Source organism: Pseudomonas sp. Seg1, from assembly GCF_018326005.1.
Taxonomy (GTDB): domain Bacteria; phylum Pseudomonadota; class Gammaproteobacteria; order Pseudomonadales; family Pseudomonadaceae; genus Aquipseudomonas.
The window spans coordinates 229558-287228 of sequence record NZ_AP021903.1 but is presented as its reverse complement, the minus strand read 5'-3'; the positions used below and the strand labels follow the sequence as shown (position 1 = coordinate 287228).

49 protein-coding genes (2 of these 49 only partly in view) are annotated in these 57671 nt (G+C 60.0%); 16 read left to right on the top strand and 33 right to left on the bottom strand.

Features of this window, described 5'->3' with window-relative positions:
* Both KI231_RS01200 and KI231_RS01195 read left to right on the top strand, forming a co-directional pair.
* Positions 1-1090 carry the 3' portion of a methionine ABC transporter ATP-binding protein gene (locus KI231_RS01200; RefSeq protein ID WP_213027219.1) on the top strand. Its footprint begins 32 nt before the window's first position, so the window shows 1090 of its 1122 coding nt (coding positions 33-1122); its start codon lies beyond the left edge, outside the window; it ends in the stop codon at positions 1088-1090.
* Positions 1080-1724, top strand: a complete 645-nt coding sequence (locus KI231_RS01195) for a methionine ABC transporter permease (protein ID WP_064116958.1) — start codon at positions 1080-1082, stop codon at positions 1722-1724. The genes KI231_RS01200 and KI231_RS01195 overlap by 11 nt, the downstream gene beginning before the upstream one ends.
* Before the next feature lie 83 nt (positions 1725-1807).
* On the opposite strand, the gene KI231_RS01190 is transcribed toward KI231_RS01195, so the two are convergent.
* A complete protein-coding gene (locus tag KI231_RS01190) occupies positions 1808-3334 on the bottom strand; it encodes a hypothetical protein (RefSeq protein WP_249412087.1) in 1527 nt (508 codons plus the stop codon).
* A gap of 123 nt (positions 3335-3457) precedes the next feature.
* On the opposite strand from KI231_RS01190, the gene KI231_RS01185 reads away from it, so the two are divergent.
* A complete protein-coding gene (locus tag KI231_RS01185; RefSeq protein ID WP_213027218.1) occupies positions 3458-4084 on the top strand; it encodes a class I SAM-dependent methyltransferase in 627 nt (208 codons plus the stop codon).
* Between the two features lies 1 nt (position 4085).
* Here KI231_RS01185 and KI231_RS01180 read toward each other — a convergent pair whose 3' ends face one another.
* The 4 genes from KI231_RS01180 to KI231_RS01165 all read right to left on the bottom strand — a co-directional run bounded on the left by KI231_RS01180 (position 4086) and on the right by KI231_RS01165 (position 11655).
* A complete protein-coding gene (locus tag KI231_RS01180) occupies positions 4086-6338 on the bottom strand; it encodes a glycoside hydrolase (protein WP_213027217.1) in 2253 nt (750 codons plus the stop codon).
* Between the two features lie 90 nt (positions 6339-6428).
* Entirely contained in the window at positions 6429-9494 is a 3066-nt protein-coding gene (locus KI231_RS01175) for an efflux RND transporter permease subunit (protein WP_213027216.1), read from the bottom strand.
* Complete coding sequence (locus KI231_RS01170; protein ID WP_103304108.1) at positions 9491-10555, bottom strand: efflux RND transporter periplasmic adaptor subunit; 1065 nt, start codon at positions 10553-10555, stop codon at positions 9491-9493. The genes KI231_RS01175 and KI231_RS01170 overlap by 4 nt, the downstream gene beginning before the upstream one ends.
* The gene (locus tag KI231_RS01165) at positions 10552-11655 is read right to left on the bottom strand and encodes an efflux RND transporter periplasmic adaptor subunit (protein WP_103304107.1); all 1104 of its coding nucleotides are present in this window, start codon (positions 11653-11655) and stop codon (positions 10552-10554) included. The genes KI231_RS01170 and KI231_RS01165 overlap by 4 nt, the downstream gene beginning before the upstream one ends.
* 286 nt (positions 11656-11941) lie before the next feature.
* Here KI231_RS01165 and KI231_RS01160 point away from each other — a divergent pair, with 286 nt between their 5' ends.
* Positions 11942-13102 carry an AAA family ATPase gene (locus tag KI231_RS01160; RefSeq protein ID WP_213027215.1) on the top strand — a complete coding sequence of 387 codons (1161 nt, stop codon included), beginning with the start codon at positions 11942-11944 and terminating at the stop codon, positions 13100-13102.
* Positions 13103-13224: 122 nt separating this feature from the next.
* Here the strand turns inward: KI231_RS01160 and KI231_RS01155 are convergent, their stop codons facing one another.
* The 13 genes from KI231_RS01155 to KI231_RS01095 form a co-directional block, all read right to left on the bottom strand.
* Positions 13225-14106 (bottom strand): transporter substrate-binding domain-containing protein, encoded by an 882-nt coding sequence (locus KI231_RS01155; protein WP_213027214.1) that lies wholly within the window; start codon positions 14104-14106, stop codon positions 13225-13227.
* Positions 14103-14885 (bottom strand): amino acid ABC transporter ATP-binding protein, encoded by a 783-nt coding sequence (locus KI231_RS01150; protein ID WP_213027213.1) that lies wholly within the window; start codon positions 14883-14885, stop codon positions 14103-14105. Before KI231_RS01150 ends, KI231_RS01155 begins: the two co-directional genes overlap by 4 nt.
* Positions 14882-15541, bottom strand: a complete 660-nt coding sequence (locus KI231_RS01145) for an amino acid ABC transporter permease (RefSeq protein ID WP_103304103.1) — start codon at positions 15539-15541, stop codon at positions 14882-14884. Before KI231_RS01145 ends, KI231_RS01150 begins: the two co-directional genes overlap by 4 nt.
* Positions 15522-16187 (bottom strand): amino acid ABC transporter permease, encoded by a 666-nt coding sequence (locus KI231_RS01140; RefSeq protein WP_213027212.1) that lies wholly within the window; start codon positions 16185-16187, stop codon positions 15522-15524. Before KI231_RS01140 ends, KI231_RS01145 begins: the two co-directional genes overlap by 20 nt.
* 686 nt (positions 16188-16873) lie before the next feature.
* The gene (locus KI231_RS01135; RefSeq protein ID WP_027611172.1) at positions 16874-17671 is read right to left on the bottom strand and encodes a MetQ/NlpA family ABC transporter substrate-binding protein; all 798 of its coding nucleotides are present in this window, start codon (positions 17669-17671) and stop codon (positions 16874-16876) included.
* Positions 17672-17839: 168 nt separating this feature from the next.
* Entirely contained in the window at positions 17840-18772 is a 933-nt protein-coding gene (locus KI231_RS01130; protein WP_103304101.1) for a sigma 54-interacting transcriptional regulator, read from the bottom strand.
* A 55-nt stretch (positions 18773-18827) separates the two neighbouring features.
* Positions 18828-19409 carry an alpha/beta hydrolase gene (locus KI231_RS01125; protein ID WP_042557103.1) on the bottom strand — a complete coding sequence of 194 codons (582 nt, stop codon included), beginning with the start codon at positions 19407-19409 and terminating at the stop codon, positions 18828-18830.
* Between the two features lie 379 nt (positions 19410-19788).
* Positions 19789-20190, bottom strand: coding sequence for an ExbD/TolR family protein (locus KI231_RS01120; protein ID WP_003220570.1), 402 nt, complete (start codon positions 20188-20190; stop codon positions 19789-19791).
* A 1-nt stretch (position 20191) separates the two neighbouring features.
* Positions 20192-20917: a MotA/TolQ/ExbB proton channel family protein gene (locus KI231_RS01115; RefSeq protein WP_213027211.1), complete on the bottom strand. Its 726-nt coding sequence runs from the start codon at positions 20915-20917 to the stop codon at positions 20192-20194.
* Between the two features lie 45 nt (positions 20918-20962).
* Positions 20963-21778: an energy transducer TonB gene (locus tag KI231_RS01110; protein WP_103306447.1), complete on the bottom strand. Its 816-nt coding sequence runs from the start codon at positions 21776-21778 to the stop codon at positions 20963-20965.
* Positions 21779-22156: 378 nt separating this feature from the next.
* On the bottom strand, positions 22157-22483 hold the full coding sequence (locus KI231_RS01105; RefSeq protein ID WP_042557100.1) for a hypothetical protein: 327 nt from the start codon (positions 22481-22483) through the stop codon (positions 22157-22159).
* Positions 22484-22673: 190 nt separating this feature from the next.
* Positions 22674-24017 carry an aryl-sulfate sulfotransferase gene (locus KI231_RS01100; RefSeq protein ID WP_213027210.1) on the bottom strand — a complete coding sequence of 448 codons (1344 nt, stop codon included), beginning with the start codon at positions 24015-24017 and terminating at the stop codon, positions 22674-22676.
* 23 nt (positions 24018-24040) lie between these two features.
* Positions 24041-26401 (bottom strand): TonB-dependent receptor, encoded by a 2361-nt coding sequence (locus KI231_RS01095; RefSeq protein WP_213027209.1) that lies wholly within the window; start codon positions 26399-26401, stop codon positions 24041-24043.
* Positions 26402-26566: 165 nt separating this feature from the next.
* Here KI231_RS01095 and KI231_RS01090 point away from each other — a divergent pair, with 165 nt between their 5' ends.
* Complete coding sequence (locus KI231_RS01090) at positions 26567-27511, top strand: LysR family transcriptional regulator (RefSeq protein ID WP_213027208.1); 945 nt, start codon at positions 26567-26569, stop codon at positions 27509-27511.
* Between the two features lie 213 nt (positions 27512-27724).
* Positions 27725-29341 (top strand): alkaline phosphatase family protein, encoded by a 1617-nt coding sequence (locus KI231_RS01085; protein ID WP_213027207.1) that lies wholly within the window; start codon positions 27725-27727, stop codon positions 29339-29341.
* Positions 29342-29448: 107 nt separating this feature from the next.
* Here KI231_RS01085 and KI231_RS01080 read toward each other — a convergent pair whose 3' ends face one another.
* Positions 29449-30369 (bottom strand): TauD/TfdA dioxygenase family protein, encoded by a 921-nt coding sequence (locus KI231_RS01080; RefSeq protein WP_213027206.1) that lies wholly within the window; start codon positions 30367-30369, stop codon positions 29449-29451.
* Positions 30370-30550: 181 nt separating this feature from the next.
* On the opposite strand from KI231_RS01080, the gene KI231_RS01075 reads away from it, so the two are divergent.
* The gene (locus KI231_RS01075; protein WP_042557094.1) at positions 30551-31471 is read left to right on the top strand and encodes a LysR family transcriptional regulator; all 921 of its coding nucleotides are present in this window, start codon (positions 30551-30553) and stop codon (positions 31469-31471) included.
* Positions 31472-31588: 117 nt separating this feature from the next.
* Here KI231_RS01075 and KI231_RS01070 read toward each other — a convergent pair whose 3' ends face one another.
* Positions 31589-32602, bottom strand: coding sequence for an ABC transporter substrate-binding protein (locus KI231_RS01070; protein WP_213027205.1), 1014 nt, complete (start codon positions 32600-32602; stop codon positions 31589-31591).
* 393 nt (positions 32603-32995) lie between these two features.
* Between KI231_RS01070 and KI231_RS01065 the strand changes: the two genes are divergently transcribed.
* Genes KI231_RS01065 through KI231_RS01055 form a run of 3 tightly spaced genes read left to right on the top strand, consistent with a single transcriptional unit; the run spans position 32996 to position 37029 of the window.
* Positions 32996-34594 carry an ABC transporter permease gene (locus KI231_RS01065; RefSeq protein ID WP_213027204.1) on the top strand — a complete coding sequence of 533 codons (1599 nt, stop codon included), beginning with the start codon at positions 32996-32998 and terminating at the stop codon, positions 34592-34594.
* Positions 34591-35406, top strand: a complete 816-nt coding sequence (locus tag KI231_RS01060; protein WP_213027203.1) for an ABC transporter ATP-binding protein — start codon at positions 34591-34593, stop codon at positions 35404-35406. Before KI231_RS01065 ends, KI231_RS01060 begins: the two co-directional genes overlap by 4 nt.
* A gap of 12 nt (positions 35407-35418) precedes the next feature.
* A complete protein-coding gene (locus KI231_RS01055) occupies positions 35419-37029 on the top strand; it encodes an arylsulfatase (RefSeq protein ID WP_213027202.1) in 1611 nt (536 codons plus the stop codon).
* A 129-nt stretch (positions 37030-37158) separates the two neighbouring features.
* On the opposite strand, the gene KI231_RS01050 is transcribed toward KI231_RS01055, so the two are convergent.
* Complete coding sequence (locus tag KI231_RS01050) at positions 37159-38232, bottom strand: fatty acid desaturase (RefSeq protein WP_213027201.1); 1074 nt, start codon at positions 38230-38232, stop codon at positions 37159-37161.
* Positions 38233-38332: 100 nt separating this feature from the next.
* Between KI231_RS01050 and KI231_RS01045 the strand changes: the two genes are divergently transcribed.
* Positions 38333-39337, top strand: a complete 1005-nt coding sequence (locus KI231_RS01045; RefSeq protein WP_213027200.1) for an AraC family transcriptional regulator — start codon at positions 38333-38335, stop codon at positions 39335-39337.
* A gap of 131 nt (positions 39338-39468) precedes the next feature.
* Here the strand turns inward: KI231_RS01045 and KI231_RS01040 are convergent, their stop codons facing one another.
* Both KI231_RS01040 and KI231_RS01035 read right to left on the bottom strand, forming a co-directional pair.
* On the bottom strand, positions 39469-40854 hold the full coding sequence (locus KI231_RS01040; RefSeq protein WP_213027199.1) for a heavy metal sensor histidine kinase: 1386 nt from the start codon (positions 40852-40854) through the stop codon (positions 39469-39471).
* Positions 40844-41524 carry a heavy metal response regulator transcription factor gene (locus KI231_RS01035; protein WP_103306522.1) on the bottom strand — a complete coding sequence of 227 codons (681 nt, stop codon included), beginning with the start codon at positions 41522-41524 and terminating at the stop codon, positions 40844-40846. The genes KI231_RS01040 and KI231_RS01035 overlap by 11 nt, the downstream gene beginning before the upstream one ends.
* A 137-nt stretch (positions 41525-41661) precedes the next feature.
* On the opposite strand from KI231_RS01035, the gene KI231_RS01030 reads away from it, so the two are divergent.
* Both KI231_RS01030 and uraH read left to right on the top strand, forming a co-directional pair.
* Positions 41662-42147: a GlcG/HbpS family heme-binding protein gene (locus KI231_RS01030; protein ID WP_103306521.1), complete on the top strand. Its 486-nt coding sequence runs from the start codon at positions 41662-41664 to the stop codon at positions 42145-42147.
* A gap of 11 nt (positions 42148-42158) precedes the next feature.
* Entirely contained in the window at positions 42159-42569 is a 411-nt protein-coding gene (uraH, locus tag KI231_RS01025; protein WP_213027198.1) for a hydroxyisourate hydrolase, read from the top strand.
* 272 nt (positions 42570-42841) lie between these two features.
* Here the strand turns inward: uraH and KI231_RS01020 are convergent, their stop codons facing one another.
* On the bottom strand, positions 42842-43519 hold the full coding sequence (locus tag KI231_RS01020) for a Crp/Fnr family transcriptional regulator (RefSeq protein WP_213027197.1): 678 nt from the start codon (positions 43517-43519) through the stop codon (positions 42842-42844).
* Between the two features lie 82 nt (positions 43520-43601).
* Between KI231_RS01020 and KI231_RS01015 the strand changes: the two genes are divergently transcribed.
* The gene (locus tag KI231_RS01015) at positions 43602-44129 is read left to right on the top strand and encodes an Mpo1 family 2-hydroxy fatty acid dioxygenase (protein WP_213027196.1); all 528 of its coding nucleotides are present in this window, start codon (positions 43602-43604) and stop codon (positions 44127-44129) included.
* Between the two features lie 146 nt (positions 44130-44275).
* Here KI231_RS01015 and KI231_RS01010 read toward each other — a convergent pair whose 3' ends face one another.
* The 6 genes from KI231_RS01010 to dibA form a co-directional block, all read right to left on the bottom strand.
* Positions 44276-45265 (bottom strand): sulfate/molybdate ABC transporter ATP-binding protein, encoded by a 990-nt coding sequence (locus KI231_RS01010; protein ID WP_016772244.1) that lies wholly within the window; start codon positions 45263-45265, stop codon positions 44276-44278.
* A 3-nt stretch (positions 45266-45268) separates the two neighbouring features.
* Positions 45269-46141, bottom strand: coding sequence for a sulfate ABC transporter permease subunit CysW (gene cysW / locus KI231_RS01005; RefSeq protein WP_041477435.1), 873 nt, complete (start codon positions 46139-46141; stop codon positions 45269-45271).
* A 13-nt stretch (positions 46142-46154) separates the two neighbouring features.
* The gene (gene cysT, locus KI231_RS01000; protein ID WP_213027195.1) at positions 46155-46973 is read right to left on the bottom strand and encodes a sulfate ABC transporter permease subunit CysT; all 819 of its coding nucleotides are present in this window, start codon (positions 46971-46973) and stop codon (positions 46155-46157) included.
* Between the two features lie 242 nt (positions 46974-47215).
* Complete coding sequence (locus KI231_RS00995) at positions 47216-48229, bottom strand: sulfate ABC transporter substrate-binding protein (RefSeq protein ID WP_103306516.1); 1014 nt, start codon at positions 48227-48229, stop codon at positions 47216-47218.
* 138 nt (positions 48230-48367) lie between these two features.
* On the bottom strand, positions 48368-48550 hold the full coding sequence (gene oscA, locus KI231_RS00990) for a sulfur starvation response protein OscA (protein WP_007917682.1): 183 nt from the start codon (positions 48548-48550) through the stop codon (positions 48368-48370).
* A 299-nt stretch (positions 48551-48849) separates the two neighbouring features.
* Positions 48850-50769, bottom strand: coding sequence for a phosphodiesterase DibA (gene dibA, locus KI231_RS00985; protein WP_103306515.1), 1920 nt, complete (start codon positions 50767-50769; stop codon positions 48850-48852).
* A 146-nt stretch (positions 50770-50915) separates the two neighbouring features.
* Here dibA and desA point away from each other — a divergent pair, with 146 nt between their 5' ends.
* Positions 50916-52100, top strand: coding sequence for a delta-9 fatty acid desaturase DesA (gene desA / locus KI231_RS00980; RefSeq protein WP_103306514.1), 1185 nt, complete (start codon positions 50916-50918; stop codon positions 52098-52100).
* Between the two features lie 235 nt (positions 52101-52335).
* A complete protein-coding gene (locus KI231_RS00975; RefSeq protein WP_213027194.1) occupies positions 52336-53325 on the top strand; it encodes a GGDEF domain-containing protein in 990 nt (329 codons plus the stop codon).
* 120 nt (positions 53326-53445) lie between these two features.
* On the opposite strand, the gene KI231_RS00970 is transcribed toward KI231_RS00975, so the two are convergent.
* The 3 genes from KI231_RS00970 to gabD all read right to left on the bottom strand — a co-directional run.
* On the bottom strand, positions 53446-54657 hold the full coding sequence (locus KI231_RS00970) for a response regulator (RefSeq protein ID WP_103306512.1): 1212 nt from the start codon (positions 54655-54657) through the stop codon (positions 53446-53448).
* Between the two features lie 141 nt (positions 54658-54798).
* Positions 54799-56076: a 4-aminobutyrate--2-oxoglutarate transaminase gene (gene gabT / locus KI231_RS00965; protein ID WP_201236039.1), complete on the bottom strand. Its 1278-nt coding sequence runs from the start codon at positions 56074-56076 to the stop codon at positions 54799-54801.
* A 185-nt stretch (positions 56077-56261) separates the two neighbouring features.
* Positions 56262-57671 carry the 3' portion of an NADP-dependent succinate-semialdehyde dehydrogenase gene (gene gabD / locus KI231_RS00960; RefSeq protein WP_093440380.1) on the bottom strand. 33 nt of this gene lie beyond the right edge of the window, so 1410 of the gene's 1443 nt are visible here — the last part of the coding sequence; its start codon lies off the right edge, out of view — the gene reads right to left on this strand; the stop codon is at positions 56262-56264.

The following is a 57671-nucleotide window of genomic DNA, read 5'->3' as shown; positions in this document are numbered from 1 at the left end:
TCCAGAGCCCCACAATGCGAAAAAAACCGAACTTCATCCTGAGTTGAACCGCGCCCATGTGCGCTTCATCGGCCTGGGCAAGACCTATGACGGCCGCCAGGGCCCGGTCGCCGCGCTGCAAGGCATCGATCTGGCGATCCAGCGCGGTGAGGTGTTCGGCATCATCGGCCGCAGCGGCGCCGGCAAGTCGTCGCTGATCCGTACGATCAATCGTCTGGAGCAACCGACTTCCGGGCGCGTGCTGATCGATCAGGTCGACATCGGCGAGTTCGATGAAGACCGCCTGGTCGCCCTGCGCCGCCGGATCGGCATGATCTTTCAGCACTTCAATCTGATGTCGGCCAAGACCGTTTGGCAAAACGTCGAACTGCCGCTGAAAGTCGCTGGCGTGCCGAAAGAGCAACGCGAGAAAAAGGTTCGCGAACTGCTCGAACTGGTCGGCCTGCAAGCCAAGCACAAGGCCTATCCGGCGCAACTCTCCGGTGGGCAGAAACAGCGCGTCGGCATTGCCCGCGCGTTGGTGCATGACCCGGACATTCTGCTTTGCGACGAAGCCACTTCGGCGCTCGATCCGGAAACCACCCAGTCGATTCTCGGCCTGCTGCGCGAGATCAACCAGCGCCTCGGTCTGACCATTGTTTTGATTACCCACGAGATGGCGGTAATCCGCGAAATCTGCGACCGCGTCGTGGTGCTGGAGCACGGCCGCATAGTCGAGCAAGGCCCGGTCTGGGAAGTCTTCGGCAATCCGCAACACGAGGTCAGCCAGACCTTGCTCGCGCCGCTGCAACACGCCTTGCCCGAAGAATTGCAAAGCCGCTTGCATGCGCAACCGCCCTCTTCCGAGGCCGCAGTGGTGCTGCGTTTGCAGTTCACCGGCAGCGCCAGTGACGAGCCGGATCTGGCGGCGCTGTTTGCTGCCCTCGGTGGCCGGGTGAAATTGCTTCAGGGTGGTGTGGAACGGATCCAGGGCCATGCACTGGGGCAACTCTTGCTGGCAGTCAGCGGCTCGCCAGCGAGCGCCGAACAATTGCGCGAGCGTGCCGCACAGTGGGCACAGCGAGTGGAGGTACTGGGTTATGTGGTTTGATCGCTTGCTGCAGGGCTTTATCGACACGTTTTTGATGGTCGGCGTGTCATCACTGATCGCGCTGCTGGTGGGGATTCCGATGGCGGTGATTCTGGTCACCAGCGACAAGGGCGGGATCTACCAAGCGCCCGTGCTGAACCGCGCTTTGGGCGCATTCGTGAACCTGTTTCGCTCGATTCCGTTTCTGATCCTGATGGTCGCACTGATTCCGTTCACCCGATTGATCGTCGGCACCACCTACGGCGTGTGGGCGGCGGTGGTGCCACTGACCATCGCCGCCACACCGTTTTTTGCGCGGATTGCCGAGGTGAGCCTGCGTGAAGTCGACCACGGTCTGATCGAAGCGGCGCAGGCCATGGGTTGCCGGCGCTGGCACATTGTCTGGCATGTGCTGTTGCCAGAGGCGCTGCCGGGGATTGTCGGCGGTTTCACTATCACCCTGGTGACGATGATCAACTCCTCGGCCATGGCCGGGGCGATCGGGGCAGGAGGGCTGGGGGACATTGCCTATCGCTACGGCTATCAACGGTTCGATAGCCAGATCATGCTCACGGTGATTGTGCTGCTGGTGGCGTTGGTAGCGGTGATTCAGTTGGGTGGGGATCGGCTGGCGCGGGGTTTGAACAAGCGCTGAACCCAGATCAGAAGATCGCAGCCTGCGGTAGCGCTCATGGCGAATACCGCAGGCTACGACTCTTTTCGTTCGGGTCGTGCCCCTCAATCATCAATCAGGCTGTCGAGCCACGCGTATTCGGTTTTGCTTTGATGCAGCGTCTGCATGCTTTTTGCTGCGTACACCAGGCTGTCAGCGTTGTTGACTGCCAAGTGCGCTCGCAGTGACGGGTTGGCATTGAACAGATCAACCGCCGTCTGAAGCGGCAGGTCGTCGCCGATTCCGAGGTAATCGCTGACACCGAACAGGAAGTTATCGTGGTCATTGGTAAATGCGTTCAAATACTCGACCGTCAAACCGCCGCGCATGATCGCGTCAGAAACACTGCGCTCCGGTACGTCGTAATCAGCCAGGGTATCCCAATTCAGCAAGCGGCCCAGTCGGCTGTCCAGATAGAAATAATCCGCCGCGTTCGGCCCGATGGTCTGGAACCGGTCAATTCTGTTGGTGTGCAACATTTCATGGCCCAGCGAAATGCTCAAAACCCCGCGCTGCATGTACTTGCGATTGATGAAGAAGCGGCCATGAAAATCTCTTTTGTACATCCACGCCGCGCTGTTGCTGTCTGCATCAACCCCAACGAATTTCTCGTCTCCCCAGGTTCCTTGATACTCACTGGACAACGCCTGGCCTCGAGCGACTGAGTCGGCGAATCGCTGCGCAACAGCGTGGTGATCAACGCCAAAGAAACTTTCGTAAACCGCGTCGGCGTCTTTGTAGTTCTGGCCAATGGCATGTCCCGCATCAGCGAAAATGCTTTCGACCGCTTGCAGCTCCGAGCGAATGATCGCTGCCTGCTCCGGCGGAAACTGCTTCAACCCGCGCGCGACCAGCGCGCCCTCCTGTGCCGCCGAGTACTCAAACGAATCGTCGTTTCCGGTATGCACCCGGTGCTTCTGGGCATGCTCTTTTCTGACCTTGCGAACGAGCTGATCAATGTCGATATCAATGACTTTGCCCGGCTCGGGCAGAGGGTGCGGCCGTTCGAGCGTCCAGGTCTTGCTTAGCGGGTGGTAAAACAGTACCGGCCCCAAAGCCACCAATTCAGATACCAGCGCCGCTCGATATTCACCGGCCGTGCCGGTTTCCCGAACGAGGACGATCTCGCCGGGCGCGATATCGACATAATTTCGGCTCTTGAACACCCTCAGGCCCAGAGCATTGGCTGCGGGCAGGTTGGCCGGTGCTCTCAGGCTGTAGCGCGCAAGTGAACCGGCCATCGGATGCATGGGCAGGATCTGAGCCGACGGCATTGATGAAACCGTGATCATGGAATCTGCGGCGGCAGATTGCCGGGGAACTTCCACCTGCGCCTGATCCGTGTCAGGTCGAAAAATTTTCACCGCAGGCCCATCACCGAACGTGGCACTGCCAGGTCTTGTGCGTGATGGGGTTGCGTCCACCGGGCTGCGGCTGGACGGCGGAGTGACACTGGGTTTACGAACAATGCCCATAAAAAATCCTTTTTTTGAGTGAATCCCCCCGAAGAAAAAAACAGGGCAGATATCGCGATAGTCGTCTATCGCGCAGGCGTCATTGCATCCGGTTGCGAACCGCCAGGTGCGGTACATATGTATTGCACAGACGCTGGCGTTTTGTGCTTCCCGGCCAAAGCCTGAGGCAGGCTGCAATCCTCTCAAGCACAAAAGCGCTTATAGTCAGCCCCACCTCCTTTTTGCCACGCAGCCGCACCCATGAAGCAGACCCCCAGCGACCTCGAACAGATCACCGCCACCACCCTCGGCCATTACAACTCGGTGGCCGAAGATTTCCGTGAGGGCACCCGCGATCACGATGTCAGCCAGAACATCGACGCGCTCCTGCGGCACATTCAGGGCACAGCGCCGTTGACGATTCTCGATTTCGGCTGCGGGCCGGGGCGGGACTTGCAGACGTTTACGCGCATGGGCCACGTCGCGGTCGGCCTCGACGGATCGGAAAGGTTTGCGCAAATGGCCCGCGAGGACAGTGGCTGCGAGGTGTGGTGCCAGGACTTTCTGAAGCTTGATTTACCGGCCGAACGCTTCGACGGCATCTTCGCCAACGCGGTGCTGTTTCATGTGCCGTTGCAGGAGTTGCCACGGGTTCTACAACAACTGCGCGATACGTTGAAACCGAGTGGGGTGTTGTTCAGTTCCAATCCACGCGGGGATAACCGCGAGGGCTGGAATGGGCCACGTTATGGCTCGTATCACGATCTGGAGGCGTGGCGCGGGTTGTTGACCGCTGCCGGGTTTGTAGAGCTGGAGCATTATTTCCGCCCGGCGGGGCTGCCGCGCGAGCAGCAGCCTTGGTTGGCGAGTGTCTGGCGCAAGGGCTGAGTCAGGGCGAAGACTGCACGCGGTAGCGGCTGACGGCCCCGTCGGGCGTCAATACCGTAATGCTTTCACCGGGCAAAGTCTGGCCGAGCACTTCACGCGAAGCCTGATCGAAATTGGCCAACAGCCGAGTGCCGTCTTCAAAGGAAGTCTGCTGCACCCGTCGATCCTCGCTCAGCCATTTGAAACCGATCAGGCTCTGCATCGCCAGGCGCTCGTGCAGCGGGCGGAAGAACGCATCCTGACGCGCAATCAACGGTAAGCGTTGCGCCAGCGTTGCCGCACTCAGGTGATAGAGCGGCGGTACGTTGTAGAGCAACTGAGTCAGTTCATTCTCCACCCGTACATTGCTCAGCTTGAGACTGTCATAAAGCCAGTGATGCGTGGTGATGAGCGACCCGTGGAACACCGCCTGGTACAACGGTAAACGGCTGGCCGGATCAAAATGAAGACGCCGATACGGCTCTTTGATCGGTACAGACTTGAAGAACACGGCCGGTTGCTCAGGCGGATACCATTTGCCAACGAAGTACTCGGAATCAGGGTTCTTGCTCATGTCGGCGTCGCCCCAACCGATCACCGGCGTCTGCATGCCATGGGCGAACAGCACGCCTTGAGCCGTCGTTGCGTTGCCGTCTTCGGAGCCGCTGGGTAGTTGCAATGCCTGGTTGATCCAGCGCGAAGCTTCGACGTTACCTTCGGCGTTTTGTGCCTGAGTCATGGTGGCGCCGGGACGGTAGCTGTCGAACACCATGCCTGTGGCATAGGCGTCGAGGAACCAGCTGTTGAAACCGGCGGCAGTGCTGATGGCTTTGACCCGCTGTTCCAGCAAAGGACGCACGCAACGGGGGTCGGTGTAATGTCCCGACTGCTGAAAGCCGCTCTTCATCACACCGCTTTCCAGCACGATGGCGCACTCGATGTTCGCCCTGTCGCCCAGATGCGCCGTGGTCCAGTCCGGGTTCTCGTCCCGGCTCAGCGCTGTTTCGTAAGAATCATACGGCGCGATCAGATACCCCGCCTTGACGCCTGCGCTAACCGCCTCCGGGTGCCAGAGTCCGCCCTCCCAGCCCTCGCCAAGTCCCAGCCACAAGCGCGACAGCCCGGCGCTTTGCAAGCGCTCGACCGTATCGAGCGACAGGCTGTTGCCCCAATGCTTGGGATCGACAGTCAAGGCTTCGGCGAACTGGTCAGCCAATTCCCCGCGCAGCACTGCGTAACCTTTGACCAATGCCCGTACGTCCGGCTCGGCGCGGGCTTGCCAGGTTTTACGCGCCTGGGTGTTCAGCGCACGGTTGAGGCCACGCAACACGACAGTTTGCTGGTAGCGATTGAGCTCCGTTTCGCTGGCAAGCAGCTGCAAGGATTCACGGTCCATGCCGGCGCGCAGCGCAGTGGCCAAAGGCGTCTGGCCACGTAACTTGCCGAGCAGTGCCGGCCAGTTTTGCACATCTTTTTGCCCCAGTAGATCATTGCCCCACAGATAGATATGACTGGCTCCCAGCAGCTTGGCGGCCTGCGGAGTTTTCTCAAGTTTGCCGGCAAGGGTTTCATAACGACCGTTATCAATCAGCCATTGCCGGTAACGTCTGGCTCCCGCCAACGGGTCGCTTTCGCCCAGATACAGACTGAACGTCAGCGGCGTCGAAGGAGCGAGTGGCGTGAATTGATGCCGCACCGCCAACGCCAGCGTGTCGCCGTCGGCACTGAACAGCAGTTGATTGTTGTAGGGATTGCCCAGCAACCAGTTGAGGCTGAAACCCTCGTGTTCGACACCCCACAGCGGCAGGCTCAGATCCTGGGTGCTGTTGAGCGGCCCCTGATTCAACAGAAACGCCTGCCAGACCGGATCGCCACGCGGTACGTAATGCCCTTCGGCCAAGGGCCAGATCAAGCCTTTGCCCATGGCAGTGCCGGGTTGGCGCAAAAAATCGAGTTCGGCGGGATCACGAGCGCTGATAGAAAAGGACAGGTCACGCTCATCAAGATCGACGCTGAGGGACCAAGCGCCGTCGTCCCAGTGCCAGTCCAGGTGATTACCACGCTGTACCAGGTTGCTGACTTTGTGTGCTTCAACACCAGACGAGGCCTGCACAGCTGCACTGTTGGTCGGAGTGACTTGCACAGCGAGGGTCGCTGGGTCGATCTGCACCCGCCACAGCGAATTTTGCAGAAACGTCTCGGCGTGCAACGAGGGTGGCAGGCACAGGCCGACCATCAGCAGCAGTTGGCGCAACCAGCAAGCAACAGTCGACATCAGGCGTCCCTCCCCCAAACGGAGGAAGGACGATAAAGCAATCGACCGTGGTTGTAAGTCAGACCGTTCCCAAAGATGTAACGGGCACAATCAATGGCTCGATGACGATGAGTCCTTCTTCGGCTCACGAATCTTGTACCAGGCCACATACAGCGCCGGCAGAAACAGCAGCGTCAGCAGCGTCGCAATCACGATGCCGCCAATCATCGCGTAGGCCATCGGCCCCCAGAACACTTCCCGGGCAATCGGGATCATGCCCATGCTCGCCGCCGCTGCGGTCAGCAGGATCGGGCGGCGCCGGTGTTCGGTGGCTTCCACCACCGCGTCCCACGGCGCGTAGCCTTTCTGCTCGAACTCATCGATCTGCGTCACCAGAATCACCGAGTTGCGGATGATGATGCCGATCAGCGCCAGAATCCCCAGAATCGCCACGAAGCCCATCGGCGTACCGGTCGGCACCAGCGCCAGCACCACGCCGATCAGCCCCAGCGGCGCGACACTCGCCACCAGGAACATCTTCTGCACGCTGTGCAACTGGATCATCAGGAACGTCGCCATCAGGAACAGCATCAGCGGCAACACCTTGGCAATCGGCCCTTGCGCCTTGCCGCTCTCCTCGACCGTACCGCCGGTGGCGACTTTGTAGCCGACCGGGAGTTTTTCGGCGAAGGCATCAATGGACGGCTTGAGCAGTTTCACCAGATCGGTCGGCTGAATTTCGTCGCGCACCGACGCCTTAATGGTGATGGTCGGCAAACGGTCACGACGCCACACCAGCGGCTGTTCCAGTTCATAACGCACAGTGGCGAACGCCAGCAGCGGAATCGACGTGCCGCCGGGCGTGACGATTTGCAGGTTCTGCAGGGTTTCCGGGGTACCACGTTCGGAATCCACGGCGCGCCCGACGACGTTGATCAGATAGATATCGTCATCGACCTGGGTCAACGGCGAGCCACTGACGATGCTGTTCATCAGGTTCGCCACGTCTTCGGACGACAGCCCGAGCTGGCGCGCCTTGTCTTGGGCGATGTCGATGCGCAGGACTTTGCCCGGCTCGTTCCAGTCGTAAATGATCTCGCCGATGTGTGGGTTCTTGTCCAGCTCGGTGGCGAGGTCGATGGCGTGTTTGCGCACCTGATCGATGTCCTTGCCGCTGACCCGGTACTGGATCGGGCGCCCCACCGGCGGGCCCATTTCCAGCGCCTGCACGTAGCTGCCAATGCCGACGAAGTCCTTGTGCAAACGCTCACGCAAGCGCTGGCTCAACGCTTCGCGGGCCTCGAAGTCTTTGCTGACGATGACCAGTTGCGCGTAGTACGGGTTTTGCAGTTGCTGATCGAGCGGCAGGTAGAAACGGATCGCGCCCTGGCCGATGTAAGTGCTCCAGCGCACGATATCCGGATCGCCCTTGAGGCTTTCCTCAAGCTTGTCGACAGCCTTGCGGGTTTCATCGATAGAGGCGTTTTGCGGCAGGTTCAGGTCGACCAGAATCTCCGGGCGATCGGAGGACGGGAAGAACTGGTTCTGCACAAAGCGCATGCAAAACACCGCCAGCACAAAGCACACAACCGTGATGCCGATCGCCCACCAGCGGTTGCGCATCGACCACAACAAGCCATGGTTGAATGCACGACCGATGCGACCGGGTTCGGCCGCATGGGGTTTCACGTTGGCACTGAGAATGTGCACGCCGATCACCGGCGCAAAGAACACCGCCACCACCCACGACACCAGCATCGCCACGGCGATTACCGCGAACAGGGTGAAGGTGTACTCACCGGCAGAACTGGCGTTGAGGCCGATGGGCACGAAACCGGCCACGGTCACCAGCGTGCCGGTGAGCATCGGGAACGCCGTCGAGGTGTAGGCGAACGTGGCCGCCTGCTCCCGGGTCTCGCCCATTTCCAGGCGCGTGACCATCATCTCCACGGTGATCATCGCGTCGTCGACCAACAGGCCGAGGGCGATGATCAGTGCGCCAAGGGAAATCCGCTGCATGGTGATGCCGCTGTATTCCATGAACACAAACACCATCGCCAGCACCAGCGGAATCGAGCACGCCACCACCAGCCCGGCGCGTACACCGAGGCTGATGAAGCTCACCACCAGAACGATGATTACCGCTTCGAACAAGGCGCTGGTGAAACCGCCAACAGCCTCTTCCACCACCACGGCCTGATCGGAAACCGTGTGCACGCCGACGCCTACCGGCAGATCAGCGGTGAGTTGATCGATACGCGCGTGCAGGGCTTTACCGAACTCCTGAACGTTGCCGCCCTTCTGCATGGCAATCGCCAGACCGATGGCCGGTTTGCCGTCGAAACGAAACTCCGGGGTGGCCGGGTCGACGTAACCACGGCTGATGTCAGCGATGTCGGCCAGACGATAGAAGCGGTCATTGAGTTTGAGATTGACCTCGGCCAGATCCTTCTCCGAAGCGAACTGCCCGGAGGTGCGCACGGAAATGCGCTCCGGCCCTGCCTCGATCACCCCGGCCGGCGTCACCGCGTTCTGCGATTGCAGGCTCTGCACCACCTGGCGCTGATCGATGCCCAGCGCCGCCAGTTTGCGTGTGGAGAAGTTCAGGTAAATCACTTCGTCCTGCTGGCCGACCATCTCGATCTTGCCCAGCCCGGGCACATTGCGGATCTCGGCCCGCGCCTGTTCCACGTAATCGCGCAACTGGCGCATGGTCAGGCCGTCGGCGGTAAACGCGTAGACCGAGCCGTAGACGTCGCCGAACTCATCGTTGAATCCCGGCCCCTGAATACCCTTGGGAAACTGCCCGCGAATGTCATCGATCTTCTTGCGCACCTGGTACCAGATTTGCGGAATGTCCTTGGCGCTGGTGGTGTCGCGCAGGTACACGTACACCGTCGACTCACCGGGGCGCGTGTAGCTTTTCACGTAGTCGAGGGAGTCGAGCTCTTCGAGTTTTTTCTCGATGCGGTCGGTGATCTGCTTGAGGGTTTCTTCCTGGGTCGCACCCGGCCATTTGCTCTGGATCACCATGGTCTTGATGGTGAACGAAGGGTCTTCTTCACGACCCAGATTGAAGTACGAAAACACCCCCATCAGCAATGCCACGAACATCAGATACCAGACGAACGACTGATGCTTGAGGGCCCATTCGGAGAGGTTGAAAGAGCCTTTCATTGACTGTCCTCGTCAAGTTTCACGGGTTGTCCGGGTTTGAGGCTGTTGACGCCGGCGCTGACCACGCGTTCGCCATTTTTCACGCCGCCGGCCAGCACCACCGTGCTGTCGGTGCGGCTGACGAGGCTGACGTCGCGGGGGCTGACGGTTTTGCTTTGGGTGTCGATCACCCAGATCCGCGTTTTGCCGTCGACCTCTTGCAGCGCTGTCGCTGGCAATTCGATGCGTGGCTTGATCGCTGAACTGAGGGTCACGCTGATCGCGGTGCCGAGGCGAAACCCGGGCGGTGTATCCGCCAGGGTCAGCCGCGCACGACGGGTGCGTGTAGCGCTTTGTGCCTGCGGTTCGATTTCGCGGATGACCGCTGTGGTGTTGATGCTCGGATCGAGTTGCGCGGCGACAAGAAACACCACGTCACTGGGGATCTGATCGACCAGCGTGTCCGGCAGGTCGATCACCGCTTCCTTGATGTCCGGTTGCGCCAGCGTCACCACTTGTTGGCCAGCGGTGACCACTTGCCCGGCCTCGGCATTCCACGCGGTGACCACGGCTTTGTGATCAGAGCGCAACTGGGTGTAGTCGAGTTGATCCTTGCTCTGGTTGACCGCCGCCCGCGCCTGCTCAAGCGAGGCCTGGGTGGTTTTCAGATCCGTGGTGGCGATGTCCAGTTGCGCCTGCGCGCCGACCCCGCGATCAAACAGGGCTTGCTGACGTCGGGCGTTGGCCTGCGCATTGATCAGCTGCGCCTGAACCTTGGCCAGATCGCCTTGGGCCGAGCGCAACTGGTTCTGCTGGTCGGAAGGATCGAGGGTGGCGAGCAGCGTGCCCTTCTCCACTTCGGCGCCGACATCGACGTTACGGCTGGCAATACGCCCGCCGACACGGAAACCGGTGTTGCTCTCGTAGCGCGCCTGAATGCTGCCGGCGAAACGCCCGAGGGTTTCCTCGTTCAACGCCTGAACCTTGATCGACAGCACCGGGCGCACAGGCTCGGGCGGCGGTTCTTTCTTCGAGCACCCGGCCAACAACACTGCTACGGATAACAGCCATAGAGACTTCATGGCTGTGCTCCCGGTTGCAGATCCTTATAGGTGTTTTCGGCAATCTCGACTTTCATGCCGGGGTGCAACAACTGTCCGCCGGCAACGATGACTTTCTCGCCGCCCTTGAGGCCTTCGCTGATGATCACTTTGCCGGTCAGGTAACGGCCGACCGTGACCGTGTGCAATTGCGCCAGCCCTTGCTCGTCGACCATCCACACGGCGGGGTCGCTGATGTTTTTGGTCAGCGCCGACCAAGGCAGCTCGACCGCCGATTTGCCGGAGCCTTTGGCGGTGGCGCTGACCACCGAGCCGAGCTGCATGCCCGGCGGCAGTTTGTCGAGGGTGACTTTGACTTGCACGGTGCCGGACTGCGCCGACACCGCCGGGGTGACTTCTCGCACGGTGCCGGTGGTTTTGATATTGGGATTGTCGAGCAGGCTGACCACAATCGAGCGATCCGACGGCCGCTCGGCCAACAGCGATTCGTACACATTGAAGACCGCGTCGCGGTCACCGTCACGGGCCAGTTTGAACATCGGCGCCGTGGCCTGCACCACTTGGCCGACCTCGGCCTGGCGCTCGGTGATGATCCCGGGGGCGTCGGCAATCAACGAGGTGTAACTCAGTTGATCCTTGGCATTGGCCAGTTGCGCCTGCGCCGCGCTCAACGCGCTCTGGCTGCTGCGCAACGCCGCCTGCGCGGAATCGTATTCGCTTTGGCTGGTGTAACCCTTGGGCAACAGTTTTTGCTGACGCACGAATGCCGCAGCGGTCTGCTTGACCCGCGCCTGTTCGGCGACCACTTGGGCCTGCGCCGAGTCGACGTTGGTCTGCAAGTCCTTGGGATCGAGTTTGGCCAGCACTTGTCTGGCCGTCACCCGGTCACCGACATCGACCATGCGCTGGATGATCTTGCCGCCGACGCGGAACGACAACTCGGTCTGCACACGCGCCTGCACATCGCCGGTGAGGGTCACGGCAGCCGCGTAGTCCGCGGGTTTGACCTCTTGCACGAAGACGCGTGGCAGGTATTCCTGCGGCGCTTTTTTCTCCCCGCACGCGGTCAGCAATGTGAACAGACTCAGCATGACCGCTGTTTTCAAACCGGGACTCGCCATGCAGACTCCTTCCTGTGTACGAACGTGCAAGTGACGATACGACTGTGAGCTTAGAACAGGGTTCAACGTTCGCTCACGGGAATAACGCAATTTTCGCCATGATTCCTGTGGCGAGAGAACTTGCTCGCGCTGGGGTGCGAAGCGCCCCCGACAGTCCACCGTCACGCTCTTTCTGTTAAAACGTGGCGGCCGCTTTACGACTGCTGCGTAGCCGGGCGCGAGCAAGCTCGCTCGCCACATAGGTACCAGCGCGGCAAACTAGCGGCTCCGGCATAAGGAAACGCCCATGCTCAAGACCCTCGCGGTGGCCAATTACCGCTCGATCAATAAATTGGTAATCCCGCTGGGTCGGCTGAATCTGATCACCGGCCCCAACGGCAGTGGCAAATCCAACCTCTACCGCGCCTTGCGTCTGTTGGCCGAGACCGCGCAGGGCGGCGTGGTCAATGCGCTGGCCCGTGAGGGCGGGCTGGACTCGACGTTCTGGGCCGGTCCGGAAACCATCAGCCGACGCATGCGCAACGGCGAAGTGGCGATCGAGCCAACCGTGCGTCAAGGCGTGAAGCGTCTGCGTCTGGGGTTTGCCGGGGAGGATTTCAGTTATTCAATCGCCCTGGGCTTGCCCGAGCCCAGCCACTCGTTTTTTTCCCTCGACCCGGAAATCAAAAAGGAATGCATCTGGGCCGGGCCGTTCTATCGCCCGGCCAGCCTGTTGGTGGATCGCGACGGGCCGATGATCCGCGCTCGCGAAGGCCGCAGCTGGGATGTGCTGGCGCAACACACGCCGAATTTCGACAGCCTGTTCGATCAGGTCGGCAGCCTGCGCAGCTCGCCGGAAGTGTTCCAGATGCGCGAGTTCATCCGCCGCTGGCGCTTCTACGATCACTTTCGCAGCGACACCGATGCCCCGGTGCGTCAGCCACAACTGGGCACGCGCACGCCGGTTTTGCATCACGATGGGCGGGACCTGGCGGCGGCGTTGCAGACGATCCGCGAAATCGGCGACCCGGATGCTTTGCAGGCGGCGATCAGCGACGCGTTTCCCGGCGCACGACTGAACATCGCGCCGCTGGCCGGTGGACGCTTTGCCATCGAGTTTTATCAGGAAGGGCTGTTGCGGGCGTTGTCCGCCGCCGAGTTGTCGGACGGGACCTTGCGTTATCTGCTGCTGATTGCTGCGTTGCTGACGCCACGGCCACCGTCACTGATGGTGCTGAACGAGCCGGAAACCAGTCTGCATCCAGACCTGTTGCCGGCGCTGGCGCGGTTGATCATGCGCGCCTCGGAGGAATGTCAGGTGTGGGTGGTGTCCCACGCGCGGCGATTGATTTCGGCGTTGCAGGAAGACCCCGAGTGCAATTGCATCGTGCTGGAGAAAACGCTGGGGCAGACCGGGATTGTCGGGCAGCGGGTGCTGGATGAGCCGGCGTGGCATTGGCCTGACTAATCACCACTGATCGTTCCCACGCTCTGCGTGGGAATACAGCCCGTGACGCTCTGCGCCACTGGACGCAGAGCGTCCCAGGAGGCATTCCCACGCGGAGCGTGGGAACGATCATCAACAGGAAATCACCCCTGCCACTTGCCACCCTCAACAATCACGCTCTCAGGCTTGGTGTCATCGCTCAGCTCTTTACGCACATATTGGTCGTACAGCTTGAGTAGATACTTCTCCTCACCGAGCTTGGCCAACTCGGTATTCACCCAGTCACGCAGTTCGACGTTGCCCTTCTTCACTGCCGGCGCAATCGGCGCTTCGGCCCCGAGCTTTTCATCCAGCACGCGGTAACCCGGGTTCTGTTTGGCCCAGCTGAACAGCACCAGATTGTCCTGCGCGTAGGCATCGCCGCGACCATTGGCCAGGGCTTGCAGCGACTCCGAGTTTTTCTCGAATTTCAGCAGTTTCCAGTCCGGGTGATTCTTGGTCAGCCAGATGTCGGCCGTGGTGCCGGTGGTGACGATGGTGGTGCGGGTTGCCAGATCATCGAGGTTTTTCACCGAGCTGTTCTGCGGCACCAGTGCCTGCACGGCGACCTTGAGGTTCGGGTTGGTGAACTCCACCGCCTCCTTGCGCTCCGGGGTCACGGTCATGTTGGCGAGGATCAGATCGACCTTGTCGCTTTGCAGGAACGGAATGCGGCTGGCAGGTTCCACCGCGACGAATTCGACCTTGTTCTCGTCGCCCAACAGATCCTTGGCGAATTGACGGCCGATGTCGGTATCGAAACCGACGTAGCGCCCCGCTTCATCGACGAAACCGAATGGCGGCTTGTCGGTGAAGACGCCGACGATGAGTTTGTCGCGGGCCTTGATCTTGTCCAGATAACCGGCCGGCGCAGTGCTTTCACTGGCGACTTTCGGCTTGGCCGGCTCTTCGGTCTTGTTGCAGCCAGCCAGCAGGGCGAGGCCGAGCAGCGGCAGTACAAACAGGGATGACTTGGCAGTTTTCATAGCGGTTCCAGTTCCTTTGTCGGATTCGTTTTTGGCAGTGTTGCAACGAAGGAGAACTTCTCCAGAAACTGCTGCGCGCGTGCGGTTTGCGGGTTCGTAAAGAAAATCTCGGGCGGGGTCTGTTCAAGGATGCGTCCGGCATCCATGAACACGATGCGGTCGGCCACCGCGCGGGCGAAGGCCATTTCGTGGGTGACGATCAGCAGGGTCATGCCTTCGCGGGCCAGGCCCTGAATCACTTGCAATACTTCCTTGACCATCTCCGGGTCGAGGGCCGCCGTGACTTCGTCGAAAAGCATGACCCGTGGGTTCATGCACAACGAACGGACGATGGCGATGCGTTGCTGCTGGCCACCGGAGAGCTGCCTTGGATACGCATCGCGCTTGTCCGCCAGGCCCACGCGTTCGAGCAGGGCTTCGGCTTGCTGCTGCGCTTCGCGGCGTTGGCGCTTCTGCACTTTCAGCGGGCCTAGCAACAAATTGTCGAGCACGCTCATGTGCGGGAACAGGTGATAACTCTGAAAGACCATGCCGATCTGCTGACGCACTTCGCGCCAGTCGGTGGCCGTGTCGAGCAACTCGCGACCGGCAAACTTCAGGCTGCCGCTGTGAGCAACCTCTAGACCATTAAGGCAGCGCAGCAGTGTGCTTTTACCGCAGCCGCTGGGGCCGAGGATGACGATCACTTCGCCCGACTTCACCTGCAGGTCGATGCCGTTGAGCACCTGCTGCTCGCCGTAGAATTTGTTGAAACCGTGAAACTCGATCAATGCGCTCATGCTTGCGTCCAGCGCCGCTCCAGCACGCGCGAGGCGGCCGAGAGCGGGTAGCAGATAAAGAAGAAAAACAGGAACAGCGCGCCGTAAATCAGCACTGATTCGTAGGTGCGCTCAATGATCTGCTGACCGACCTTGATCACATCGACCACGCCGATCAGCACCGCCAGTGAACTGGTCTTGATGATTCGCGTGTAGACGTTGATGGTCGGTGGCGTCATGCGCTTCAGCGCTTGCGGCAGCAGCACGTAGCCGAACAGTTGCGGTGCGTTCAGACCAATCGACAGTCCCGCTTCACGCTGCCCGCGTGGCAACGAATGCAACGCACCACGCGCCACTTCACCGACCTCGCTGGCGCCCCACAACGACAGCACCAGCACCGCGCACCAGAAACTCGGCAGGCTCAGACCAAAGAAAATCGGCAGGCCGAAGAACAGCAGGTACAACCAGACCAGCACCGGGATCGCCCGGAACAGCTCCAGATAGACCCGCAGGATCGCATTCAGCCACGTCACGTTGAGCGTGCGCAGCACACCGTAGAGCACACCGCCGACAGTGCTGATGGCGATGCTCAGAAACGAAATCGAAAGGGTTTGCCCGGCGCCTTTCGCCAGTTGCGGCAACGACACCCAAAGCAATTCAAGACCCGAACTGGCCATGCTGGAGCCTCCTTTCCAGACGGCTGAGCAACAGTGACAGCGGCAAGAACAGCAACACGCAGATCAGCGTCAGTACGGCGAGCATTTCGTAGGTTTTGTAATAGAGCGCGATGTAGCTTTTGGTGGTGTAGAGGATTTCCGGCACCGCCACCGCCGAGACCACGGTGGTTTCCTTGAGCAGGAAAATGAAATTGGCGAACAGTGACGGCAGGCTGAGAATCCCCGCTTGCGGCAGGATCACGTAGCGCAGCAACTGACCGTGCGACAGGCCGATGGAACGACCTGATTCCAACTGTGCCTGCGGCACCGCATCGACGCCCGCACGCAGCACTTCAGTGAGGTAAGCGCCGCCGAGGAAAGTCATGGTGATGATCGCGGCGGTGAAGCCAGAGACCTGAATCCCCACTGCCGGCAAGGCGAAGTAGACGAAGAACAATTGGATCAGCAGCGGTGTGTTGCGCGCCAGCTCCACATACAGGCCGACAGCGCGCTGCAAGTAAGGCGTGCGAAACACCAGAATCGTCGCGTTGAGCAGCGCCACCAGCAACGACGTGCCGATGGCGATAAAACCAACCTGCAACGTCACGCCCACGGCTTTTAGAAACGCCGGCAGGGTGCTGAGGATAAAAGCGTAATCGAAAGTCATGAAACGTCCTGTACGCCGCTCGGTAAGCGACGGTGGTGCAGTCCATGGGCAGCGGGTAACTGTCCGGCAGGCAGTGACTTTATAGGTATAAAAACAAGAACTTAAATACTGTTAAAGCATATTGATATCACCCAAAAAACTATCTTGTGGGTTTGCCGGGAAGGAATAAGAAGGCTATTTTCCTTTGCGCTGTAGGAAGGGTCTCTTTTTCACGAAAGCCCTCCAAGGACGAACAGCTTTTGGCCAGACTCCCTCGGCCAAACCATTACAAGGAAGACAACATGGACGTAAAAGTGCCGCAGCGACTGGATCCGCAGGACATTGTGAAATTGTTGGTGGCGTTGCGCCGGGCTTTGAAAACCCAAGCGACCTGACACAATCAAGATCAAAAGATCGCAGCCTTCGGCGGCTCCTACATGGACCTGCTGAAAGCTGCGATCTTTGCTTCTGGCTGCTGACTTTGTGGCGAGGGGATTTATCCCCGATGGGCTGCGAAGCGGCCCCAGGTATCGGGCTATAGATGCACCGTGTTGACTGATTTCACGACTGCTATGCAGCCGATCGGGGATAAATCCCCTCGCCACAGGAACATCACCGGCCGAGAATTGCGTGCACACAAAAACGCCGATGACCATCGCTGGCCATCGGCGTTTTCACACCTTGAAGGGGGTGGTTCAAGCGTCAGATCAGAACGCCGGCAGTACCGCGCCGTTGTACTTCTTCTCGATGAACGCTTTGACTTCAGGGCTGGTCAGGGCAGCGGCGAGCTTCTTGATCGCGTCGCTGTTCTTGTTGTCCTCACGGGCCACCAGGAAGTTCACGTAAGGCGAATCTGCACCTTCGATCACCAGCGCATCCTTGGTCGGATTCAACTTGGCTTCCAGCGCGTAGTTGGTGTTGATCATGTCCAGATCAACTTCCTTCAGAACGCGTGGCAGCAGGGCCGATTCCAGTTCCTTGAACTTGAAGTTGTGCGGGTTCTTGGCGATGTCTTTCGGCGTTGCCAGAGCGTTTTTCGGATCTTTCAGTTCGATCAGGCCAGCCTTCTGCAGCAGGATCAGAGCACGACCGCTGTTGCTGCCTTCGTTCGGGATGGCGATGGTTGCACCGTCCGGCAGATCAGCCAGTTTTTTGTACTTGCTCGAGTAGCCGCCGAACGGTTCAACGTGCACGCCTTGCACGGTTACCAGGTACTTGGACTTGTCGTCCTTGTACTTACCGGCGTTGAAGCTGTCCAGGTAAGGCTTGGTCTGGAAGTAGTTGGCATCCAGACGCTTCTCGCCAACTTGTACGTTCGGCTGAACGTAGTCGGTGAAGACTTTGATTTCCAGATCCACGCCTTCTTTGGCCAGGGTCGGTTTGATCAACTCTAGAATTTCAGCGTGCGGGACCGGGGTCGCAGCAACGACCAGTTTCTCACCGGCCTGAGCCAGGGAAGCCGTCAGAGCAGCCGCCAGTGCAGTAAACAACAGAACCTTTTTCATGCAGTGTCCTTATCGAGAATCACGATCGCTGATGGCGACGGCTATTAATACGAGTGCCAGTGAAGTGCTATCTCTGGCGTGAAGCGGACAATACCCGGATTTTTTATTCCCGGACAATAACGTTTATTCACTTTGATATTCCATTTTGTTCATACATAACAAAATGGCTCAAAGCGTCTGGCTCAGGTTAATCAGCAGCTCTTTCAACGCCTTACGCTCATCGACGCTACCGCCGATGTTGGTTTGCCTGACCAGTCTTTCGATCTGAACCTGCGGCCCAGACGCATCGGGAAGGTTCAGATGTTCCGGCAGAATCTCGTCACCGGTACTCACCAGCAAAGCAAAGTGAATGACGTTTTCCAGCTCGCGGGTGTTGCCTGGCCAACTGTGTCGCTCCAGCGCGTGTTGCGCCGCTTCGCTGATGAGCGGCACCGGCAGATCCAGGCGCTGGCTGTAAATGCCGAGGAAATATTCGGCCAGCGAAAGAATGTCACCGATTCGCGCACGCAGGGCCGGCAGTTCCAATTGGCCTTCGCTGAGGTAGTGATAGAGCCGCTCGTGGAATTTCCCGGCGTCCACCGCTTGCGCCAGATCGATGCTGGTCGCCGCGACGAGCCGTACATCCACCGGGCTCGGCTGATGCGCACCAACGCGGGTGACTTCGTGGTTTTCCAGGGCGGCGAGCAATTTGATCTGGATCGGCAGCGGCAGGTCGCCGATTTCATCGAGGTATAACGTCCCGCCATTGGCCGAGCCGAACCAGCCCGCACGGCTGCTGGCCGAGCCGGTGTAGCTGCCGGCGGCGTAGCCAAACAGTTCGGCGTCGGCGTAGGTCGGGCTGATCGCACCGCAATTGACCGAAACGAACAGGCCACTGCGATCACTGGCGCGATGGATGTGGCGGGCGAGCAGTTCTTTACCGGTCCCCGTCTCGCCACGGATCAGTACCGAGACCGAGCGCGGCGCCAATTGCTCAAGTTCTTCACGCAACTGACGCGAGCGCGGGTCAACGAACACCAGCGCTTTGGCGCGAATGCTCAGGGGGCTTTTTTCCGCATCGGGAAAGGTCAGCAACGGCTGACCGAAAGTATCGAAACTCATGGCAGACTCCCGCCCAGAACCGCCGGCAGACGGGGGCGTTTAAAGAAATAAAAAATCAGGCGCGACGGCGTGCGTGGTCTTCCATACGGTTTTGCAGGCGATAGAGATAAGCAAAACCCTGCTCCCAGCGCTGATGCCCGGACTTCACATTGATGTGTCCGGCGCCGGCCAGAATTCCGGCCTCTGCGCCCCAGTTGCGCGCCAGTTCCAAAGCACGCGGGGCACTGACGGCGGCGTCGTTGTCGGAGCTGACCACCTGGCTCGGGAATGGCAGCAGATCGGTCGGAATCGGTGCGAAATTGCGCAGTGCCGGCGCGCACGTCGGGCGCTCGACATCCGCTGGCGCGACCAGCAAGGCACCGCGTACCTGACGCAGGTATTGCAACGGCGCAGTCGCCGCCCAATGGGCAACGGTGACGCAGCCAAGGCTGTGTGCGATGAGGATGACCGGCGTGCTGTCGGCGGCAATCGCCTCCGCCAGCGCGGCGACCCAGTCTTCACGGCGAGGTGTCAGCCAGTCGGCCTGTTCCACCCGCGCGCTGTTCGGCAGGCTGTTCTGCCAGTGGCTTTGCCAATGATCTTCTGGCGATCCTTGCCAGCCCGGCACAATCAGGTAGCGAATTGATTCGTTGCGCATGGGGGAGCTCTCCTGCGTGTCTGTTCCTGAGCGAGTATAGGGACGGGATTTATATTCGTTAAGGAATAAGAAGCTATTTATTAAGACCTGAAATGAATATGAGATTTGTGCATGGCTTGAAATCTTTTCCCCCTCACCCCAGCCCTCTCCCCCATGGGGGCGAGGGGAAAGGGAGCCGATCTCCTGGCCTTTCAAATGCTGAGTTCGACTGGATTTGTCATGTCGATGTATAGCGGCCAAACAACGCGGTCAGTCCCCTCTCCCTCTGGGCGGTCCGACGTTTCGGGAGGGCTAGGGTGTGGGGGCTTTTCTCCGTGCCAGAAATAAAAAAAGGGCCGCACCCTGCCAAGGAGACGGCCCCGGAAAAACGTAAATTCTGTTAACGCGCAGTGATCACCGACAACTTGGTAATCCCCGCCCGCTCGATCGAGGCCATGGCCCGCGCCACTTCCCCGTAGTTCACCCCGTCATCCGCCTGCAATTGCACGCGCACTTCCGGGTCCTTGGCCTTGGCCGACTTGAGGTTGAATTCGAGCAAGTCCGGCTGAATCTCATCCTTGTTTATAAACAGCTTGCCGGCGCCATCGATACTCACCACCAGCGGGTCTTTTTGCTCGACCGGCGCTACCGCTTCGGTCTTCGGCAGGTTGATCGGTATCGCGTTGGTCAGCAGCGGCGCGGTGACGATAAACACCACCAGCAGCACCAGCATCACGTCCACCAGCGGCGTCACGTTGATCTCGCTGAGCACCTCATCACTGTCTTGCGTGGAGAAGGCCATATCAGGACGCCTCCTTCACTTTTGCCGCGTTGCCCTGCGCTGCAACCTTGTGCGCCGTCGGGTGGATCAGCACGCGGAACGCACTCTTCTGCGCCAGGCTGTAGAAGTCGTGGGCGAAGTCATCCAGATCGGCGGCGGTCAGTTTCAAACGCCGCAGAAAGTAGTTGTAAACCAGCACTGCCGGTACCGCGACGGCGATACCCACGCCGGTCGCGACCAGTGCCGCACCGATCGGACCCGCCACCGTTTCCAGGCTCGCCGAGCCTGCCGCGCTGATGCCTTTCAACGCTTCCATGATTCCCCACACCGTGCCGAACAGACCAATGAACGGCGACGTACTACCGATACTCGCAACCACCGCCAGACCGGTCTCCAGCGAACGCCGTTCGCGGACAATCTGCTGACGCAAGGCACGTTCCAGTCGATCCTGATGGTTGATCGCCTGGCTCAAATCATTCGTCTGCGGCGCCTCACCGACCTGAATCGCCGCGTAACCGGCCTGTGCCACCCGCGCTGCTGCGCCGGGTTGGGTTTCGCTCAACTCGGCGGCGGAATCCAGACTCGACGCCGCCCAAAAGCGTTTATGAAAGCGCCGATCCTGTGCTCTCAGACGGCCGAACTGCACAGCCTTGAGCAGTGCCAGACCCCAAGTGGCGACGGAAAAAACCACCAGCAGCCAGATCACCGCGCTTTCGATGGATTCCAGTGGAGATGCCAGTAACGTCATGATGTGTTCCCTCGTGTAAACGTTTAGCGCGAATTTGGTTTCGGTTTAATGAATCTTGAAATCGATGGGCACGCTGACCCAGCCGTCCTGGGCGACATCACCCTGCTTGGCCGGGACAAAACTCCAACGCTTCACGGCGTTCAGCGCCGCGTCGTCGAGTTGTTGCCGGCCACTGCTTTTCTGAATCTGAATCTCGCCCGGTTTGCCGCTGGCCAGCACATGCACGCGCAACAACACCGTGCCTTCCCAGCCGCGACGCTGAGCCAGCGAGGGATATTCCGGCGCGGGGTTTTTCAGGTAGGCGGCGTTGGCTGACGCCGGTGTCACCGGTGCCGGCGCGGGTGGTGCAGGTGGAGCTGGGGCGGCGGCCGGTGCTGCCGGTTGGGGCGGTGCCGGTGGTTGCTCAACAGCTTTTGGCGCCGGTTTCGGAACCGGTTTAGCCACAGGTTTCGGCTTGGGTTTCGGAATAGGTTTGGGCGGTGGTGGCTTTACCGCCAGTTCGTCTTCTACCGGCGGCGGTGGCTCGACCACAGGCGCAGGCGGTGGTGGCTCGACAACCGGTGGCGCGGGTGGTGCCGGGCGCGAAAACTCGATGGTCATCGGTGGAATTTCCGGCGGCACAATCGGCAACACCGGCGTCGGCTTCTGGCTGATCCAGTAGATCACCACGCCATGCACCACCAACGCCAGCACACCGAGCAGAATCGTCTCGCGGCGACTCAGAATGCCTTTAGGCGCGCGCTGCAAACGCAACTGCCCCAACGGCACGCGATGCGGTCGGCCGAGATCGACCAATTCGCCACTCGGCGTCTGACGCCACAGCAATTCCTGTGCGCTGGCGGCGGTCTGGACATTGCCCATTGATTCACTCCCTGCGGTCTTTTTTGCGTTCTCTACAAAAAGGCTGAGCTGCCGTTTGTTGAATCCCCCACGGCAGATCGCTGGGTGAATCATTGGGCTTGACGCTTATCTCCGAAAGTAATCTTTAACGTTATGCATAGGCTTTTATGGAATATGTAAATTGATCATTTCCAGCAAAGCCACGCGCCACAAGGGCTGCAGCGATGTGTGAAAAAATGCATGCTTTTCAGGCATTGAAAGTATTCACGCAACGCATCGATTTCGCCTGACCGGGTTTGGCAGGACAATTAATACACATTCGATAGTTGATGAATTTATCGTCAGCAATAAAAAAGCCGATGCACTTTCGTACACCGGCTTTTATATATTTCAACTGAGTTACTGCTTGACGAACTCCCCTGCCAGCGTCACGACTTCACCGTCAAAGTTAGTACGGGAACCGGCTGCGCGAACTCTCGCGTAATTATGATCGGGAGAAAACAATGACCACGCCTGAAACCCGCTATTCCCATTCAGACCGACAAACGTAATGGTGGTGGGTTGTCCGGTGCTGTTCTGGAAATGGTAATGCCCGTAGCTGACGTCATAGTTGACGCCGCCCTGGCTGAAGGTACCGCTGAAGGTGCCGTTGGAATCGTTGCCATCGGTAATCGTCAGTTTGGCGCCAGCGTTCGCGTTTACATAAGTGCCATTAATGCTCGACATAATTCGACTTCCTTTATCGTTGGGATAAGTGTCTTCCGATGAGAGCAAGTTTCCTCCTGGAAACTCACGACAGTCAGAATGGTTGGACATTCAAATATTGTCCACGCCACGTACAAACGAAATTGCAATAAGCACTGTTCAAGTTACTCATAACTTATCGCCAATCGGTCGAGCATTAATTCCATTTCAACTAACGACTGGCATTGGTCTGCTGCACGCCAACGGCCGGCGCAATGACGGCCGTCTCGGAGCGCCGCGTTCCGGCAGGCACCCAGTCATAACTCACAGGCAGCGCTCGATAGACCCAGTTGCTGATTGCGTCACTACCCGGGGCTTTGCCGAGGTAGGGACTGACGTATTCCCAGACGTTCTCACCCTTGGCTGTGACCTGGAAAAACCGCCCGTTCATACCTTCGTCGATCAGCGTATTGCCGTTGGGCAAGCGCCGTGCGCTGCTGATAAATGAGCTGTAAAACGCCCAGCCCGGCTGCTTCGAATTGGCCGCGCTGTACTGCCAGACAATCTCATTTTTCAGCGGGTCGATTTCCAGCACCCGCGAGCCGGAAATCAGCCCGAGCGTCACGTTCGGATAACCCGCCGAGCCCTGGTTATCGAATACCAGCAAATTACCCGCACCGGGCAATCCGGCCGGGATGATGTGGGCGTCATGCTGACCGACAAACTGATCCACCGGGCGCGGCAGCGTCTGTGCGGTTTTCGGGTTGATCAGCGGCAGGTTCGGCCCCAGACGCCAGACCACTTTGCCGCTGTTCTTGTCGATGATCGCGATGAAATTGGCGTTGCGTGAATCGATCAGCAGGTTGTCCGGACTGAAGCGTTTGTCACCGCCATCGAACCACTTGTTCGGCCCGACCAGACTGAGGTTGTTGATGTGCAGGTAATCGGGATTGTCACTGGCGCGCACCAGTTTCAATTGCTCGGCCGTGAAGCCAAACTCGTTGAGGTGCTCGGAGGCCAGCCATTGCCATTTCACCGCGCCATCGGCACCGACTTCGTAGATTGCATCGTCAATCACCTCGGGCACTTTGAAACCTTTGACCTTGTGTACCTTGTTGGCCAGCACCACGGTGTTGCCGTTGCTCAAGCGGCGCTGATCATGATGCTGTTGCGCCGCACCACCGGGTGCGTTGTCGCCCCACTGCCAGACGACTTTGCCATTCCAGTCCAGTTCGCCGACGCTCTGGTTGCCCAGGCCGTTGCCGGCCGAACCGAGCTTGCCCGGATCCTTGTCGCTCAGTTGCAGCAACACGTGTCCACGCTCACCGCCAACCAATTGCGGGTCGATGATCGCCGAGGGGAAACCCGCCTGTGGCCAGGTTTTCACCTCGTTGCCGTTCATGTCGATCAGGTGCGTCTGCTTGTCGGCGCCGCTGAAGATCACGTACTGATTGAACGCCTTGTCCGGGTCATAACGGGTAACACCCGTGGGGTAGACGCTGGGTGCGGCGAAGGCGCCGCTACTCAACACCGCGCCGGACAACAACAGCGGTAAAGCGCTTTTGATGGGCAACATGATGCAGCTCCTTGAAGGGTCAATCAGAAGTCGTAACGGCCAGTGACGCCGAGGGTCCGCGGTGTGCCGAGCAGGCCTTCATAGCCGCCATTGCCGCCGGTCCACAGGGTCGTGTAGTAGGTTTTGTCGAAGGCGTTTTTCAGCCACAGCGAGACGTCCCACTGGCCTTGATTGAAATCGCCGCGCAGGCCGGTGGAAAAGTTGACCACCGCATAGCTCGGGATCTGGCCGTAGTCGGAATCCTCGACCGTGCCGACGGCTTTCGAGCGGAACGCATAACTGGCGGTGACGTAGGGTTCGAAGCCGTTATCCAGATTCCATTTGTATTCGCCGTTGGCGTTGCCGATCCATTTCGAGGCACCGACCACTTGATGGCCGCTGAGATCGCAAGAGGCCGGAGCGCCTGGCGCCTGGCTGACTTCCGGCGGGCATGGCGCATCTTTATACGAGAGGTAGCTGACGTCGTTGTAGGAGCCGTTGAAGTTCAGGGTCAGGCCGCGCAGCGGGATCACCGTGCTCTCGAATTCGACACCGCGCGAGCGCACGGAACCGGCGTTGGTCAGGTACTGCACGCGGTTTTCGGCGTCGTAGGCGTTGGTCTGGTAGGCGTTGACCTGGGTCCAGAACACGTTGGCGTTGAGTTGCAGACGGTGATCCCACAGCGTGCTTTTGAAACCCAGCTCGGCGTTGTTGGCGCGCTCGGTGCCGATCAACAAAGAGTCGGCGCCGGCCACCGGAGCCGAGCCGACCGCAAGGTTGACCCCGCCGGATTTCTCGCCGTGGGACAGCGTTGCGTAGCCGAGCACATCGTCGGTGATCCGGTAGCTGAGGTTGAGCAGCCCGGACGGACTGGAGCTGTATTGATTCAAGTCGCCAGAGTCGTAAGCGCCGGCACGACCACGCCGCGCCGTTGCGGCAGCACCGGCGACAGTCGCACCGCCAACCGGAGCATTACGCGTGACCCAGGCGCTTTTTTCTTCATAGGTGCCGCGCACTCCGGCGGTGAAGTCCAGGCGCTCGGTGAGGTGCCAGGTGCCTTGGGCGAACAGTGCAAAGCTGTCGGTCTTGATGTGGCCGTTACCGACACTGGTGACGTTGGCTAGCGCACCGGCCGGCGTGCCGTTCCAGATATCCGCTTGCGGGCCGTAATAGGCGAAGGATTTGTTGTCCAGATTGTTGCCGAAGTAGTACGCACCTACGACGTAATCGAAGAACTCACCCTTCGGTGAGGCCAGGCGAAATTCCTGTGAATACTGTTTGTCTTCCACCGACACCCCGGCGTTATAGCTCGCCGGCACGTTGAGGCCGTCGTCGTTGCGCGGGGTGAAATTCCAGAAGCGGTAGGAGCTGATCGAGGTCAGGGTGAAGTCGCTCGGCAGCGTCCAGTTCGCTTCGACCGAGGTGCCGCCCTGATGCACGGTGACGTGCTGATCGTTATCCAGATTGACCTTACGGTGCGAGCCATTGACCAGCGTCGCGCCGGCGGCATTGGCTCGCGACTGGTAAAGATTGACGCCATTGATGGTCGGCCCGGTGCTGTACAGCACGCGGGTGCCGGCGCTGGAATCCTCTTCGTTGTAATCGCCGATCCAGCGCAGGTTGAAATCTTCGTTGGGCTTGAACAGCAACTGTGCACGGAAGCCGTCGCGCGAGCCGCCATTCAGATCATGGCCGTCGTATTCATTCTTGATGTCGCCATCGCTGCGGGTCCGATAGGCGGAAAAACGCCCGGCGAGTTGATCGTTGAGCGGCCCGGAAATCGTGCCCTTGGTCTGGAAGTAGCCTTCCTCGCCGACCGAGGTTTCAATGCTGCGTTCAGGTGTAAACGTCGGCGCACGGGTGCTGATGTTGATCACCCCGGCGGTGGTGTTTTTACCGAACAGTGTGCCCTGCGGGCCACGCAAAACTTCGAGCTGTTCGATGTCCATCAGATCGAACACCGCCATCCCCGGGCGCCCCAGGTAGACGTTGTCGATGTACAGGCCGACGCTGCCTTCCAGACCATCGCTGGCCGGGTTGTTGCCCAGGCCGCGAATCGACACGCTGGACTGGCGGGCGTGCATGTAGGCGACGTTGACGCTCGGCACCAGTTGCTGCAAATCCTGAATCCGGTAGACCCGTTGCGTCTCCAGATTCTGGCCGCTGACCACGCTCATTGGCGTTGGCACATCTTGCGAACTTTCTTCGCGGCGGCGGGTGGTGACCGTCACGGTTTCCAGTTGCGAACTGTTGGCCGCAGGCTTGCCGGCCGGCACCGGCGCCGGGGATTCGGATTCAACCGCGTAGCTGTGAGTCCAGCTGGCGCTCCCTGCCAGCAACAGGGCCAGAGGCAGGCGTTTGAGCCGTCGTGGGGTTAAGGGTGACGCGAGGTTCAACGGACTCATGGCGCGGCTCCTGGTCAAAAAACACACAGACATCGTCAGCGCTGCATATTCTTTTAAGTTATTTATTTATGGATTTACAAATATTTACTGCATAAGAGATTGCCTTTATAAGGAGTCGACGTAATGCATATCCAATGCATTTCCCGGATATTTTTTATGTGAAAAATGCATATCGACTTGCGCCAACTTCGTCACTTCATCGCCTTGGCTGACCAACGCAGCTTCGTCGCCGGCGCGCAGGCGGTGAACCTGTCGCAGTCGGCGTTCAGTCGCAGTATTCAGGCACTGGAACACAGCGTTGGCTGCCAGCTGGTTGATCGCGGGCGCAAGGAATTGCCGCCGACCAAGCAAGGCCAGGTGCTGCTCGAACATGCGCGGCGGCTGGTCAGCGGTGCGCAGCAAATGGCCAACGAGATCAGCCAGTTCAATGGCCTGGAGGCGGGAGAATTGCGCTTCGGTTGCGGCCCCGCGCCGGCAGCGGGATTGATTCCGCGTGCCATCGGCAGCTTCATTGGCCGATATCCAAAAGCGCGGGTGCAGTTCCAGGTCGATGACTGGCAGAGTCTGAGCAAGCGCCTGCTCAGCGAAGAGTTCGAATTCTTTGTCGCCGACACCCGACACTTTGAAGCCGATCCGGATTACCTGACGTACCGGTTACGCCCGCGCAAATGGCATTTCTGCTGCCGTGCGGGGCATCCACTGGCAGGTTTTGAGCGGGTTACCGCCGAACAACTGATGAGCTATCCGCTGGCGGTGAGCATTCGTCCGCCGAACCTGCGCAAAGTCATCGTCGACCTCAGCGGTCGCCCGGATTTCACGCCGAATGTGGAGTGTGAAAACAGTTCCAGCCTGTTGAGTGTGGTGCTGCGTTCGGATGCGATCGGGATCGTCGGCGCTTATTCCGATGCGTTGCATCAGGCCAAGGGTGATCTGCTGTGTTTGAAGATCGAAGGGTTGGCGGACGATCTGGAGGAGTTGTACACCCGCTACGGGATTGTCAGTCGGGCGGGGTATCGGTTGTCGCCGTTGGCTGAGGCGATGATTGAGCAGATCAAAGAGATTGATGCGGTGGATGAGGAGGTCTGTTCGCTGGAGAACTTCGCTGTTTGATCAACCGCTATCGCTGGCAAGCCAGCTCCCACAGGATGTGCGTCTGGCAGAAATAATGTGTTCAACCGGGACTTGTGGGAGCTGGCTTGCCAGCGATGGCGTCAGCACAGCCACCCATGCACTGACTGCATAAAACCCATTCCCCAAATGCACTTGCCGAACACCCCCATCGAAAGCGAAAACCCTCGCCTGTCTCTCTGACCGGTGAACCCCATGTCCCATCCTGAACAACCCGTGCGCAACGTGCTGTACATCATGTGCGATCAACTGCGCCGCGATTACCTGTCCTGCTACGGCCACCCCCATTTGCACACGCCGAACATCGATCGCCTGGCGGCAGCCGGTGTGCGTTTCAGCCGCGCTTACACCCAAGGCACGATCTGCGGACCGTCACGGATGTCGGCCTACACCGGACGCTACGTCAGCAGCCATCAAGTGGCATGGAACGCGGTGCCGTTGCCGCTGGAAGAACTGACCATCGGTGATTACCTGCGCCCTCACGGCATTCGTACCGCGCTGGTCGGCAAGACCCACGCCACGGCGAATGTCGATGCCTTGCAGCGTCTGGCCATCAACCCGGACAGCGAGCAGGCCGAAGTGCTCAACGAGGTCGGCTTCGAACCCTACTTCCGTCACGACGGCATCTTCCCCGACGACCCGCTGTTCGACGACAAACGCGAATCAGCGCCTTACACCCATTACCTGCGCGAACACGGTTTCGTCGGCCGCAACCCCTGGCACGACTGGGCCAACGCTGCCGAAGGCGAGCACGGTGAAATCCTCAGTGGCTGGCAAATGCGTCATGCGCATTTGCCAGCACGAATTCCCGAGCAACACTCAGAGACTGTCTACACTACAAATCGAGCCATCGACTTCATCACCGAGCAAGGTGAGAAATCCTGGTGTTTACACCTTTCGTATATCAAACCGCACTGGCCCTACATCGTACCGGCGCCATACCACGCCTTGTACAGTACGAAATCGATTCTCGAACCGGTCCGCGCGACGCCCTCCGAAGCCAGCAAACACCCCGTATACACTGCCTTTCGCCAGCATGAGGAAAGCCTCAACTTTTCCCGCGATTCAGTACGATTGAATGTAATCCCGACCTACATGGGCCTGATCAAGCAAGTGGATGATCAGTTGGGGCGACTTTTCGATTTTCTGCAGAGCAATGGCCGCTGGGATGACACGTTGATCGTGTTCACCAGCGATCACGGCGACTTCCTCGGCGATCACTGGCTGGGCGAGAAGGAGTTTTTGCTGGAGCAGGCGGTGGGCGTGCCACTGATCGTGCGCGACCCTCGGGCGGCGGCGGATGTCACTCGGGGAACGGTGGATGATCGGTTAGCCGAAACCATCGATGCGCTGCCGACGTTTCTTCAGGCACTGGGTTTGCCGGGGGCAGAACATCGGCTTGAAGGGCGTTCGTTGATCCCGCTTCTGCACGGTAAAAACCCAGACTGGCGCCGCTATGCGATCAGCGAATACGACTACGCCTTCCAGGCTCCGGCACGGGAGCGACTCGGACAATCGATCGACCGTTGCCGCATGACCATGGTGCGCAGCGAACGCTGGAAATACCTGGCGTATGACGGCTTCCGGCCGCAGCTGTTTGATCTGTTGAATGATCCGCAGGAGTTGCGTGATCTGGGTGATGACCCGGCGTATGCGGCGGTGCGCGAGGAGCATGCGGGGCATTTGTTCGAGTGGGTGCGCGGGTTGAAACGGCGGACCACGATCAGTCATCAGGAGATTGATTTACGGGGGCAGCGCTTTCGTTATGGAGAGCCGGAAGCCGAGAAGGTCGTTCAAATCGGTGTGTGGTAGTTAAAAGCATCGCTGGCAAGCCAGCTCCCACAGGATTTGTGTTTTACACATCCATTGTGTTCAACACTTTCCACTGTGGGAGCTGGCTTGCCAGCGATGGGGCCAGATCAGACGCCGCCAATATCAGGGCCTTTGATGATCTGGCTGCGCTGCCCTGACGCCCCCACCGGCACCTCACCTTTAAGCGTCACCCGGCGCACGATCCGATCCTGCGTGCCGTAGTCATCAATCGCGTAATGCTGCGTCGAACGGTTATCCCAGATCGCCACATCACCGGCCTTCCAGCGCCAGCGCACGGTGTTTTCCTGACGAATCACATGGCTCTGCAGCAACCCGAACAGGTGCGCCGAATCCGCTTGCGAGTAACCCTTGATGCGCTTGACGAAGTGCCCCAGCAACAAGCTCTTCTCACCACTGATCGGGTGTACGCGCACTACAGGATGCTCGGTTTCGTAAACGGTCGAAGTGAAGATCTTGCGATAGCGCTCAAGCTTCTCAGCCGAGACGTCAGGCTTGGCGCCGGCATAGTCGTATTCGTTGCTGTGCACGGCGACCAATTTGTCTGCCAGTTCACGCAGCTCGGTCGGCAGTTCGTTGTAGGCGGTCGCGGTGTTGGCCCACAGGGTGTCGCCACCGAAGGCCGGCGCCACCACCGAGCGCAGGATCGAGGCTTTCGGGTAGGCGTCGACGAAGGTCACGTCGGTGTGCCAGGAGTTGGCGCGCTGGCCTTCGGCACCGTCCAGTTCCAGCAGATAACGGGTGCCGTCACGCACCGGTACGGTCGGGTGCGCCACTGGCTCGCCAAGCAGATGGGCGAAGGCTTCCTGACGCTGATCGTCGAGCTGGGTTTGCTCACGGAAGAACACGACTTTGTACTGAATCAGTGCCTGTTGAATGGCTTCGACCGTGGCGGCGTCCAGCTCACCGGACAGGTGCACGCCACGGATCTCGGCGCCGATTCGGCCGGCCACCGGATGAATTTCCAGCGCGTGGACAGCGGGTTTTACAGCGAGTGCGGCATTGCTCATGGGTAGACCCTCATCGACTGCTTACGGTTGGACGGCAGCGAAACATCGCTCTATCTATATTCCATTTACATCTAATAGATATTCACATGCTTCGTTGACGGAATAAGAGCTTGCATTTAAAACCTCTAGCAACCCTCGTCGCAAATGCCTTCGAGCTATTTTTAGGATGCCGGAAAAGCATATGGATCTTCGCCAGTTGCGCTATTTCATCGCCCTCAACGAACACCGCAGTTTTGTCCGTGCGGCGGACGCGATGGGCATCACCCAACCGGCGTTCAGCCGCAGCATTCAAGGGCTGGAGCAAGAGTTCGGTTGCGTGCTGGTGGATCGCGGCAACAAGGATCTGCGCCCCACGCCCGAAGGCCAGGTGGTGCTGCAACACGCGCTCAGCCTGGTGCAGGGCGCGGCGCTGCTCAGCGCGGAAGTGACACAGATGACCAAGCTCGATGCCGGCGAGGTGCACTTCGGTTGTGGTCCGGCGCCGGCGGTGAAACTGGTGCCTGACGCGGTGGCGCAATTCATCAATGCGCACCCGAAAGTGCGCACCTGCTTTCAGGTGGATAACTGGGAAAAACTCAGCCGTGCGCTGAGTCGCGAAGAGATCGAATTTTTCATTGCCGACATCCGTCATTTCGAATCGGACCCGAACTTCCAGACCCAACCGCTGACGCCCAAGCGCGGGGTGTTTTTCTGCCGGCCGGGGCACCCGTTGCTGGCCAAGGAAAGCCTGTCGACCAACGACATGTTCGATTACCCGCTGGCGACCACATTGATCCCGCCGGGTATCCGCAAACTGCTGGCGAACCTCAGTGGCCGGATCGATTTCTCACCGACTATCGAGACCGAGCATTTTCCGGCACTGGTGAAGGTAGTGCTGCAATCGAATGCCATTGGCATCGGCACGGAAGAGGCGTTTTACGAGGACATTGCCCAGGGTTCGCTGGCGTTGTTGCACTGGCGCAATCTGCCGCAGAACCTCGAAAGCATGAATGCGCGCTGCGGGATTGTCAGTCGCACCGGGTTTCGCTTGTCGCCGGCAGCAAGAGCGATGATCGAGACGCTGGTGGCGGTGGATAAGCAAGAGATCAGCGTCGCTGTTTGAAGCGATCGTTCCCACGCTCTGCGTGGGAATGCAGCCCGGGATGCTCCGCGTCCCAAAGCGGACGCAGAGCGTCCATTGATGCGTTCCCACGCAGAGCGTGGGAACGATCAGCGTACGTTAGAGCTTGGCCGCTGCCAGCTCAGGCGCCACCCAATCGTTCACCTTGAACGGCTTGCGAATCAGCTTCTGCTGCGCCGCCAGATCCACCTTGTCCTGCAAACTGCCAAGGAACACCGGATCCAGCGTCGATGGGAATATCTCGCTCAACTTCTGATCTTTCAGATCCTCGGTGAGGATCACCGGTGGATAACTCGCCAGTCCCGAGACCAACTGCACGTACGCAGCCTTGTTGCTGTCCTGGGTCAGCCATTCCACGGCCTGCTCTTGTGCCTTGAGCAGTTTGCTCACGGCCTCCGGATGCGCATCGACAAACTTGCCACTGCCCACCAAAACCGACTGCACGCTGCCAGCACCGCCCAGATCCTTGGTGTTCAGCGGCAATTCAGCCAGGCCCTTGGTCTGCAAAGCGGCCAGGCCGGAGCTACCCCACGACGCATCGATCTGCCTGGCCGCCAGTGCGGCAGTCGCGCCGGTGAAGTCGAGGTTGATCACCTTCAGATCCTTCTCGCTCAAGCCCTGGCTGGCCAACGCCGCATCGAACGACAGCTGCGTCGCGGTGCCGCGAAAGATCGCCACGCGCTTGCCTTTGAGGTCCTGCAAAGTCTTGATCCCCGAGCCCGGCACGACGCCCAGGTACTGCTTCACCCCGCGGGCACTGGCGCTGAGCAGCCGCGTATCGAGGCCGTTGGACTTGCCGATGATCGCCGCCAGATCACCCAGATACGCCAGATCGACCTGACCATTGGCGAACGCCTCGTTGATCACCGGCCCGGCCCCTTTGAAGAAACTCCACTGAACCTTGATGCCCTGTTCGGCGAAGGCCTTTTCGAAGATCTGCTGATCGCGCAATACGTCGACCACGCCACCGCCGCTGTGCTGGGTGCCGGCGCTCAGGTCGGGCACGGCGATGCGAATTTCCTTGAGTTCGTCGGCATGCGCGGTGAAGGCCAACAGGCCCGCCAGAGCCGGGGCGGCGAACAGACTGAAAACGCGTTTGAAGGGAAGGTTCATGGGTGCAGCTCCTGATCACGACGGGCGTTGAGGAGCCGAAAGTAGGCCGAAGGAGCACCTGCGCTTAAATACTATAAATTCACATTTTTATATCTTTTAGAGCTAAGCAAGCAGTTATAGGGCTTGCAGCGGCGTATGCATTAACAGCATCGAAAATATTCTTCGAATGCATTGGATGCGTATGGGCCAGAAGCCTTAAATGGCGTGGCTTATCTCCAAATAGATCAATAAACGTATTATATATAACCGTTAGTTTTAAGCTAATACCGCTAAAGATCGCAGCCTTCGGCAGCTCCTACAGGGGTGAATTCACGGACGCGTCCCCCTGTGGGAGCTGCCGAAGGCTGCGATCTTTTGATCTTGATCGATCCAACCCGACAACGGAGGTCACCCATGGCCCGTGAATCCTTGCTCAACCTGCCGCTGGCGGCTCCGCCGCTCAAGCGTCAGCGCTCATGGCCAAGCCTGACCCAACGTGTACTTCCCTGGCTGCTGCCACTCAGCCTCTTCACCCTGTGGTGGCTGGCCGCGCGCAATCATTGGATGAGCGAACAAATCCTGCCGGCGCCGTCACTGGTGTGGAACAGCGCAGTCGAACTGTCTCAGGGCGAGTTGTGGAGCCACTTGTGGATCAGCCTGCAACGGTTGTTCTGGGGATTACTGGCAGGGATCAGCGCCGGGGCGATTCTGGGGGCGGCACTGGGTTTCAGTCGCCGCCTCGAACGCTTGATCTTCCCGACCTTCGCCGGCCTCGCGCAAGTACCGACGCTGGCGTGGATTCCGCTGTTCATGGTGTTTTTCGGTATCGGCGAAGTGTTGAAACTGGTGGTGCTGATCAAAGCCATTGTGGTTCCGGTGACTTTGCACACACTGGTTGGCGTACGCGATGCGCAACCGAAACTGCGTGAAGCAGCCGCCGTACTGCGCCTGCCGTCGCATTTGCTGATTCGTCGTCTGGTGTTGCCTGCCGCCCTCCCCGCATTCATGGCCGGTGTACGTCTGGCGCTGGCCGCCGGCTGGACGTCGCTGCTGGCCGTCGAACTGCTCGCCTCCAGCGAAGGCATCGGTTACCTGATGGTCTGGGCACGGCAGCTGTTCATGCTCGACATCGTTTTCGTCTGCATCGTGGTCATCGGTCTGATCGGCGTCACGATGGATCGCGGCATCGGGCTGCTGGATAAAAAACTGGTGCACTGGCCGCACCCGGCCACTGCGGAAATCCGCCGAGGCCCGCGCTATGAAGGCTGGCAACGGCTGCAACCGTGGCTGCTGCCGCTGGGCTTGTTGGCGCTGTGGCAAGTAGCAAACGATCAGCAGTGGGTCGACGCCAATATTCTGGTGAGCCCGCTGGCCGTGCTCAACACCACGTGGGACGGCTTGCTCGACGGAACGCTGATCACCGGCATGGCCCTGAGCCTTGGGCGCACCCTTGGTGGTTTGCTGCTGGGCGGCGGAATTGGCTTCGCCCTCGGCCTGCTGTTGGGGCTGTCGCACCTCAGCGAACGCCTGCTCGGCCCGACGCTTGCCGCTATCCGGCAGATCGCGATTTTCGCCTGGGTGCCGCTGCTCACCGCGTGGTTCGGTCTGGGCGAATTGGCCAAGTGGGTATTCGTCGCCCTCGCCGCGTTCTTTCCACTGTTTATCGCCACGCAGCGCAGCGTCGCCAACCTCTCGCCGCAACTCAACGAAGCCGCGCAAGTGCTGCGCCTGAGCCTCGGCCAGCGCTTGCGCCGACTGGTGCTGCCGGGTGCCGCACCGGGGATCTTCGCCGGGCTTCGCCTGAGCCTGATCTACGCCTGGCTCGGCACCATCGGCGCCGAATATTTCATGCCGTCCAACGGCGGCATCGGCAGCCAGATGATCGGCGCCCAGCAACTGCTGCGCATGGACCTGATCATGGCCGGCATGCTCCTCGTCGGCCTGACCGGCGCCCTGCTCAACCTTATTGGCCAACGCCTGGAAATCCGCGCCACCCGCTGGAGACACGCATGAACGCACCGATTGTCAGCTTCAACCACGTAGGCAAATCCTTCGACGTCGACGGTTTCGAACTGGAGGCGATTCGCGAATTCAACCTGGACATCGCCGAGGGTGAATTCGTCGCCATTGTCGGCTCCAGCGGCTGTGGTAAATCCACGCTGTTGCGCTTGCTGGTAGGCCTCGATACGCAGTTTCGCGGGCAGATCCGCGTGGATGGCAAAGCCGTCAGCGGCATCGGTGGCGAACGCGGCATCGTCTTTCAGGAGCACCGCTTGTTTCCATGGCTGACCGTGGCCGACAACATCGGCCTCGGCCTGGTCAATGAGCCGCTGAGCGCCGCAGACAAGCAACGACGCATCAACGACTTCATTGATCTGGTCGGCCTGCGCGATTTCACCCGCGCCTATCCTCACCAGCTCTCCGGCGGCATGGCGCAACGGGTGGCAATCGCTCGCGGCCTGGTCGCCAGCCCGCGGATTCTGCTGCTCGACGAGCCTTTCGGTGCGCTCGATGCGCTGACCCGTCAGCAGATGCAGGACGAGCTGTTGGCGATCCGTGCCCGCGCGAAAATCACCACGATCCTTGTCACCCACGATGTCGAAGAAGCGATTTTTCTGGCCGACCGCGTGGTGGTGATGGAGCCGCGTCCGGGGCGCATCAAGCAAGTGGTCGACATTGCCCTGGCGCATCCGCGTCAGCGCAGCAGTTTCGACTTCCATCAGTTGCGTGAAGAACTGCTGCACGAACTGACCAGTGACGACCATTACCAACCGAGCGTACCGGTGCAGATCCGCGATCTGCCGCTGTCGTTCATTGCCTGCTGAGAGGAGCTTTCGATGCCGCAACGCCCCAATTTTCTGGTGATCCTGGCCGACGATCTCGGCTTCTCCGACATCGGTGCCTTCGGCGGCGAAATCGCCACGCCGCACCTCGATGCACTGGCCAGCAACGGCCTGCGCCTGACCGATTTCCACACCGCACCGACGTGCTCGCCGACCCGCTCGATGCTGCTGACCGGCACCGATCATCACATTGCCGGCATCGGCACCATGGCCGAAACGCTGACGCCGGAGCTGATCGGCAAACCGGGTTACGAGGGTTATCTGAATGACCGCGTCGTCGCTCTCCCCGAGCTGCTGCGCGAGGCCGGTTATCAGACGTTGATGAGCGGCAAATGGCACCTCGGCCTGACCGCCGAACTGGCGCCCCATGCGCGGGGTTTCGAGCGCTCGTTCTCGCTGCTGCCAGGCGCGGCCAACCATTACGGTTTCGAGCCGACTTACGATGAGCAAACCCCCGGCCTGCTGAAATCCACGCCGGCGCTGTACATCGAGGACGACACGTTCATCGACGAATTGCCCAAGGATTTCTACTCGTCCGACGCCTTCGGCGACAAGCTGCTGCAGTACCTGAAGGAGCGCGACCAGACCCGGCCGTTCTTCGCTTATCTGCCGTTTTCCGCACCGCACTGGCCGTTGCAGGCACCGGCCGACATCGTTGAAAAATACCGTGGCCGCTACGATGCAGGCCCGGAAGTCTTGCGCCTCGAACGACTGGAAAAACTCAAGGCACTGGGGCTGATCGAAGCGGACGTCGAACCCCACCCGCTGGTCCAGCTGACCGCGCAATGGGATGCACTGAGCCCTGAGCAAAAGCAGATTTCCGCGCGGGCGATGGAAGTCTACGCAGCGATGGTCGAGCGCATGGACTGGAACATCGGTCGGGTCGTCGATTACTTGCGCCAGCAAGGCCAACTGGATAACACCTTCATCCTGTTCATGTCCGACAACGGAGCCGAGGGCGCGCTGCTTGAAGCGTTCCCGAAATTTGGTCCGGAGCTGGTGGCGTATCTGAGCCAGCACTACGACAACAGCCTCGACAACATCGGCCGGGCCAACTCCTACGTCTGGTACGGGCCGAACTGGGCGCAGGTGGCGACAGCGCCATCGCGGTTGTTCAAGGCGTTCACCACCGAAGGCGGCATTCGCGTGCCGGCGCTGCTGCACTATCCGCAACTCTCGCTCAAAGGGCAGATCAGTCACGGTTTCGGCACGGTGATGGACATCACCCCGACAATTCTTGATCTGGCCGGCGTGCGTCATCCGGGCAAGCAGTGGCACGGCAAACCGGTGGCGCCGTTGCGCGGTAAATCGTGGCTGGGCTTTTTGTCCGGCGAGACGGCGCAGGTGCATGACGAGCACACAGTGACGGGTTGGGAGTTGTTCGGGCGCCGGGCGATTCGCCAGGGCTCGTGGAAAGCGGTGTGGATCCCCGGGCCGGTGGGGCCGGCGACCTGGCAGCTTTATGATCTGGCCAGTGATCCGGGGGAGATTCATGATCTGGCGTTGAGTCAGCCTGACAGGCTCAGCACTTTGATCGGGCACTGGCAGCAGTATGTCGAGGAGACCGGGGTGATTTTGAGTGCTTCGCCGTTTCAGCCGGATTGAGGTTGCCTGAGATATCGCTATCGCTGGCAAGCCAGCTCTCACAAGGTTCAATGTCGTTCACAAATCCTTTGAATGACACTGAAACCTGTGGGAGCTGGCTTGCCAGCGATGAGGACCTGAACTCACCTATCAAGCCCGGGCAGTACGCACCTCTTCCTGCACCAGTTCATTCTTGCGAACAAACCGGTTAGCCCGCCCAAACGTGCCGAAATCATTGAACCGCACGCCCATCTCGCGCATCACCTTATGCGCCACTGGCACGGTCAGCTGGCGAATATAAAACGGCTCCTTGACCACAAAATGATGAATCCCGTGGCTGCTGCCAAAGTTGAAGCAGAACGCCTGCAACGGCCACAGCCACCACGGATTCAGCACCTGGCATTGCTGCAGCACATTGCCTGGCTCAACGTCACCGTAGTAATGCATGTTCGAACTGATGAAATGCAGGCAAAACGTGCGCAATACGTTCGGGCCGATGATCACCACGGCGGCGATATCGATCACCTGCATCACCGACAACGTGGTCGCCGACCATTCAATCGGTGTCCCCAGCAAGTACGCGATGCCGTTCGCCGCATGGAAACCGAGAAACACATACCAAGCCCCCCAATGCACCAGCGCCAGCGGCGCGTAGACCTTGAGCGTGCGTTTGATGATGCTGAACTTGTGTGCCCAGGTCTTCGCCCGAAGCATGCGAATGAACGCCGACATCACGTTGTCGCCAACCATCAGCAGCCGCGCAAAACCCCACGGCTCGCCGTTGGTAATTGCGCGTTCTTCCATGTCAGTCTCGGTGCCTGAGACTTTGTGATGATTGAGGTGCAGATGCCGGCGAATCCACGGGTTGATCGTGCTCGGCCGCGCCAGCCACACCAGGCCCATCATCAGGCTGTGCGGCACACGCTGCTTGCGGAAATACATGCTGTGGATCAGGTCGTGCTCCAGCTCATGGGTGAGCGAAGCGAAAAACGCATTGAGCAGCAGGCACACCCACCAGGCCATGTGGCCGCTGATGTACAGCGCCGCCGAGCCGATCATGCCAGCCAGGGCAAAGGCCAGAATCCCCGCGCCGAGGGCGTCCTGATGCTTGAGAAGCGGGTAGCGCTCGCGCAATTCGACGCCTTTGGCCAGCACCACTTCGCGAATATGCGCTGATCGCTGGGCAGCATTGTGTCGCTGGGGACTTGCAGAAGTACGGTCCATGCTTCCATCCTCTGGGTATTGATGTTCGCATCCTGCCCTGCAAGGGTTCGAATCGCGGTAGCCGAGTACGCCAACCTGTTGACCGGAAGCGCCAATCAGCATGAAGGAACCGACCTCCCTCGCCAGCTGGACCCGTGCCTTGCGCAAGCAACTCGACGCGCTGGGGCTGGACAGCACTGCCCTGTGCCAACAGGCCGGGCTCGACCCGGACTTGATGGACGATCCCAACGCGCGCTATCCGCTGTCCGGCACCACCCGCTTGTGGGCGCTTGCGGTGGAGTCCAGTGGTGATCCGGCCATCGGTCTGCGGGTGTCGCGGTTTGTCAGCCCGACCACGTTTCACGCGCTCGGCTATGCCCTGGTAGCCAGTGGCAGCCTGCGCGAAGTGTTCGAACGTATCGTGCGCTATCACCCGGTGGTCAGCGATGCGCTGGAACTGGACCTGAGCCGTGGCGATGACCGTTATCTGTTCCGTCTGAAAATTCCGTCAGGCAATCCCGCTCCCGCCTTCGAAGCCATCGACGCCTTCGCTGCAATCTACGTGCGCACCTGTCGCAATCGCCTCGGCCGTGATTACGCGCCACTGGCGGTTTACCTGCGCCGCCCTGAACCGAGCGACGCGCACCAATGGCATAAAGTCTTCCGCGCGCCGGTGCATTTCGCCGCCGTTGAAGATCGTCTGGAATTCGCCCTCGCCGACTTCGACAGCCACCTCGACGACGCCAACCCTGAACTCGCTGAACACAACGAAGCGGTGCTCAAGCGCACCATGGCCCAGCTCAAACCGTTGACCTGGGAGCGCAAGGTGCGCGACGCCATCGAAGAACAACTGCCGGAAGGCGAACCCAGCGCCGAGCGCATTGCCCAGGCCTTGCACCTGAGCCTGCGCAGCCTGCAACGGCATCTGGCCGATGAAGGTTGTCGCTTCGACACGCTGCTCAACGAAAGCCGTGAGAACCTCGCGCTGCTGCATCTGCGTGATCCGCACTGTTCATTGAGTGAAGTCAGTTACCTGCTGGGCTTTGCCGACACCAGCAGCTTCAGCCGCGCGTTCAAGCGCTGGACGGGGATGACGCCGGGGCAGTTTCGCGATCAGTTGCGCTGACTGATCCGGAATTTTCACCGGTTCAACTGGCCTCTTCGCGGGCAAGCCCGCTCCCACAGGGTTTGGGGTGCACAGAAATCCGTGTCACACCTTGACCACTGTGGGAGCGGGCTTGCCCGCGAAGTTGGCAGTCAGTCCACCATAAATCCCAGCTCAAACACCGTGCCCGAGGCATCACTGCTGACCCGCACCTGCCCGCCATGCAAGTGCATGATCGACTGCACGATTGCCAGTCCCAGGCCTCCGGAGTCCCCGGGTTCAGCGCGGGCCGGATCGACGCGGTAGAAGCGGTCGAACAATTTGCCCAGATGCTCGGGCGCGATGGCCGGGCCATGGTTGTGAATCTGCAACCAGCACACGCCTGCCTCATCGTGCCGGCGCAGGCTGATCGAGGTGCCGGGGTCAGCGTGGCGCACGGCGTTGGCCAGCAGATTGCCGAGGGCGCGTTGCAGCAGTTGCTGATCGGCGCGGAGTTCGCCGTGCAAATGGTTTTCCAGCCGCAGATCGCGGTCGTCGGCCAAGGCTTCGAAGTAATCGCACAGTTCGCTGCCAACGCTTTGCAGCTCCAGCGTTTGCAGGTTGAGCGCTCGCTCGGCCTGTTCGGCACGGGCGAGGAACATCAGGTTTTCCGCCATGCGCTTTAGCCGTTCGAACTCTTCCATGTTCGAGGCCAGCACTTCCTGATATTCCGCCGTGCTGCGCGGGTGGTTCAGCGCCTGACCGTTGCTGGCGAGCAAGGTGTGCAGCGGCGTGCGGATCTCGTGGGCGAGGTCGGCGGAGAACTGCGACAAGCGCTGCACACTGTCGTCCAGACGCGCCAGCATGCCGTTGAGCGCTTGCACCGGTTCGAGCAGTTCTGCCGGGGTGCCGGCGGCGGGCAAACGCTGATCGAGACTGCGCAGGTCGATGCCGCGCACGGCTTCGCTCAATTGCCTTAGCGGTTGCAGACCACGGCGCAGCAATACCAGCCCCAAGGCAAATGCCAATATCGCGCCGAGCCCGACCGAGAGGTACAAACGCAGGCGATAACTGCTGAGCATCTGCTCACGCTCGCTCAGCACTTTGCCGGCGATCACGGTCAGCGGTTCGCCGTTCGGTCCCTGCGCTTCACCGGACAACAGCGCCAGTTCTGCACCGTCCGCCGCTTGCCAGCTCAGCACATCGCGGCGCTGCGGCGTTTGCTCGCGCGGGATCGCCTTCAACGTCGGCAAATCGCGCTGGCGCGGGTTGATGCCGATCACACTCGAACCATCGGCCCGACGCACCAGCAGCAGGCTGTCGAGATTGCCGAGCATGTTCTGGTACAGCCGTGGCCGCGCCTGCAAGGCATCAAGGCTGTCGCTGTCGGCGAGCAAGGCGCGCACCTGCTCCAGTCGCCCAAGCAGGGCCATGTCGTCGCGATAAGCGATTTCGGCGGCGAGCGAGCGGTAGAGAAATACACCAATCGCGCTCAGGACCAAGGCGCAGACCAGTGCGAACGCCAGCGCCAGGCGCCAGGCGATCGACCTAGAGCGCATCGTCCGGCGCTTCCAGTTGATAGCCGACACCGCGCACGGTGTGGATCAGTTTCGGCATGTACGGATCATCGACCTTCGAGCGCAAGCGGCGCACCGCGACTTCGACCATGTTGGTGTCACTGTCGAAATTCAGGTTCCACACTTGCGAGGCGATCAGCGTGCGCGACAACACTTCGCCCTGACGACTGGCGAGCAGGTGCAACAGGGCGAACTCCTTGTTGGTCAGCGATATACGCTGGCCACCGCGACTGACGCGACGGCGCAGCACATCGATTTCCAGATCGGCAATGTTGTACGACTCGGCCTCGCGCATCGGCCCGCGTCGCAACAGCGTGCGCACCCGCGCGAGCAATTCGGCGAAGGCGAAAGGTTTGAGCAAATAGTCGTCGGCACCCAGCTCGAGGCCGCGCACGCGGTCTTCGATGGCGTCTTTGGCGGTCAGGAACAAAACCGGCGTAGCACCGCGCTGGCGGATCAGTTGCAGCAATTGCCAGCCATTGAGGCCCGGCAGCATCACATCGAGGATGATCAGGTCGTATTCCTGCTGCTCAATGAAATAGCGCCCATCGAGGCCGTTGAGTGCCACATCCACGGCAAATCCGGACTCGCCCAGGCCCTTGGCAAGGAAATTGGCGGTTTTGGCTTCATCTTCTACGACCAGCAAACGCATGGCACACCTCGATTGATCAGGCACACAGGCTAGGCGCCTTCGGCGACGTTGCCCATTACAAACTTGTAATCCGGCTGACGAGATTCTGACGAAGTGGCGCCGCTAAGGTGGCGTCCTTCGCTTTTGGAGCCTGCCCCATGACCGTCAAATACCTTCTGGCCAGCTTGGCCATCGGCCTGAGCACCAGCGTTTTCGCCAGCCCCGAACTGCCGCGTCACGCCGATCTTGATCTGAAAACCGCCCGCCTGCTGGCCGATACGGCCATGAATAACTGCACTGGCACCGTGTCGGTACTCGACCGCGGCGGCAACCTGTTGGTGACCCTGCGCGGCGACGGTGTCGGCCCGCACAACACCGCTGCCAGTCAACGCAAGGCCTATACCGCGCTGTCGACGAAGACCCCGACCCGATTGTTCGCCGAGCGCGCCCGCAGCAACCCGGAAACCGCCAACCTCAACACCCTCGACGAGTTGCTGTTGCTCGGCGGCGGCATTCCGCTGTTCGCCGGCAACGAGTTGGTCGGCGCCATGGGCGTGGCCGGCTCCGGCGGCGGTGAGCAAGATGAAAACTGTGCGATCACGGCTGCCGAGAAAACCGGTCTGGCCACCACCCGTTCCCAATAAGGAGATTCATCATGACGCCATTGCGCATGACCCTCGCCGCGCTCGGCCTGAGCGCTTTCTCAAGCCTGGCACTGGCCGCCGGCAACCCGCTGAGCGTACACGTGCTCAATCTGGAAAACGGCCTGCCTTCGCCTGGCATTAACGTGACACTGGAAAAGCACGTCGGCCAGAACTGGCAGCCGTTGGCTCAAGGCACCACCAATGAACAAGGACGCATCGCCGAACTGTTCCCGGCCAAACAGCCTTTTGAGGCGGGTGAGTATCGAGTGGTGTTCAAGACCGGTGAGTATTTCAACAAGATCAAGCACGACACGTTCTTCCCGGAAATCCCGGTGATTTTTGAAGTGAAGCAGACCGACCAGCATTACCACATCCCGCTGCTGCTCAGCCCTTACGGTTTCTCGACTTATCGCGGTTCGTAAGCCCCCACACAAATCCTCTGTAGGAGTGAGCCTGCTCGCGATAGCAATCTGTAAGTCAGGCAATGGGTGACTGATACACCGCTATCGCGAGCAGGCTCACTCCTACAGGTTCTGTGCTATGACTCAGATGTCATGGAGAACCGAAAACCTGTGGGAGCCTGGCTTGCCAGCGATGGCGTCCGTTCAGCAGACATTGATTTCGGCTGATGCACCGCTATCGCTGGCAAGCCAGCTCCCACAGGTTCGTGGTGTCTGGATTGGGTGTTTTTATCTTAGATTGTGGCCAAGGTGCGCAATCGCGTGGCATCGAGGATCTCGATCTCGCCGTACCCCAAGCCAATGATCCCCTGCCCCTGCAAGTCCTTGAGAATCTGGTTGGTGGTCTGCCGTGACAGCGACAGCATCGACGCCAATTGTTCCTGCGGCAGTTGCAGCACCCGACGGGGCGGATCGAGTTCGCCGTAGCCTTCGGCGATCATCAGCAAGCGATGGGCCAGACGTGCCGGGGCTGGCAGCAGGCTCAGTTGTTCGAGATTGATAAACGTCAAGCGCAGCTTGTGGCTCATCAACAGCGCCAGATGCCGCCAGTACAGCGGGTGTTCATCGAGCAGTTTCAGCAATGTCGCCTGCGGGATATTCAACAGCGTGCAAGGCCCCACGGCATAGGCGTCATGGGTGCGCGGCTGGCCGTCGAACAGGCAGATTTCGCCAAACCAGTGCGGCGCTTCGACCAGACTCAGCAGCGCTTCCTTGCCCTGCTCGCTCACCGCGCCAATACGCATGGCGCCATCGAGCACCGCGTACAGGCCGCACGGTGGATCGCCACGCTGAAACAGCCGCTGCCCCGCCGTCAGCCGCCGCTCCCGGGCCGCCGCCAGCAGACTATCCTGAAAGGACGCAGGCAAATGACTGAACCACTGGCCGGTCAGCAGCCGTGAACGCTTATCCATGAACACTCCTAATTGTCGCCTGCCTGACAGAGCGAACGCTGAACCCGGGGCATGCTGCGATCACCCTACAGGAGGAACAACAATGAAAAGCCTCGTCGATCATCTGAGTCAATACGCCGCCTACCACCGCGACCCACGCAACATCGCCAGCCACTTTATCGGCATTCCGCTGATTGTGGTGGCGGTCGCGGTGCTGTTGTCGCGTCCCGAATGGGCGTTGGGGGGTTTGTGGATATCCCCGGCCGTGGTGCTGGCGCTGGCCTCGGCATGGTTTTACCTGCGCCTGGAAGTGAAGCTGGGCGTGTTGATGACCGTGCTGATGGGCTTGTCGGTCTGGGCCGGGCATGTGCTGGCGCAGCAAAGCACCCTGGTCTGGCTGAGCAGTGGCCTGGCGATGTTCGTGATCGGTTGGGTGATCCAGTTTGTCGGGCATCACTACGAGGGGCGCAAACCGGCGTTTGTCGATGACGTGAGCGGCTTGATCGTCGGGCCGTTGTTTGTGGTGGCCGAGTTGGCGTTCCTGCTCGGGATGCGCCATGAGTTGAAAGAGCAGATCGAGGCGCGGGCGGGAGTGGTGCGGGTCAATCCGAATCGCAAAGCGGCGGCTTAGGCCGCTTAAAAGATCGCAGCCTGCGGCAGCTCCGACATCCGCTCGTTCCCACGCTCTGCGTGGGAACGCCGCCATGGACGCTCTGCGTCCACTGTGACGCGGAGCGTCACGGGATGCATTCCCACGCAGAGCGTGGGAACGATCAGTTAAAGGTTGGCGACTTTCTGCCAGACCTTCGGCTTGAAGAACAGCGTTTCGCCCTTCGCCAAGCCGATCAGGCTGTCGTGGTCTTTCACCACTTCGGCTTCGATCAGATCGGTCTGCCCTTCTACCTTCAACGTCACCCGCGTGGTCGCGCCCAACGGGCGGATATCACGCACTTCAGCGGCATGGTGATCTTCCAGCTCATGCTTGGACAACGACACTTCGTGCGGACGGAACAGCACGTGGTTGTCGTCGCTGAGCAGCAAGCGGTTGGAGTCGCCGAGGAAGTGATAAACGAAATCGCTGGCGGGGTTTTCGTAGACGTCGCCCGGTGAGCCGATCTGTTCGATCACGCCTTTGTTCATCACCACGATGCGGTCGGCGACTTCCATCGCTTCTTCCTGGTCGTGGGTCACGAACACCGACGTCAGGTTGATGTCTTCGTGCAGACGAGCGAGCCAACGGCGCAGCTCTTTGCGCACCTTGGCGTCGAGGGCGCCGAACGGCTCGTCGAGCAGCAGCACTTTCGGCTCGACCGCCAGGGCTCGGGCCAGCGCAATACGCTGACGCTGACCGCCGGACAACTGCTCCGGGTAGCGATCCGACAGCCAGTCCAGTTGCACCATGTTCAGCAGCTCATGCACCTTGGTCGCGATCTGGCTTTCGCTCGGGCGCTGGTTTTTCGGTTTCATGCGCAGGCCGAACGCGACGTTGTCGAACACCGTCATATGCCGGAACAGCGCGTAGTGCTGGAACACGAAACCGACGTTGCGATCACGCACGTCGTGGCCGGAAACGTCTTCACCGTGAAAGACGATGTTGCCCTGATCCGGGGTTTCCAGACCGGCAATAATCCGCAGCAAGGTGGTTTTGCCGCAGCCGGACGGGCCGAGCAGCGCCACCAGCTCACCGCTGTGGATGTCCAGGCTGATGTTGTCCAGCGCCTTGAACGCGTTGAAATTCTTGCTGACGTTACGCACTTCGATCGACATGAATTATTCCTCCGCGGCGCTGGCGCGCAGGCGGTTGATACGGTTTTCGCTCCACTGCTTGAGCAGCAGGATGAAGAGCGCCAGGATCAGCAACAGGCTCGCCACAGCGAACGCGGCCACGTGGTTGTATTCGTTGTAGAGGATCTCGACGTGCAGCGGCAAGGTGTTGGTCACCCCGCGAATGTGCCCGGAGACCACCGACACCGCACCGAATTCACCCATGGCCCGCGCAGTACACAACACCACGCCATAGATCAGGCCCCACTTGATGTTGGGTACGGTCACGTGCCAGAACATCTGCCAGCCGTTGGCGCCGAGCAAGCGTGCGGCTTCCTCTTCCTGCGTGCCTTGTTCCTGCATCAGAGGAATCAGCTCGCGGGCCACGAACGGCACGGTAACGAAAATCGTCGCCAGCACGATGCCCGGCAGGGCAAAAACGATCTGGATGTCGTGATCCTGCAACCACGGCCCGAACAGGCCTTGAGCACCGAACATCAACACATAGACCAGACCGGCGATCACCGGCGATACCGAGAACGGCAGGTCGATCAGCGTCACCAGCATGCTCTTACCGCGGAATGAATACTTGCTCACGCACCACGCAGCGCTGACGCCGAACACCAGGTTCAGCGGTACCGAAATCAGCACGGCGAACACCGTGAGTTTCAGCGCCGACAGGGCGTCCGGTTCAAAGATCGCCGTGAAGAATGCGCCGAGGCCATTCTTCAAGCCTTGCGACACGACGATGAACAGCGGCAGCAGCAGAAACAGGAAAAAGATCAGCCAGCCAAGACCGATCAGGACTCTGCGCGAAGTCGCACTGCCACGGCGCGCAGCGTTGGCCGAAGAGGCGGCCGCAATAGACGATTGGGACATGGTTCGCGCCTCCTTATGGGGTTTCGATGCGCCGCTGCAGCAAGTTGATCAGCAGCAACAGGACGAAGGAAACCACCAGCATCAGCACGCCGATGGCGGTAGCGCCGGTGTAATCGTACTGGTCGAGTTTGACCATGATCAGCAGCGGCAGGATCTCGGTTTTCATCGGCATGTTGCCGGCGATGAAAATCACCGAACCGTACTCGCCGACGCCACGGGCAAAAGCCAGGGCGAAACCGGTCAGCCAGGCGGGCAACAGCGCCGGCACCAGAATGTGGCGGAACACTTGCAGCGGTTTGGCACCGAGGCACGCGGCGGCTTCTTCGACTTCACGGGGAATGTCGGCCAGCACCGGTTGCACCGTGCGCACCACGAACGGCAGGGTCACGAAGGTCAGCGCGAGGGTGATGCCCAGCGGCGTGTAGGCAATCTTGAAACCGAGGTCGGCGGCAAACTGCCCGACCAGACCGGTCGGCGTGTACAGCGCGGTCAGGGCAATGCCGGCGACGGCCGTCGGCAGCGCGAACGGCAGGTCGATCATCGCGTCGATGACCTTGCGCCCCGGGAACGTGTAGCGCACCAGCACCCACGCCAACAACGTACCGATAATGCCGTTGATGATCGCCGCACACAGCGCGGTGCCGAAGCTCAGCTTCAATGCGGCCAATACGCGCGGTGCGGAGATGATCGTCCAGAACTGTTCCCAGGTGAGTTGGGCGGCGTGGACGAACATCGCCGCCAGCGGGATTAGCACAATCAGGCTGAGGTACACCAAGGTGTAACCCAGCGTCAGCCCGAAGCCGGGTATGACGGGGGAGATACGACGCGACATAAAAGTCCTTGGTTAAAAAGCATTCCGCTGAACGCATCAATGTGGGAGCAAGCCCTGTGGTGAGGGGATTTATCCCCGATCGACTGCGAAGCAGTCGCAAAACCATTAAATGCGGTCTAACTGATCAACCGTAATCTTTGATTTCGGGGCTGCTTCGCAACCCATCGGGGATAAATCCCCTCACCACAAAAACTCACTCCCACATCTCAAGTGCCTGAACTTCAGGCTCATTGTGATTCAGATTACTGCGCCTGATAAATCTGGTCGAACACGCCACCGTCGTTGAAGAACTTCGGTTGCGCGGTTTTCCAGCCGCCGAAGTCCTTGTCGATGGTCACCAGGTCCAGTTTCGGGAACTGCTGGGCGTACTTCGCCGCCACGTCCTTGTCACGCGGGCGGTAGAAGTTCTTCGCGGCAATTTCCTGACCGGCCGGGCTGTACAGGTGCTTGAGGTAGGCTTCGGCGATCTGCTCGTTGCCCTTCTTCTCGGCGTTCTTGTCGACCACGGCCACTGGCGGCTCGGCGAGGATCGACAGCGACGGCACGACGATGTCGAACTTGTCGGCGCCGCCATCTTCTTTCAACGCCAGAAACGCTTCGTTTTCCCAAGCCAGCAACACATCGCCCTGACCGTTGTTGACGAAAGTGATGGTCGAGCCACGAGCGCCGGTGTCCAGCACAGGTACGTGTTTAAACAGGGTCTGCACGTACTCTTTGGCTTTCTCTTCACTGCCGCCGTTGGCTTTCAGGCCGTAGGCCCAGGCGGCGAGGAAGTTCCAGCGCGCACCGCCGGAGGTTTTCGGGTTCGGCGTGATCACCGAGACGTCGTTCTTGACCAGATCGCCCCAGTCCTTGATGCCTTTCGGGTTGCCCTTGCGCACCAGGAACACGATGGTCGAAGTGTACGGGGTGCTGGCGTCCGGCAGACGCTTCTGCCAGTCGGCTGGCAGGGTCTTGCCGAGTTTGGCGATTTCGTCGATGTCGCCGGCCAGCGCCAGGGTCACGACGTCGGCGCGCAGGCCGTCGATCACAGCGCGGCCCTGTTTACCGGAACCGCCGTGGGATTGCTGGATTTTCACAGTGTCGCCGGCATGATCCTTCTGCCAGAACTTGATGAATTCGGCGTTGTAGTCCTGATACAGCTCGCGCGTCGGGTCATACGACACGTTGAGCAGTTCGTAATCCTTGGCAACCGCGGAACCGGCAAACACAGCGCTGGCCAGCGCGGCCAAAGCGTAACGGCGAATCGACGACATGGTGAAAGCTCCTGGAATTCTTGGTGGTGGCTTTTTCTTATGTACTGCTGGAATCGGGTTGCCCGCTGGTAAAAGATCGCAGCCTTCGGCAGCTCCTGCGCACAGCCCCCTGCAGGAGCTGCCGCAGGCTGCGATCTTTCAGCCCGGTTGTTTGCCGGGTTGCTGCAAACGGAATTTCTCTTTGCGTTCGATCTGGACGACTTGCGCGTTGTGCACAGTGATCTCCACCGCGCCGAAACGCAGATCGCGCAGGGCGCTCTGGATTTCACGCAAGATGGTGCTTTCGTCCTGACCGTCAACGCTGCGAAGGGATGCGCTCATGGTGCTGCTCCTTTGAATGGGATATGCCTGGCAGTGGGCGGCACTGCGTTCGGCGTGGGAGCAATATAAGAGAGGCGCGGATATTCTTAAAAAGACTATTTAAGAATGTTTATATAACTAGAAAACATTATCTGGCGGAGCAAGGGTTTGCGCGTATCCGGGGCCGACAGATAACCCTGTGATGAGGGGATTTATCCCCGATGGACTGCGTAGCAGTCCCGTTTTTTTGGGGCCGCTGCGCGCGCCATCGGGGATAAATCCCCTCACCACAGGTTTTGTGTCAGCCATAACAGGACTTGTTAACCGATAACAGGTGCTTTCGCCCAATCAATCTCCATCGCCGGAACCGGCCGCCCAAACCAGTACCCCTGCCCCAGATCACATTCCTGCTGCAGCAGAAACGCCGCCTGCTCACCCTGCTCGATCCCCTCGGCATGCACCTGCATGCCCATGCTCCGGGCCAGCGCGATGATCACCCGGACAATCGCCGCGTCATCCTCGTCCCACGGCAACCCGGCAACAAAGCCCTGATCGATCTTCAGTTTCTGCACCGGCAGACGCTTGAGCCGCAGCAACGACGAGTACCCCGTACCAAAATCATCAATCGCCAGGCGAATGCCCAATTCACGCAAACGATGCATCTGCTCCAGCGCCACTTCCGGGTCGTCCATCACCGCGCTTTCGGTGACTTCCAGTTCCAGACAGGCCGGATCCAGCCCGGTGTCGCGCAGCACCTGCGCGACCTGCTGATACAGCTCGCGTCGGGCAAACAGTCGCGACGACACGTTCACCGCGACAAACGACAGCACCACACCGTCCAGTTGCCATTGGCACATCTGCCGGCAAGCCTGCTGCATCACCCAGGCGTCGATTTCGGCAATCAACCCGGTGCGCTCGGCGATTGGAATGAACTCGGCCGGCGACACCAGCCCGCGCTGCGGATGCTGCCAGCGCACCAATGCTTCGACGCCGATCAGGCGACTGGTCTGCAGATCGTGGACCGGTTGGTAATAGACCCGCAGTTCCTGCTGTTCCAGGGCCCGGCGCAGCTCGAAGGCGATTTCCACCCGTTGCTGGGCGTGGGCGGTCAGTTCTTCGGTGTACAGCGCGTACCCATTACGTCCGCTGCCCTTGGCCTTGAACAGCGCCGCGTCAGCATTACGCAATAACTGATCGGCGCTCAGCGCGTCGCTGGGGAACAGGCTGATGCCGATGCTGGCGTTGATGAACAGCTCGTGGCCATCAAAGCAGAACGGCTCCTTGAGCGCGTCGAGAATGCGCTGGGCCAGCGCCGCCGCCTGGCCGGGCTGTGGACAACTTTCCGCCAGCACGGCGAATTCGTCGCCGCCCAGGCGCGCCAATGTGATGCCCGGCCCGAACAACGCCTGCAAACGCGCGGCCACCGCTTTGAGCAGGCGGTCGCCGACGTTATGCCCGAGGCTGTCGTTGATCATCTTGAAGTGGTCCAGATCGAGCAACAGCAGCGCACAACCGCGCTTATGGATTTGCGCCGACGCCAGCGCCTGCTCGGCACGGTCACCGAACAACAGGCGATTGGGCAGATCGGTCAGCGGATCGTGGTGGGCGAGGTGCTTGAGTTCATGTTCGGAATGCTTGATCGCGCTGATGTCGGAAAACACCGCCACGTAATGGCTGAGCCGGCCCTGATCATCATGAATGACGCGGATGGTTTGCCACTGTGGATAAATTTCGCCGCTTTTACGCCGGTTCCAGATTTCGCCACTCCATTCGCCCAAGGATTCCAGCGTAGTGAACATCGCCTGATAGAAGCTCGGCGGATGATGGCCGGACTTGAACAAGCTCGGTTGCTGGCCGAGCACTTCTTCGCGCTGATAACCGGTGATCTCGATGAACGCGCGATTGACGTGAACGATCAGCCCATGATGGTTGGTGACCAGCACCCCTTCACGGGTGCAATCGAACACGGCGGCCGCTTGGCGCAGGCGCTCACGGTCGGCATGACGCTCGCGCAATCGCGCACCGATCCCGAGAAACTCACACAGCCGCGCCCGCGCCAGAAAGATCAGCCCGGCGCTGACAGCGGCGAATACATAACCGTTGATCAGTTGCCATCGCGCAATATCGGCGGAGTTATCGAAGAAACTGTTTAATAAATGATCAGTGCCCAGCAGCCACACGGCGGCAAGCACAAGATAGAGCAGCGCTGCACGCAAGGCATCGCGATAAGTGGCAGACATTCGGCTGTCCATGTCCCTACAAAAAGGTTGGAATTATAGGTCAAGAAACATCCAGCGACTCTTATCTGAAAGGGCGACTGGTTTTATCTGTGTGCTTGGTGATAATGCAACGGCTGTTTTTATCTTTATCGAGGGCCCTATAGCCTATGTGGTACGAAGGTTTTCTTGGCTTGTCGGCCTGGTCACTGGTCGCAGTCACCCTGCTGATGACCCACGTGACAATTGTCGCCGTCACGGTCTATCTGCACCGTTACTCGGCCCATCGCTCGCTGGAGCTGAATGCCGGCCTTAAGCACTTTTTCCGCTTCTGGCTGTGGCTGACCACGGCGCAGAACACTCGCGAGTGGACCGCCATCCACCGTAAACACCACGCCAAATGCGAAACCGAAGATGACCCGCACAGCCCGGTCATCAAGGGTTTGTCCACCGTACTGCGTACCGGTGCCGAGCTGTACCGCGCCGAAGCCCAGAACCCGGAAACCCTGCGCATCTACGGCAAGAACTGCCCGGAAGACTGGATCGAGCGCAACGTCTACAGCCGCTACCCGCTGCTGGGCGTGGCGATCATGGGCGTCATCGACCTGCTGCTGTTCGGCACCATCGGCATCACCATCTGGGCGATCCAGATGATGTGGATCCCGGTGTGGGCTGCCGGCGTGATCAACGGTCTCGGTCATGCGGTCGGCTATCGCAATTTCGAGTGCCGCGACGCGGCGACCAATCTGGTGCCGTGGGGCATCCTGATCGGTGGCGAAGAATTGCACAACAACCATCACACCTACCCTAACTCGGCCAAGCTGTCGGTGAAGAAGTGGGAGTTCGACCTCGGTTGGGCGTGGATCAAAGTCTTCAGCTTCCTGCGTCTGGCCAAGGTGCAGCGTGTTGCGCCGATTGCTCACCGTGTCGAAGGCAAAGGCAATCTGGACATGGACACGGCGATGGCGATCCTCAACAACCGCTTCCAGATCATGGCCCAGTACCGCAAGCTGGTGATCGGGCCGCTGGTCAAGCAGGAACTGGCCAAGGTCGATCATTCGGTGCGCCACCAGTTTCACCGGGCCAAACGCCTGTTGTCGCGGGAAACCAGCCTGCTGGAGGATCGGCACCACGCACGCATCCAGAACATCCTCGAGCACAGCCAGGCGCTGAAGGTCATTTACGAAAAACGCCTGGCCCTGCAGCAGATCTGGGTCAAGACCAGCGCCAATGGCCACGACATGCTCGCCGCCATCAAGGAATGGGTACACGAGGCCGAGGCCAGCGGCATCCAGTCCCTGCGCGAATTTGCCGATCAGCTGAAAACCTACTCGCTGCGCCCCGCCGCAGCCTGATTGTGTTGAATGAATCCCCTGTGGCGAGGGGATTTATCCCCGATCGGCAGCGTAGCTAGCGCAATTTTGACGACGCGTTCTCATTGTTGAAACGCGTCGCCACTACCGCCCGGCAGAACCCCTCTGCCGCTGGGAACTTCGCTTCCATTCCCCTATCTCAAAGACACTTCGCCATCCCGGCGGGCTGTACTGTGGCCGTTGTCGAATTGCGGCACGCCCTTTGAGAACTGTGCCGATGGTCAACAACAATCAAAAAGACTCATCCCTCCCGCAATGGCCCGAGGCCGCGCAAACCCTGATGGCGCTGATGCACGCCCAAGGCGAAGTGGCGCGGTTGAGCGAACGTGAACAACTGTTCAGCTCGCTGCTGGTCAGCGTCAACGCCGTACTCTGGGCTTTCAACTGGGAAACCCGTCAGGTGCTCTACGTCAGTCCTGCCTATGAGCGGATTTTCGGTCGCTCTGCAGGCCTTTTATTGGCCGACTCCAACCAGTGGCGCGACAGCATCTACCCTGACGATCTGGATTACGCCGAACGCAGCCTCGCCGAAGTCCTGCACACCGGGGCCGTCGAAAATCGTGAATACCGCATCATCGCCGCTGACGGCCAGGTGCGCTGGCTCAGCGATAAATGCTTCATCAATCGTCAGGACGAACCCGGGCAACCGGTGATCATTGTCGGCATTGCCGAGGACATCACCGACAAAAAGCAGATGGAAAACGAACTGCAGCGTCTGGCCACCACCGACGTATTAACGCAAAGCAGCAATCGTCGGCACTTTTTCGAATGCGCCAATCGCGAGTTTGAAGAGGCGCGTCTGCAGGGTGCACCACTGGCTTTCCTGCTGCTGGATATCGATGATTTCAAAGTGATCAACGACAGCTACGGTCATCCCATGGGCGACTCCGTGCTGCAACAGATCGCCGAGTGCGGGCGCAGTTCGTTACGCCGGGGTGATCTGTTCGGGCGAATTGGCGGTGAAGAGTTTGCCGCAGTATTTCCGGGCTGTGCGCCGGACATGGCCATGCAGGTAGCCGAGCGACTGCAACAGGAGATTCAGCGTTTGAGCTTCAGCCATGAAGGCCAGACGTTCGGCATTACTGTCAGCCAGGGTCTGGCCCGTCTCAGCGAAGGCGACGAAAGCCTCGACAGTCTGTTCGCCCGCGCGGATGCGGCGATGTATGAGGCCAAACGACAGGGCAAGAACCGCGTTATCTCTGCATAACCTTTATTCAAATGATCCACAAAACCTGTGGGAGCTGGCTTGCCAGCGATGAGGCCAGCACATTCAGCAATGATGTGTCTGCGCCTACGCCATCGCTGGCAAGTCGAATCGTCGCACGAGTTATTTGCGCATCCGCATCAACTCCGGCAATCCGATCTTCAGCAACCGCGCCGTGCGGCTCTTCGCCAGTTCTTCAACACCGTCATGCTCGGTCAGACGCGCCAACTGCGCAGCCATGTTCATCACCAGCGCCTCACGGGAATACACCCCGCCGCCAAGCTGATAGACCGAGGCAATCAACTCGCGCAGTTCCAGCGGCAACCGCCAGCGAGTGCGCAGGGCCGAACCATAAGCGGCGCCAAACTCGGCCAACGCTTCACCGACCTCCTCCAGCTCATCCAGCGCTCCACCGGCCTGCTGCCACTCCTGCAAACAACGCAGCAATGCCAGATCACCCAACCGATGCAGCATGCCTGCGCAGTAGCAGCGCTCCTGATCCAGATCCAACAGGCGCGCCAGCGTACGGGCGTATTCGGCCGTATGCAGCGACAGCCCCCAATATCGCTCGGCGTAATCCGCCAGGCACGGGTCACTGAGTCTGGCGCTGCGCTTGAGCGCCAGCCCCAGAATCAGATTCATGCTCTGCCCGGTGCCGAGTCGATGCAGTGCCTGCGCGAGCGTTTGAACCGCGGCGCCATGGTGCTGTGCCGCACTGTTGGCCGCTGCGATCAGTACTGCCGTGATTTGTGGATCGGTTTTGATCTCATCTTCCAGCAGCTTCAGATCGAGGCCATTGGGATTGAGGCTGCGTTTGACCGCCAACTGCACATCGGTCATCAACGGTGCGCCATCAGCCTGCTCACGGCGCCGCTCAAGAAAGACTGACAAGGTCATGCCCGGCGCCAATGCCGGGATCTCACAGAACACTTCTTCCCCGGCATTGAGCAATAAACCCTGCAAACGCTCGGTCAGACTTTCCATGTTCAGCGGTTTGGTCAGATACGCCGTGGGCGCCAGCGGTATGGCTTCGCGCACGCTGGCGCTGTCGTTGCGGCTGCTCATCAGAATGAAGGGCAGCGGCGGATTGCGTTTACGCTGACGCACGCTGCGCAAAACACTCAAGCCATCGATACCGGGCAATTCCCAGTCGACGATGGCCAGGTCATAAGGGACTTCGCTGAGCATCGACATTGCTTGCTGGCCATCGGCACACAGGTCCAGCCGCGCATCGCAACGTACGTTCAGCAGCACTTGTTTGAGCAAATCGCGAGACCATGGATCGGCCTCGGCAATCAGCACTCGGGGTACGGCGGGTAAATCAACGGCAGTCATGCGCGCTCTCCCTTGCAATGCCTGAACCTTAGCCAATGCTGGCCTTTCGATACAGCGCTAAAGCGCTCGATGTGTTTCAAGGGGCATAAAAAAACCCGCCGAAGCGGGTTTTTTGTCGATCAAGTCACATCGCTCAGAGCCTTACAGCTCCGAGAAGCACTCTTCGATGATCGCCAGACCTTTGTCCAGTTGCTCATCCGGCGAGGTCAGCGGTACGAGTACGCGCAGCACGTTGCCGTAAGTGCCGCAGGACAGCAGGATCAGACCCTTGTCGCGAGCCTTGGCCACCACGGACGCCACTGCAGCCGCGTTCGGCTTGTGGCTGTCGCCGTTTTCGAACAGCTCAACAGCGATCATGGCGCCCAGGGCGCGGACTTCACCGATGACCGGGTACTTGGCCTGAATGGCTTTCAGGCCAGTGACCAGACGCTCACCGACAGACTTGCAGCGATCCAGCAGTTTTTCTTCTTCGAACACTTCCATCACTGCCAGGGCAGCGGCGCAAGCGATCGGGCTACCGGCGTAGGTGCCGCCGAGGCCGCCTGGCGCGATGGCGTCCATGTATTCGGCCTTGCCGCAAACACCGGCCAACGGGAAGCCGCCAGCGATGGATTTGGCGAAGGTGGTCAGGTCGGCAGCAACGCCCATCTGTTCCATGGCGAAGAAAGTACCGGTACGGCCAGCGCCGGTCTGTACTTCGTCAGCGATCAGCAGAATGCCGTGCTGGTCGCACAACGCGCGCAGCCGCTTCATGAATTCTTTCGGCGCGACGTAGAAACCACCTTCACCCTGTACCGGCTCGATGATGATCGCAGCGATGTCTTTCGGCTCGGCGTCGTTCTTGAAGATGCGTTCGATGGAAGCGATCGAGTCGTCGATGCTCACGCCGTGCAGTTCGTTCGGGTACAGCGCGCGGAAGATGCCGCCTGGCATCAGGCCCATGCCGGCCGAGTAAGGCACGACTTTACCGGTCAGACCCAGGGTCATCATGGTGCGACCGTGGTATGCGCCGGTGAAAGCAATCACGCCAGCACGGCCAGTGGCGGCACGGGCGATTTTCACGGCGTTTTCCACGGCTTCGGAACCGGTGGTGACCAGCAGGGTTTTCTTGGCGAAATCACCAGGCACCTTGGCGTTGATCTTTTCGCACAGCTCAACGTACGGCTCGTAGGCCAGTACCTGGAAGCAGGTGTGGGTCAGCTTGTTCAGCTGTTCGGTCACGGCAGCAATGATTTTCGGGTGCACGTGGCCGGTGTTCAGCACAGCGATACCGCCGGCGAAGTCGATGAATTCACGACCTTCAACGTCAGTCACGGTAGCGTTCTTTGCCGACTCGGCGAAGATCGGGTGAATCTGGCCAACACCACGTGGAACAGCTGCGGTACGGCGGGCCATCAGTTCAGCGTTAGTCTTGCTCATTACAGTCCTCATTCACCGCTCATCGGGCGGCGTGGTTCAAGGATTAAGCGGGAGGAATCGGCGGTGGCAGCATGCGATGATCGACTGCCACGGCGTTCCCGGCCGCAGAGAAAATTCCGGTTTGAAACGACGCAAAGGGACAGCGCTCTCGTGCCCTTTGCGTTTACAGCGATCCCTTTCCCGGCTTAGATGCCCAGGCAGAGGTATTTGATTTCCAGATAATCTTCGATGCCGTACTTGGAGCCTTCACGGCCCAGGCCCGAGGCCTTGATGCCGCCGAACGGCGCGACTTCGTTGGAGATCAGCCCGGTGTTGACGCCGACCATGCCGTATTCCAGCGCTTCCGCTACACGGAACACACGACCAAGGTCACGAGCATAGAAGTACGAGGCCAGACCGAACTCGGTGTCGTTGGACATCGCGATCACTTCGGCTTCGTCTTTGAAGCGGAACAGTGGCGCCAGCGGACCGAAGGTTTCTTCCTTGGCCACGGCTGCGTTCTTGGGCACGTTGGTGAGGATGGTCGGCTCGAAGAAGTTGCCTTCCATTGGCTTGCCACCGGCCAGTACGGTTGCGCCTTTGGCTACGGCGTCAGCGATGTGCTCTTGCACCTTGGCCACGGCTTTTTCGTCGATCAGCGGGCCAGTGGTGGTGCCGTCTTCCAGACCGTTGCCGATCTTCAGCTTGGCCACAGCCACTTTCAGCTTCTCGGCGAATGCGTCGTAAACCGAATCCTGAATGTACAGACGGTTGGCGCAGACACAGGTCTGGCCGTTGTTGCGATACTTGGAAATGATCGCGCCTTCGACGGCCTTATCCAGGTCCGCGTCGTCGAACACGATGAACGGCGCGTTGCCGCCCAGTTCCAGCGAGACTTTCTTGATGTCCTTGGCGCATTCCGACATCAGCTGACGGCCGATTTCGGTGGAGCCAGTGAAGGACAGCTTGCGCACGATCGGGTTGCTGGTCAGCTCGCTGCCGATATCGCCAGCGCTGCCGGACACCACGCTGAACACGCCGGCAGGAATGCCGGCACGCTGAGCCAGTTCGGCCAGGGCGAAAGCGGAGAATGGAGTTTGCGAAGCAGGCTTGAGCACCATGGTGCAACCGGCAGCCAGCGCTGGGCCAGCCTTACGGGTGATCATCGCGGCAGGGAAGTTCCACGGGGTGATCGCTGCGGTTACGCCGATAGGCTGCTTGATCACGATCAGGCGCTTGTCCGGCTGATGGCCCGGAATCACGTCACCGTAGATGCGCTTGGCTTCTTCGGCGAACCATTCGATGAACGAGGCGGCGTAAACGATTTCGCCCTTGGCTTCGGCCAGCGGCTTGCCCTGCTCGAGGGTCATCAGGCGCGCGAGGTCGTCCTGGTTCTCGATCATCAGTTCGAACCAGCGACGCAGCTTGCCTGCACGTTCCTTGGCGGTCAGTGCACGCCAGGCCGGCAGCGCCTTGTCGGCGGCTTCAATGGCACGGCGGGTTTCGGCAGCGCCCATTTTCGGCACGGTGCCGAGGATTTCGCCGGTGGCCGGGTTGTTGACCTTGATCGTCTGACCGTTGTCCGCATCGACCCAAGCGCCATCAATGAAGGCTTG

Excerpts from the sequence above, each read along its gene's own strand:
- KI231_RS01195 (WP_064116958.1), top strand. The coding sequence starts at position 1,080 with ATGTGGTTTGATCGCTTGCTGCAGGGCTTTATCGACACGTTTTTGATG.
- KI231_RS01190 (WP_249412087.1), bottom strand. The coding sequence starts at position 3,334 with ATGTACCGCACCTGGCGGTTCGCAACCGGATGCAATGACGCCTGCGCG.
- KI231_RS01185 (WP_213027218.1), top strand. The coding sequence starts at position 3,458 with ATGAAGCAGACCCCCAGCGACCTCGAACAGATCACCGCCACCACCCTC.
- KI231_RS01180 (WP_213027217.1), bottom strand. The coding sequence starts at position 6,338 with ATGTCGACTGTTGCTTGCTGGTTGCGCCAACTGCTGCTGATGGTCGGC.
- KI231_RS01175 (WP_213027216.1), bottom strand. The coding sequence starts at position 9,494 with ATGAAAGGCTCTTTCAACCTCTCCGAATGGGCCCTCAAGCATCAGTCG.
- KI231_RS01170 (WP_103304108.1), bottom strand. The coding sequence starts at position 10,555 with ATGAAGTCTCTATGGCTGTTATCCGTAGCAGTGTTGTTGGCCGGGTGC.
- KI231_RS01165 (WP_103304107.1), bottom strand. The coding sequence starts at position 11,655 with ATGGCGAGTCCCGGTTTGAAAACAGCGGTCATGCTGAGTCTGTTCACA.
- KI231_RS01160 (WP_213027215.1), top strand. The coding sequence starts at position 11,942 with ATGCTCAAGACCCTCGCGGTGGCCAATTACCGCTCGATCAATAAATTG.
- KI231_RS01155 (WP_213027214.1), bottom strand. The coding sequence starts at position 14,106 with ATGAAAACTGCCAAGTCATCCCTGTTTGTACTGCCGCTGCTCGGCCTC.
- KI231_RS01150 (WP_213027213.1), bottom strand. The coding sequence starts at position 14,885 with ATGAGCGCATTGATCGAGTTTCACGGTTTCAACAAATTCTACGGCGAG.
- KI231_RS01145 (WP_103304103.1), bottom strand. The coding sequence starts at position 15,541 with ATGGCCAGTTCGGGTCTTGAATTGCTTTGGGTGTCGTTGCCGCAACTG.
- KI231_RS01140 (WP_213027212.1), bottom strand. The coding sequence starts at position 16,187 with ATGACTTTCGATTACGCTTTTATCCTCAGCACCCTGCCGGCGTTTCTA.
- KI231_RS01135 (WP_027611172.1), bottom strand. The coding sequence starts at position 17,671 with ATGAAAAAGGTTCTGTTGTTTACTGCACTGGCGGCTGCTCTGACGGCT.
- KI231_RS01130 (WP_103304101.1), bottom strand. The coding sequence starts at position 18,772 with ATGAGTTTCGATACTTTCGGTCAGCCGTTGCTGACCTTTCCCGATGCG.
- KI231_RS01125 (WP_042557103.1), bottom strand. The coding sequence starts at position 19,409 with ATGCGCAACGAATCAATTCGCTACCTGATTGTGCCGGGCTGGCAAGGA.
- KI231_RS01120 (WP_003220570.1), bottom strand. The coding sequence starts at position 20,190 with ATGGCCTTCTCCACGCAAGACAGTGATGAGGTGCTCAGCGAGATCAAC.
- KI231_RS01115 (WP_213027211.1), bottom strand. The coding sequence starts at position 20,917 with ATGACGTTACTGGCATCTCCACTGGAATCCATCGAAAGCGCGGTGATC.
- KI231_RS01110 (WP_103306447.1), bottom strand. The coding sequence starts at position 21,778 with ATGGGCAATGTCCAGACCGCCGCCAGCGCACAGGAATTGCTGTGGCGT.
- KI231_RS01105 (WP_042557100.1), bottom strand. The coding sequence starts at position 22,483 with ATGTCGAGCATTAATGGCACTTATGTAAACGCGAACGCTGGCGCCAAA.
- KI231_RS01100 (WP_213027210.1), bottom strand. The coding sequence starts at position 24,017 with ATGTTGCCCATCAAAAGCGCTTTACCGCTGTTGTTGTCCGGCGCGGTG.
- KI231_RS01095 (WP_213027209.1), bottom strand. The coding sequence starts at position 26,401 with ATGAGTCCGTTGAACCTCGCGTCACCCTTAACCCCACGACGGCTCAAA.
- KI231_RS01090 (WP_213027208.1), top strand. The coding sequence starts at position 26,567 with ATGCATATCGACTTGCGCCAACTTCGTCACTTCATCGCCTTGGCTGAC.
- KI231_RS01085 (WP_213027207.1), top strand. The coding sequence starts at position 27,725 with ATGTCCCATCCTGAACAACCCGTGCGCAACGTGCTGTACATCATGTGC.
- KI231_RS01080 (WP_213027206.1), bottom strand. The coding sequence starts at position 30,369 with ATGAGCAATGCCGCACTCGCTGTAAAACCCGCTGTCCACGCGCTGGAA.
- KI231_RS01075 (WP_042557094.1), top strand. The coding sequence starts at position 30,551 with ATGGATCTTCGCCAGTTGCGCTATTTCATCGCCCTCAACGAACACCGC.
- KI231_RS01070 (WP_213027205.1), bottom strand. The coding sequence starts at position 32,602 with ATGAACCTTCCCTTCAAACGCGTTTTCAGTCTGTTCGCCGCCCCGGCT.
- KI231_RS01065 (WP_213027204.1), top strand. The coding sequence starts at position 32,996 with ATGGCCCGTGAATCCTTGCTCAACCTGCCGCTGGCGGCTCCGCCGCTC.
- KI231_RS01060 (WP_213027203.1), top strand. The coding sequence starts at position 34,591 with ATGAACGCACCGATTGTCAGCTTCAACCACGTAGGCAAATCCTTCGAC.
- KI231_RS01055 (WP_213027202.1), top strand. The coding sequence starts at position 35,419 with ATGCCGCAACGCCCCAATTTTCTGGTGATCCTGGCCGACGATCTCGGC.
- KI231_RS01050 (WP_213027201.1), bottom strand. The coding sequence starts at position 38,232 with ATGGACCGTACTTCTGCAAGTCCCCAGCGACACAATGCTGCCCAGCGA.
- KI231_RS01045 (WP_213027200.1), top strand. The coding sequence starts at position 38,333 with ATGAAGGAACCGACCTCCCTCGCCAGCTGGACCCGTGCCTTGCGCAAG.
- KI231_RS01040 (WP_213027199.1), bottom strand. The coding sequence starts at position 40,854 with ATGCGCTCTAGGTCGATCGCCTGGCGCCTGGCGCTGGCGTTCGCACTG.
- KI231_RS01035 (WP_103306522.1), bottom strand. The coding sequence starts at position 41,524 with ATGCGTTTGCTGGTCGTAGAAGATGAAGCCAAAACCGCCAATTTCCTT.
- KI231_RS01030 (WP_103306521.1), top strand. The coding sequence starts at position 41,662 with ATGACCGTCAAATACCTTCTGGCCAGCTTGGCCATCGGCCTGAGCACC.
- uraH (WP_213027198.1), top strand. The coding sequence starts at position 42,159 with ATGACGCCATTGCGCATGACCCTCGCCGCGCTCGGCCTGAGCGCTTTC.
- KI231_RS01020 (WP_213027197.1), bottom strand. The coding sequence starts at position 43,519 with ATGGATAAGCGTTCACGGCTGCTGACCGGCCAGTGGTTCAGTCATTTG.
- KI231_RS01015 (WP_213027196.1), top strand. The coding sequence starts at position 43,602 with ATGAAAAGCCTCGTCGATCATCTGAGTCAATACGCCGCCTACCACCGC.
- KI231_RS01010 (WP_016772244.1), bottom strand. The coding sequence starts at position 45,265 with ATGTCGATCGAAGTGCGTAACGTCAGCAAGAATTTCAACGCGTTCAAG.
- cysW (WP_041477435.1), bottom strand. The coding sequence starts at position 46,141 with ATGTCCCAATCGTCTATTGCGGCCGCCTCTTCGGCCAACGCTGCGCGC.
- cysT (WP_213027195.1), bottom strand. The coding sequence starts at position 46,973 with ATGTCGCGTCGTATCTCCCCCGTCATACCCGGCTTCGGGCTGACGCTG.
- KI231_RS00995 (WP_103306516.1), bottom strand. The coding sequence starts at position 48,229 with ATGTCGTCGATTCGCCGTTACGCTTTGGCCGCGCTGGCCAGCGCTGTG.
- oscA (WP_007917682.1), bottom strand. The coding sequence starts at position 48,550 with ATGAGCGCATCCCTTCGCAGCGTTGACGGTCAGGACGAAAGCACCATC.
- dibA (WP_103306515.1), bottom strand. The coding sequence starts at position 50,769 with ATGTCTGCCACTTATCGCGATGCCTTGCGTGCAGCGCTGCTCTATCTT.
- desA (WP_103306514.1), top strand. The coding sequence starts at position 50,916 with ATGTGGTACGAAGGTTTTCTTGGCTTGTCGGCCTGGTCACTGGTCGCA.
- KI231_RS00975 (WP_213027194.1), top strand. The coding sequence starts at position 52,336 with ATGGTCAACAACAATCAAAAAGACTCATCCCTCCCGCAATGGCCCGAG.
- KI231_RS00970 (WP_103306512.1), bottom strand. The coding sequence starts at position 54,657 with ATGACTGCCGTTGATTTACCCGCCGTACCCCGAGTGCTGATTGCCGAG.
- gabT (WP_201236039.1), bottom strand. The coding sequence starts at position 56,076 with ATGAGCAAGACTAACGCTGAACTGATGGCCCGCCGTACCGCAGCTGTT.